The organism is Enterococcus sp. OL5 (assembly GCF_006491895.1).
In the GTDB taxonomy this organism is placed as follows: Bacteria; Bacillota; Bacilli; order Lactobacillales; family Enterococcaceae; genus Enterococcus_D; species Enterococcus_D innesii.
The window spans coordinates 115,343-173,013 of record NZ_VHIL01000008.1 but is presented as its reverse complement, the minus strand read 5'-3'; the positions used below and the strand labels follow the sequence as shown (position 1 = coordinate 173,013).

Below are 57,671 nucleotides of genomic sequence, written 5' to 3'. Positions count from 1 at the left end.
ACAATTATTTTTTGAATAATTAGATTAAAGAATCTGAAATATTACCTAACAGTAATAACTGGACTTCTTTAAGTCCGTGGGCGTATCAAGATAGACCGTTTGCTAGGGTAAACAATGATATGACTCTAAAAGATGGAAAGACACTTGCAGCACACAATGCAACACTTCATAATAATACAGGGATTGGACAAGTGATGAGTACTGCAAGTTTTTCATACACTCAAACAGATAAAGTTACTACAAAAGCATCGCATTCAACAGGAACATCAATGACTACAACTGCGGAAATGAAATTTCCTTTTGTATCTGGTTCAATGTCTTTGAATGTTAAATATGATTTCAGTTATAACAAGTCAGTAGAATCTACGGAAACAAAACAGTGGGTTGTTCCCTCCCAAAATATTACAGTTCCAGCTGGTCATAAATATAGAGTTGACTGGATATTGAACATAGGAGTTGCTAGAGGAACCACAGATCTTACAAGTTATGTAAAAGCAACGATTCCATTCAAAATGAATTCAAATAATGGAACAAGATATGGGCTCACGTTGAGGGATAGCATTCGTAATTATGATAGGTTTTTCTCCTCAATAACAAACTCTCCGTATATATGGGGGGCAAGACAAAATTGGGAACGATATAATGACAATGCAGCCATCCGAAAATGGGGAGTTGCTCAGTATGAAGCAGAGTTCGGAACAGAATTAGTAATGACTATTACAGATGTTAGAGCTCCATTTATGGTGCAGAAAACCACTAGGGGTGGCATATCATCTAAAACTACAAATTAGATTAAGTTTGCACAGGGGCATATTAACTGTATAGAAAAACATTTTAGTATGAATTGACAAATCCCTTGGTCATTGGGGACTGAAGGATAAATTTTTATATGTCAAAAGAAACCAAGAACAGTAAGAAGGAGTGAATGAAATGACCACGAGATTTAGACGACCAATGCTTGTGTTAGGGACGACCATCTTGATCATGCAAGCTGTATTTATGCCTGTCGGCATGGTCTACGCAGAGACAACGATGGACACTGAGGAACAAGAACTAGTGGAACTACCACTAATGAAAAACTATCTGGAGGAAGAACAGATCAGTGATCCGCGCTTTTTCTTCACTCGTTCTCGGATGCAAGGAACGGCAGAAGAGCCCTTTCAAGTGACCTTCTTTTCTGATCAAGAAGTGTCTGAAGCACGAGTATTCTTACCAGAAGAAGCAACGCTCTTGAAAGATCAATTACCAACAGGGATCTCAGTTGAAGAAGGAGCACAGCCTAACGAATGGATCGTTCAGTCAAAGCGTGCGCAAAATACATTTGTCCTTCCTTTAGTAGTTGAACAGGTGGGAAACTATGAACTGTCGGTGGAAGAAACGACGGCTCATCTAGAGATCAGTGAGAAAGAAGAGACGAGTGATGAAGTCCCAGTCGAAGAAACAGAATCGTCCGATGAGGATGAATCAGGACAAGAGGAATTAAAAGAAGAAAATGGAATAGAAGAAGAGAATGAGCAACCTGCAGAAGAAGTACGTGAGCCTGTATCAGAAGCTCCGCAAGAGCAACAAACTAATGAAGAAGAGACCGTTGAGGCGTCACAACTGGTTGAACCGACCGTCTTTGATGGAGAAACAGCAGAAGTCGCTACGATGGAAGAATTCAGAGAAGCAGTTGGCAATCCTGATATTGGGATCATTTCTGTTCAAGCCAATTTGACAGAGGCTACCGCAAACGTATTAACTGTGGATCGTCCGTTACTTATCCAAGGTAATGGGTATACATTGACTTTTGGTATCAATGGGTTTTACTTCCAACTAGAAGAAGTAACACAAGCAAGCACCATTCGACTTGAAAATGCGACACTGACAAAAGTTGGTGTTACACCATTAATCAACGCGACGGTAGAAAGTAGTAAAAATTGGACCGTTGAATTGGAAGATATAACTGAAGTGAATGCGAACACCATGCGATTAGCCTCTCTTCCTGAAGGAAGCGTTCACTTTACAGGTGGTGTATCAAACTTTACACGTACAACTTCTACACAAACATTCATCGAAGCAAAAGAAGTCTCAGCAACCAACCAAGCTGAAGTCACGATTAGTCGAGGGAATGCGACAGTCTTCTTTTCTTCTGCCACAGTGGCGGATCCAAAGCTTACGGTAGAACAGGGAGCAACAGTTACGATCACAACCACCGCAGGCGTGGCGAATACGATTGATCTAAGAGGAGAAAATCCCGAAATAGCTCTTCAAAACGGGGGTTTGTCAGTAAGTACAATAGGACCAGCTACTGCAACAACCCCAACAGACACAACCAACAACGCGGTTGTCCTTTCTGGCATATTTCCTAAGATTACTGTTCATCAAGATAGTTTGTTTACAGTTAGAACCACGTTGACAAAAAGAGGAATTCATTTAGTTGGAGACAATGCGCAGCTAGAGGTTAATAACTCTAATCTATCTGTTGTCTCTGCGACACAAGCAGCGCTAAATATTGCTGGAGAATCACCAAGACTAGTTTTGGATTCATCAAATATAAATATTATAAGCACTACTGGTCAACGAATCAATTTGATCGGTGCCAACCCATTACTATCACTAGCTAGCACGGAGATGATTATGAATGCCTCGACCGGACGAGGGGTTTATTTACAGGGAAAAACGCCACAAGTAAAGTTAGATAATAGTCAGTTACTTGTGACTGATACCGGTGCTACGCAAGGAATGATCTTAGAAGGAACAGATGCATTGCTTTCATTGAGTAATAAGAGTGAACTATCAATTATAGGTGCAGGGACTGGAGCGTTAGAAAATATCCAAATTGGGAATAACAATGCACGCCCGGAGCTTTCGGTTACCGGTGAATCTAAGGTATCTGTCACAACAACCAGTGGAACAGGCGCTGCGTCAGATACAGAAAATAATGCTATTCATTTACGAGGTGTTGATCCTAAAGCAATATTTAATGACGCTGAACTAAATATTGAAATACTATCTGGATCTCGTCGAGGATTATACCTAAATGGAATCAATTCTGATTTACGTATTCTTGATAGTAAAATTGATATAGAAACGCTAAGGAATACAGGTTTGAGAACTTTGGGCAACAATGGGAATAATTTAATTAGTAATAGCCAGATAGATTTATTAAGCGGAACTTCTGTATCAATAGGCTTTACAGGGGATTTAATGAAAACAAGTATAAGCAATAATTCAAAAATAAATTCGGACCAAGCAATGTATTTTGCAGGTCAAGAAGTTATTTTTGATAATAACTCAGAGATAGATATCACTAATACTGTTGCAACAAGCTTCACTACTATTAGTGATCACAGAAGTAGATTTGGTGTACTAACTTTTGAAAGGAGAGGCTCAACTAAGGGACAGTTCACTATAAACCATTCAAGGTTGTCTATAGATAAAAGAGATAGACAAATGGTCCGAGGAGCTTTAAATATTCTAGGTGGGGACAATGAGTTACTTGTTGAGAACGGTGGTAGTTTAAACATAGTGAATGAAGGCAATGGTATCCCTAATGATAGCACAGCCAATAATGCTAATGCTGGTGTTGGTTTTCGGAACTATGAATCTGATCCGACCCTTATTTCTAACAATGATTTTATTGTGAGAGATCCAGGTTCTCGAATAGATATTCAAGCAAATTATGGCGCTGCGGTGACTATGTCGACCACCGGTGCCGTGTTTGATGGGAGTGTTACTGTTGAAAATCAAGGTTACTTTGTGGCTACTGGTAATACCGCAGGTAATAGTTCTGGTGTGTTTGTAGGTAGACTGGTTCATGTCACATTTGATAACCCGCTATTTTTAGACTTTACGAATTATCGTACAGGTGGCGGTCAAGTCTTTGGTGTTTCTAATGCTAATTCTACTTTTACTGGAATTAATAGTGATTTATCCCTATGGGAGAATAATTCTGATTTATTGGGTGATCCTTTTTCAAACTTTAGAAAACTGGATTATTCATTTCGTGGAATCAACTATAATACGTTAGTTAGCAGCAGTGATCCAGATCAATTAAATACTGATACTCTTGGCACCACAGGCCTACTACCCTATACTCGTATTAGCTCAAATAATGGGCGATGGGCAATCGCAGATGAACTCAGAGTTCCAACAAATGCCGATAAGAAAATTCATGGGCGAGTGAGTCTTCCAGTAGGGCTAGATGATAGTCGTCCTGCTTGGGATGATGAAGCAATTGTTACCGTAGAAGTAGAATCCCCGTCGGGAGAAACGACACAAGAATATACGGCTAAAACGGTTGGTGATACGAATGAAGCGCCAGGAATCAGCATCTATGGCGAAGAGCCGCGTGGCGGACTCTTTGAAATCGATTTGGATGAACCATTAGAAGCTGGATCAAAAGTTCGAATCAGTAAAGTTGAACTAACCAGTGGCGAACTTACGGATGGGTTCGAACACCAGATTTTAACGGAAACCGTTGAGGTTTTTCCAATCATTCCACCAACACCAGCACAATTTTCTTCGTCAACCATTTCGCAAGATAGTACTACGATCCAAGGGATAACGGATAATCTAGATGCTGAAGTAACAGCTACACACAATGGGGAACCACTCAATACTGAATCTGTCTCGGTAGATGCGGATGGTAGGTTTTCATTAGACTTAAGTGAAGTTTCTTTAGAAATCGATGATGAAATACAAGTCTTTCTACGAGATGCAGAAGGGTCAGCTGTAGCTGCAGGAGTTGTTAATCCTCCAGAAACAAATAATACTCGCGGAAATATCAATCCATCCACTGAATTAATCTTTCACGATGTCACGTTTGAATCGGCTACGATACTAACCGTTGGGGATCTAGGACCGATCTCACCGGTCGATCCGTTGGATCCAGAAATAGAAGTGGATCCAGAAAACAAACCAGAATTACCAGAGGATCAAGGACAACTAAGTATTGATTTTGTTTCTTCTTTTAACTTTGGTTCACAAGCCATTTCGGTTCATGACCAAACCTATTATGCTCAACCACAACGTTTACTAAATGAAGATGGCACAATAAATGAGTCTGAAGAACGTCCAAACTATGTTCAAATCAGTGATCGACGTTCGGAAAACGATCGCAACGGGTGGACACTAGCGGTCACCCAAAAAGAACAATTCAAAGGGGCAGAAAATCAAGTACTTAATGGTGCTAGGTTGAGTTTATCAAACCAACAAGTCATTACCGCACAAGGAGGCGAAGCACCTGGACTCCAATCTGCACCTGTTACCTTAGTTCCCGGGAATCAACGAACGCTTCTCCAAGCACAAGGGAGCGAAGGAACAGGGACATGGATCTATCGTTTTGGCGATGGAGAGACGGCAGGTGAAAGTGTTGCACTGGATGTCCCAAGAGGGGCGAATCCAGAAGCCGCCACCTATTCTTCTACCCTAATTTGGGAGTTAAGTGCCATTCCTGGCAATTAAACAAAAAGGGGCTGTGATATAAGTCCCTAACAAAAAAGTGCATGAAATGACGAAAAACCGCTCATTTCATGCACTTTTTTAGTTAAAATAAAAGAAGCACAGGTGGCACCCTGTGCTTCAAACATTTAATCCTGAAAGGACTAAAAATATGCATACCTATTATAACATGGATCAACTCCCTTTGGACTTATCAACTTCATTTTCTCCCAAAGAAAATCACGTCGCTGTTTTCATCAATGAATTAGTGGAATCTCTTCAAATCAATGAGCCGTATCTTTTTGGACGCCCTAGAGAGTATGATCTAGGTGCAATGATGAAGCTGGTTCTGTTTGCCTATACGAGAGAAACCTTCACCAGTCGCAAGATTGAGCGCTTGGCTGAAGAAAATTTATATGCCCGTTGGTTGACTCAAGAACTTGTCCCTTCTTATCGAACGATTGCCCGTTTCTGCGTGTCCAATGATGTGCAGGAATTGACGAATATCTGACCGAGTATCTTCGCGCGCGCAATCTGATTGATGATGCGTTGTTTATCGATGGCACGAAAATTCTAGCCGATGCGAATAAATACAGCTTTGTCTGGAAGAAAAACACGATCCGTTTTGATCAGATGAATCGTGAAAAACTCCTTTTATTGATGACGGAATTAAAAGAAGCTTATGCAGTAAAAGAGATTCCCGAAGGGACTTTCCTTACACTAGACATGGTAGATGAGCTGTTGACACGAATGGAAATGAGATTGGAGGAAATTGAAAAAGAAGTCCAGTCAACGAAACGAATTTCACCTAATCCCGCAAAAAAACAGCGCCGAACGCTAAAAAGTCAAGTACGCAATTTAACTGAAAAACGAGAGAAGCTGATTGAACACCAAGATCAGTTTTCTATTTATGGTGCCAGAAATAGTTACTCAAAGACCGATCATGACGCTACTTTCATGCGCGTGAAAGAAGATCATATGATGAATGGTCAATTAAAGCCAGCCTACAATTTACAAATCGCTACTTGTAATCAATTTGTTTTAGGATATGATGTTTTTCAAAACCCAACTGACACTAGAACCTTACAACCATTACTTGAAAAAATGAACGTGACTAACCAATCACACCGATATATTGTCGCAGATGCAGGGTATGGCTCAGAAAGTAATTATCGTTATTTAGAAGATGAACTTCCTCAACATACCGCGCTTATTCCCTACGGGACCTTTTTAAAAGAGAAAAGTAAAAAGTGGAAAGCTGATGAGCAAAAAATAATGAACTGGACTTACAATGAGCAGGAAGATTACTATATCGACCCTAAAGGTGTGCGATTTAATTTTCATGCCTATCGCAAAAGAACCGATAAAGATGGATTTATTCGAGATTTTAAAGAATATCAAGCAGAAAAAATCGAACTAAATCAAAAAGTGATTCCCAAAGCTTTAACACCGAAGGGGTATCTTAGAAAAATTAAAGTGAACCCAGCTTGGGAATATCATAAAGCCAAACAAAATGAGCTTCTTTCTACGCCTGAAACCGGAAAGGTTTATAGCCGCAGGAAGATCGATGTAGAAACAGTCTTCGGATTTATGAAGGCTTGTTTAGGCTTCACTCGATACACAGTTCGAGGGTTAGATAATGTAAGAAAGCAATCAGGTTTACTGATTACGGCAATCAATATGATGAAACTGGCAAAAACAAGTAATTAAACCAACCAATTATACTAAAAAAACAAAATGCACGCGAAAATAAAAATATTTTCGCGTGCATTTTGTTTTTTTCGAGGACATAACTAACTAACTTATGTCACGCCCCCTCTGTAATTATCAAATCTTTCTCTATTATTCTCAGCATTTTTTTGATAGAATCATTCATACAGCATATCGTCCTCTCAGTTGTTTATTTTGTGGTGATTTAATCAACCTAGAGAACGATATGTTTTTTAATATCTAAAATGAAAATGGGAATGAAGAATCAATTCTGGTTCTTCATTCCCATAAATTATAGAGCCGAATTTAGTTTATGGCTTTTTTGTTGTTGCACTTAAATTGTACATTCACCGTTAAAGCAAAAACATATATACCCCTCCCTGAAAAGTTGGCATCTAATACATCTAGAAATACGCTTATATAACTTGCAGTATCAGTTCAATATTTGGTCGTTAATAATGTTTTTTGACCTGATAAAAAATCATAAAATAAATATAATAATTATTGTGCGTTGGTTCTTTGCGCATTGTTTTAATAATGTTAAATAGAGAGAGCAGAAAGGAGAAGGATCAATTGGGAAAGTTTTTAAATACAGAAGAATATATATATAACTGGCTAGAAGTATTTAAACCTTTTTTCATCGAATATCCACAAATTGAAGGTTATTGTAAAAAGTTACTAGCAGATATAGAAGATGTAATTACTAGTGTATCCCCAAAGACTTTTTGGAAACTATTTCCTAGACTTCTTGGGATTGATGCCCGATTAGCATTGTTAGGTGAAACGGTCAACTTGCTGACCGATGATGATTTGACAATCGGGTCAGAAGAAATAATTTCCTGGATTGAAACAGATTATGTAACGTATACAAAAGAAATCTGTGGGTATAATTTAAGTGATGCAACTAACGGTTCACTTATATTCCAAGTAGCGTAGGATATGAGGAAATCTAAGGGGGGAATCATGGAAAAGATAATTAAAATCTTGTTAGCGACAGGGATAGGTGTATTAATTTTAGGTGTAGAGGCCACTGCATACGGAACACAAACGCAATCGGTAGAAACACAATCGCAGATAGGATTTACTGGAGTATATGAACCGATTGGGACGCCAGACCCCACCCCGCCAGAAAACATTGCCCACCCCCCCATCAGAGAAGATATGGAATCGGAAGGATTGCTTCCTCAAACAAATGAGCAAAACAATACTATATTTTCTGTGTTGGGACTTAGTTTTCTTGTTTTGTTCGGGGTCTTGGTTAGAAAGAGAAGAAATTAAATATATTAAAATAATTTAAAGAAAGTAGGAACTTATTTATGAAACTTGTTCGTTTAGCAACAGTCGCTGCATTGTCAACTACCATTTTAGTAGGTGGTGTGCATGCATTTGCAGAAGAAGCTCGAAATGTAACAACAGAGGGAGAAACAACTTTTAGAGCGTATGATCCAGAAGAAGATGAAGGCGAAGAGGTAGAAGTTATTCCACCTGAAACCGACCCAGAAGTTGAGATTGACCCAGAAGAGCCGGGAGTAACTGGGCCATTATCTATTGTAAAAGCCGCAACAATGAATTTTGGTACACAAGTAATCTCTAATAGAGATCAAACATATGATATGGTTGCAGAAATGGCCAATCTATCGAATGGTAATGGTCAAGTACCTTACGTTAGTTTTGCTCAAGTCCAAGATATTCGGGGAACCAACGATGGTTGGGATCTACAAGTCAGTTTAAGTGATTTCCAGTCTAGTACACCAAATAACAGATTAATTGGTGCAGAACTTCATTTTGTCAATTCACGCATCCAGTATGAAGGGAATTCTGAAAATGCTCCAAGTAAGCATACCGATGGTTTAGCCTTGTTTCCCAATGGAGAAGCACGTTCAGTAATGACAGCGTCTGAAGGCAAAGGAGCTGGAGTGTCTTCTGTTGTTTGGGGTGATCAGGCTGATTTAAATGCTCAGTTTGCGGATGATGAGGTTGATATTGTAAAAAATAGTGCAATTCAATTATCGATTCCAGGATCTACGGTTAAAGATGCCACAACCTATACATCTACTTTGACCTGGGAGTTAACAACTACGCCAGATGAAGATGGTCCAAGTGAAACAATTCCCGAAGAAGAAGTATAGTTTTTCTATTGTAAACAAATTATCTCGAAACTCTCGGCAGCGTCACAATAAACTGGTGGCGCTGTTTTTCTAAGAAAGGAGACTACTCATGAAACAATCAACCTTAGTTCATTTTCCTCTTAACGTCACTTGGTGGCTATTACCTTTGTTTTCTTTATTTCTGGTCCTTTTTCCATCAGTCACGCAAGCGGAGGAAACCCTCTCTTTTTATGTCACCCCGGAATTTCCTGAAAGCCAAATTGAGGGATCCACTAGTTACTTTGATTTGAATCTGGGTGCAGGAGAAACAGAAACCTTGGCACTGAAACTACAAAATGGTAGTAGTGACCCAATTCAAGTACAAGTAACACCTCATACCGCGTATACCAATGTCCATGGAGTCGTTGAGTATGGTAAAGATGCCCAAGAACCAGATAACAGTCTACTGTTTTCACTGGATGAATTGATCGACCCTTCGGGTGTCATTGAACTAGCGGGAAATGAAACGAAAACAATCACCGTTCCATTACATATGCCTGAAGAGTTATTTGAGGGATTTCTAGCTGGCGGTCTACGAATTACGGAAGTCAAAGAGGAACAAGAAGAAACGACTAGCAATGAAGAAGGCGTGGCAATCAAAAATGAATTTGCCTATGTCGTCGGTGTCGTTGTTAGTAACTCTCGGGATTCGGTCCAACCGGATCTTGACCTGTTAGATGTTTTTGCGGATCAATTAAATTATCGAAATGTGATTAGTGCAACGATCCAGAACTTTACACCCACTTTCGTCAACCGAATGGCGGTGGAAGCAACGGTTCAACGTGTAGGAGAAGACGAGATTCTCTATGAAGCTAGTGAGGAAATGATGCAGATGGCGCCTAATTCTAATTTTGATTTTCCGATCTCATTAGAAGGCGATCGTTTTCAAAGTGGCGACTATGTACTGAATTTAAAAGCAACCTCTGGTGAAGAAGAGTGGTTATGGGAGCGGACATTTACAATTGAAGCAGATGAAGCTAGATCTTTGAATCGAGCGGATGTGACCATTGATTCTAGTTTTAATTGGTGGATGATTGGCTCAATCGTCTTGGGTATTCTTTTACTTGGTGTCATTTTGTATTTACTGATTCAAAAGAAAAAAGCAAGAGCAAACGAGCAAGAACAGTAAGAAGGAGTGAATGAAATGACCACGAGATTTAGACGACCGATGCTTGTGTTAGGGGCAACCATCTTGATCATGCAAGCTATATTCATGCCTGTCGGCATGGTCTACGCAGAGACAACGATGGATACTGAGGAACAAGAACAAGTAGAACTACCGCCAATGAAAAACTATCTGGAGGACGAACAGATCAGTGATCCACGCTTTTTCTTTACTCGTTCTCGGATGCAAGGAACAGCAGAAGAACCCCTTCAAGTGACCTTCTTTTCTGATCAAGAAGTGTCTGAAGCACGAGTATTCTTACCAGAAGAAGCAACGCTCCTGAAAGAAAAGTTACCAACAGGGATCTCAGTTGAGGAAGGAGCACAGCCTAACGAATGGATGGTTCAGTCAGAACATGCGCAAACTACATTTGTCCTTCCTATAGTAGTTGAAAAAGCGGGAAAGTATGAACTGTCGGTGGAAAAAACGACGGCTCATCTAGAAATCAGTGAACAAGAAGAGATTAATGAGGAATTAGCAAATGTAGAACAAGAGGAATTAAAAGAAGAAAATGAAGAGACATCTAATATGGATTTAACTAAAAATACCGAAGTTACTATAGATAACGCTACAGATTTTGCCGCATCTTGGAATGATCCGAATGTTTCTAAAATTACAGTAAACACAAGAGCGATTAATTTAGTAGGAGTACGCCTAAATCAACGAACAACACCTGTACATATTTTGTATGCAGTACCTCGAGGTAATTCTGTGGCACCACATTACTGGGTAGAAGCTTTACGCACTACCTCTCACTTAACACTAGAAGGACCTGCAGAAGGTTATGCAGATATAGAAAATTGGGCCGGTATCCGAACAAACCGCTTAATAGAGAGTTATGGAGGGGATGTGACAATCTTGAATGGTATTAGATTAATAGGGGTTCAGTCAAGTAACGAAGACGCTCCCGTTATTGAAGTGAATAACGCTACATTAACTATGGATGGGAATGATTTAGTTTCACCGTATATAACAGAAGTGGTAGCAAGTTCACAAATATCCTCAGTAACCCCAATAGTATCTTTAAAAAATTCTGCAAACCTGATTATTAATAAAGGAGGAATCGCTCATACTATAGAATCATCCATACCAATTATTGGAACATCTGAAGACTCTAACGTTTTTATCCAAGGTAAGCGTGTTATGATTGGTGGTAATGTCATCGGTCCCAATCAATTTGTGGACGGGAAACCTAGCTATGCAGACCCGAGTTCTCAAAGGCATTCTTGGAATCGAGTAGACGCACATTTATCTGGAGAAAATGCATCTATAGTACAATCAGAAACTAGTGCTCCCAATAATTTTGGTACTTTATATTCCGAACTATACAATTCTGGGAACTATCATTCATTAGTTGTAGATGTGCCGTTTAATTCACTCGGATTTTCTCTTGATGTAGAAGCATCTCTGGACACAGAAGGCTCTCCTGCAGCATCTGGAATTTATTTTTTTGAAGGAGAACAAGCCAGTATAGAAGCCAACCCTGCAACTGGCTATTCATTTGTTCGTTGGGAGATTATTTCAGGAACAGGAAGTAGCATTGGAAATATAACCGATGAAAAAACAACTTTGGTAATGGGATCTTCTGACACAGAAGTACTAGCAATATATGAAGAACAATCTCTTGACATAGAAACAACTAATATTGACGTATTATTGGGAACCGAATCTGAGCACTTTGATATAAATTCATTCGTTAAATCTGTAATAAAAGTTCCTGGAGAAAGCCTGATTGATGATTACACAGTTGAATTAGATGGGGAACTAGATTTTAATAGTATTGGGAAAAAAGAGATATCTTTAAAAATTATAGTTGGTAATCTAACAAGTAACATACTAGCATCGTATAACGTAGTGTGGGGAAATACTCTAGGATCGCTAGATTATAATTCGACACAAGTGGGATTATCATTTAGTTTGTTAAGTGAAAACAATACTCCTGTGATTAGAGCTGGATTAGGGGAAGTACTGAATAATATTAATGATACTCGGACATTCAATAGGATTAGAACTCAATTACTAAGAGGAAATGTAGATAATGTAATGTTAGATCTGCAGACCAATACAGTCCATCAATCAAAAGTTTCTCTAACCAATATGTGGAATGAACAACTGAAATCAGCCGACGTTCTGCAATATGGTGATGTTTTGATGGCACAAGTCTTTGCAAGAGATACTCCAGATTTAAATATTACATCTGATAATATGGTTGCTTCTAGAAACGAAGAAATTATTTCAGAAACAGGAGATTATGATGCTATATATTATATGATAACATCGACTGGTTACCACTTGCTGCGAGTAAATGAGTTAACAACTAATAAAATTTCTATTCCATTTAAAGCGACTGCTGAAGAAATGAATAAATTAATAACCACTTTCTTTTCTTACGGTACTGATTTTACTGAAGAAGAAAAGAAACAATTAAAATTTGAATGGGTTAATTATGATGATACTAGCTTAACAGGTGATAATAAGAGTGGCACTATTTCCGTTACTCAAATAATCGACGGGCAAGGGGAGTTTACAGTGGATTATGAAGTATCATTCGAAGTTGAAGCTCCAACTATCGTAAATCCAGTGGATCCTTTAGATCCTGAAGTAGAAATAGATCCAGAAAAAAAACCAGAATTACCCGATGACCAAGGACAACTAAGTATTGACTTCATTTCGTCCTTCAACTTTGGTTCACAAGCTATTTCAGTTCATGATCAAGTCTATTATGCTCAACCACAACGATTATTGAATGAAGATGGAACAGTAAACGAGGATGAAGAACGACCAAATTATGTTCAGATCAGTGATCGTCGTCCAGAAAGTGACCGTAATGGTTGGCAACTAGCACTTACACAAGCAGAACAATTTGAAGGCCAAGAAGGGCACCAACTTACTGGAGCTAGTTTAAGTCTGTTAAACCAACAATTGGCAACCACACAAGGAGGAGAGTTTCCAACCTTACAAGCTACCACATCTGTGACATTGGTGCCTGGAAATAAGCGGACGTTAATTCGCGCGGAAGGAAAGGAAGGAACAGGTACGTGGATTTATCGTTTTGGCGACGGAGAGACGGCGGGAGAAAGTGTTGCACTCAATGTGCCAAAAAGGACCAATCCAGAAGCCACCACCTATTCCACTACACTGATCTGGGAATTAAGTGCCGTTCCTGGAAATTAAATCGAAAGGGAAAGAGAACCCTCTCTTAAAGTGGTACCCATGTCAAGGACACAATAAAAAAAGAGATTAAACAACTTGAAGATGATTCCTATATTGAACGGGGGTCATCTTTTTTAAATTCCATGCTTTTTTAGACAAAGCTTACTTTTATAACCATGGATTAAAGAAGCAAGCAACAAGTTTTATTAACAATGAAATTATTAATTGGAATAACACATTTGAAGAAGTAACTTTAGAACTATTATCAAAAATAGAAAAAATGTCTGTGCAACAACTTAAAAACACTTTGAAATTAATTGACGAATTAAAGTAAGCGTGACATAGGATAGTATCTCGTACGTGGGAACTTAGACAACAAGGAAAAGATCCTTTCATAAAGGATGGGGAACAATGGTAGACACATGTCTTGGTGGCTTAAATAACTCTAGTAGAGATCATAGCGGTGCAAGTTTCAGAACTAAAGAAATTGATAATAAGGCATTCTATATTGAAGAAAGTAAAAATAAAAGAAAAGAATAAGCCCATGCCCCAATAATAGGGGACATGAGCTTTTTTAATTTAATTAATCATATGCTTATTATTTTAGAACAACAATTTGCTACTTCCGGATCATGAGTGACAATTACAACAGTTTTACCGGATCTATTTATCTCTTTTAACAAATTTAGAATTTCATCTCTATTCTTGAAATCAAGCGAGCCAGTGGGTTCATCAGCTAGCAGTACTTTACTAGGCTTGATAAGCGCTCTAGCGATCGCAGCTCTCTGCTGTTCACCACCAGATAGTTCAAATATCTTTTTCTTCTCATAACCATCCAACCCTACATTTAAAAGTGCTTCATGGATAAGTCTTTTTTTTCCAGATTTATTTTTAGAATGATACTTTAATGCAATCATTAAATTTTCTGTGACAGTCTCATTATCAATTAAAGCAAAATTTTGGAACAAGTAGCTTATCTTATCTCTAATTACTCTTTGAGATTCTTTTGAATTAATTTTGATATTTTTTTTATTTTCAAGTAAATACTCGCCAGCATCAAAATCTTCAATTAGACCGATTATGTTTAGTAAAGTTGATTTTCCGGAGCCACTTTCACCTGTAATAGCGATCATTTCTCCTTCTTCAATCATAAGATTAATATTTTCAAATATAATATGCTCTCCATAACTTTTTCTTACATTCTTTAACTCGATCATTTTTATTCTCCTTTCAGAACAGTAGATAGACTATTTTTCTCTTTTCTCATGATAACTTGAACGATAACCGTACCGTCTATCAACAGGGTTAAAAGTATATAAGGAATAAGTAATATTGTTTTGGAAAAAAGGAAAACGCAAAGTAATTGAACAAGATAAATACTGCTAAAAATAATGAAGAGTGTATTATATCTATCAAAAAGTTTAAAACCAAATAATTTATGAATCGCAATTTTCTTACGATCGCTGAAGACAATGCAATTAACTAAAAATACGGAGGTAAATACGCTTAATAAAAATAGGAAAACCAAAATAACACTAAATATTTGAATGCTTTGTTTATATGATGAAGTAATATCACCTAAAATAGAATTAATGGAGGAGAACTTCAAATTAAGATTTTTATAGCTATCTTTATCGATAATATTTTTTACGACTTCCTGATTGCTTTTGGTATTTTCAAGTTTCAAAGGATTATTTAATCCAGTATTTGCTAACAAGATCTTTTCATACCAGGTAATATCCGTTGAATTCATGGTCATAAAGATAGGTTTTGTAAAAATCGGATTTTCTGATTCAGCATACGAAAATACTTCAAAATCTTTATCATCATAATAATTAATTGTTACTGATAGATCTTCTAGAGATATAGCTTCTTGCTGCTCTGAATCGAAACTATCAAATAATATATTTTGACACAAATAAACAATGTTTTTGTTATCTTTGTATGACTTAGGAACAAAAAATATACGTGGATCATCTTTCCCAGAGGATACAGAAGATCCGTCTATAGACAAATCTAAAGATTCTATATAGTTATCATTTACTTCCATCACTTCATAGGTCTCGTCTTCGGTATACATATGAGGATCTGGAACAGCAAGATTACGGTTCGGATTTACTACTGTACTGTATATAAAATTAACATCAGTTTTTTCTTCTAACTCAGCATAAAGATTTGCTAATTTTTCCTCGAATTTCCCATTACTTAGTAAAAAATTTTGAAAATCATCATCTACTAATTTATATGTTTCTAACGTTAAAACATTTCCGTTTTTTTGCCAGGAATCGTTTATTTTGTACTGTTTAATTAAAGTATCAATGTCAGTAGAAACTTGCAGTAGAATCATTGTAACTAAAAAAGAAATCATCAACTTTACAAAGTAGCATATCATAACGCCGAACTTGAAATTCAAAAAGTTTTTAAGCATTTTAGAAATAGTTACATTCCTAATTGTTAAAAAAGTAAAAGTATTTGTAAGTAGAAACAAAAGAATTATGACTATTTGGGATAAAATCAAATACAAAAAGAATTGATAGGGGTGATAATCATAATAAAAATATAAAAAGATATCTATAACTAAACTAGCTATAACTATTACTAACAAGGAGTTTTTAATGAAATCAAAAAAAATACTTAAATTGGGAATACCATTCAACTTGGATACGCCTATTCTTTTTAACTGCATTAACGGAGTGTAGATATTAACAATTATCAAAATTAAAAATGTACTTATGATAATAGCTATAAATATCATAAGACTTCTATTAACTAAGCCTACTTCTTGTTGTATAGGTTTTGAGAGAAGATCTTCTTGACTTACACCAAAAAATTCACTTAATTGATTCATGATTTTTTCGGAATTCAAATCATCGGTACCCACCACAGAATAAATCCCGTTCAAAGAGACACTACTATCTTTATAATAATTTTCCAATGATTGTAGCAGTATTTTTGATTTAGTAATTGTAGGTATTTTGGCTGAACTATTATTTTCTACGGATCCATAGTTTTTATAAATCTCAGATTTTTCAGCAAATAAATCCGTATGAGGCAAATTAAATTCATTAAAAGGAAAGCTCTTTTTATCAAAAACCACTGATTTAACAATAATGTTATTTCGGACATCTGTTCTGAAAATACTAACGTGTTCATTCTGTGCTAGTTCTTCAAAAAAAGAAAGTTGTTCTTGAATAGATTTTTGTGAGTCTTTTACATAAAAACGAAAAGAAGGATCTTTCATCTCAATTTCATTAAGCCGTATAGTATCTTTTGTTTCGTAAACATTAGATAATAAAAGAGCAGAAAATGTGATAACAATTAGTAAACAGAAATATGATATTTTTTTCATGGTTTGACGTCACTCCTACATCGAGTTCTTAGATTTAAATAAGCCTGAAACAGGCTCACAGAGTCTATTTCAGGCTTATTTGTTATCACTAAAAAGTTTTCCAGTAATAGTTCATACCGGTAGGTGGAATTTTTGTGATACTAGCTTTTGCCCAAATAACTTTCTTTTGAGTTACAGTGACAGTTTTGGTATCTGATGATACTGTTGCACTATGCTTTTTGGTTTCGTGATAATAGTTAGAATATCCATAAGTACCTGTATAACCAACCCCATAGTGCCATTCTCCGCCCCCTACATCAGCAGCTAATGCTACGGTAGGTACAACGAAACTGGCAACTGCAAAAATTGACGCTAACTTCTTTTTCATACTTTTCCTCCTGTCTACATTTTTTTGCGCTTTTATTAGCAACAATAATGTTGTCAATAAAATTGTACTCTTATCGTTTAAATTTGTAAAAGGATATCTTAAATAGCTTTTATGAAGCCCCAATACAATTAAGAGATTGTTGAAAAGGTATAATCCTTTAGAGACAAGGAATAAGAAGTAAAAGAGCAACCAATCCCTTAATTGCATGTTTTGATCTAATAGATTAATATTAATGCAAACGCAATTATATAATCAAGAAGTTGCTTTCCCACTATGAAAATTAATACTTTTGTATATACACATCCCATCAATATGTACGTTATTCAGCAGCTAGCTATGCCAGTAGAAACATTCTGTGACCTCTATGGTTTTAAACAAGGAACTATTTCCAGTTGGATAACAAGAAATAAATCCGTAGATTCTTTACCAGTAAACTTTATTTACTGCCTGGGACTAGCTTCTATCAAGCCTATGGATTTTGTTTATCATAAGCTTTTAGATTACGAAGAACCTTACCTAAAAGGCCTCATGAGCGCAGAAAGGGCAAAAATCCCTTTAAGAGCCAATTTGCTCTTTTTTCATGTTATTTATCCCTGTAAGGATTTTTTTTGAAATAAAAGGGGCTGTGATGTCAATCCCGATTTTCAAATGTCATTTTTTGCCGGTGAGAATATGCTAGTTTTTACCGATTTTCTTGCTTTTCTCATCTGTAGGTGCCTGAAGGACATCCTTATCAAGCAAATAGTCCTTCATGCGATAAGAGCTCCGGGTAATCTTGATTAGTTGAGAGTGATGGACCAATCGGTCCAATATGGCGTTTGCTAATGTTGGGTCTGAGAATACTGCTCCCCATTTTGATAATGGGATATTCGTTGTAATAATCGTCGATTTGGTTTCATATCTCCGGGTGATTAACTGGAAAAAGAGATTTGCGCCACTTTCTGAAATCGGTAAATAACCAATTTCATCGATAATGAGCAGTTTATATCGGCAGTAATTTTTAATTAATGCTTCGTGCCGGTTTTCTTGATAGGCTTTTGTTAATCGCTGAATCAGTCCATTACATGTAATAAAATAGGTACTGATTCGTTGGCGACAAGCTTCCATGCCGATCGCCGTTGCTAAATGTGTTTTTCCAACACCACTGCTGCCGATAAATAAAATATTCTCTTGTCGTTCCATAAAATGTAGACTGGATAAGTCTAACAGTTGCCGTTTATTTACACTGAGCTGATAGTCAAAGTTAAAATCTGACATTCGTTTTTCGTAGGGAAAGTGGGACGTTTTGATATTCATTTTTTCCGCTCGTTGTTTTCTAAACGCTAATTCTCGTTCCGTTAATGAATAAAGGATATCGATCGTGGACAGTTCTTTTGTTTTTTCAGATTCTAAAAAACGAGGAAGATATTCTTTGATTTGATCTAGCTTTAACGTTGTTAGATTATCTAGTAACTCTTGGTATTGTGACATGGTGCCTCCTAATAGAACTCGTCGTAGAGTTTCAAATTTTCTTGAACATAGTGTGCAATTTCTTCATCCGATTTTGTCCGATAAACATCGGATTTTAAAATTTCCTGCATATCATCTGAATGATAATTAAATTTTTTCTGACTTAAAAGGTGTCTTTGAATGCATTCGCCGTTATAATGAATAGTAAGTTCGCCGGCAACAGCTTGGAGAGAAACTGTCTTGCCGATATAGCGAACGGGTACAGAGTACTTTTTCTTTTGATAAATCACGAACGATTCTTTGGATACCTTACGAGAGAGGACATCTTATGTATAGGTCGTTAGTAATTTCGAGTCAAAGGGTAATAAGTGCTCTTTTTCGTATGCAGTAAATTTTAGTATCGGTGGACCAGCAATTGCTTGAGAGGCTTCTTTGTTCAACTCTTCATTGAATTCAAAAACTAGATCAATCAAATCCTCCAGCGTATCAAATTCACCGTTGTATACTTTTAGCTGCTTGACCGTTCGAGCTAAGGCTTCCACTTTTCCTATTGTTTGCGGTCGATAAGGACGACAGGCAATTGGTTTAAATCCTGCATCTTTACTGTATTCATAGAGCCTTTGGTTCCAAGTGACCTTCCTAAACTGTGTTCTACTTTGATCAACGACGGTCCGCATATTATCAAACCAGATTTCATGCGGGATTCCTTCTGAAGAGAGAAAGGCATTGTTCAAACAACGAAGTAATGTATCTTGTTTTCTGTCTAGCGTTAACTCGATATACTTCCAACGAGAAAAGCCTAGAACATATAAAAATAAATTGATTTGAAATCGTTGGCCCAAACGATTGTAAAGGACAAGATCTTCTTTCCAATCAACTTGTGCAGACAAACCTGGCTGTGTTTCAATTCGGATTGTGGCTTTCTGGATGTGTGTGTTCCGCAATTGGCTGCAGTAATCTCTTAGAATAGAATCTTTTCCTTCATAGCCTTTCTTCTTGATAAAGCGATAGATCGCTGAAGCAGAACAGCCTAGTTCTACTTTCTCTTGAATAATTGATCGAAAAGGATCTAATTTGCTTGGCCGTTTCTTAGGTGCAGCTTTCTTTTTAGATAGATCGTTTTCGTAGTAACGTTTGACAGTGCGTGGATCACATTCGAACTGTCTAGCTAAATGGGTAAAATGAGGTTTAATATCACTCATAATAGAAATTTGCACTCCTTCACGTACATCTGATCGCATAAAATCCTCCGGATTGTTTTTAAACCAGTGTACTAAAAAATGTAAGAAAAACACCATTTTTCTCGTCGGCATTTCCTTACATTCTACTATCGAGATTCACATGTGACATAAGTCCCTAACAAAAAAGTGCATGAAATGACGAAAAACCGTTCATTTCATGCGTCATGCGCTTTTTTAGTTAAAATAAAAGAAGCACAGGTGGCACCCTGTGCTTCAAACATTGGCTCTTCAATTTATAAAATAAAGAAAGCGAATGATTTGTAGGTTTTATCTACAGTCATTCGCTTTTCTACCGTACATTTTCGTTTCTATGTTCCATGTACCCCATCTAATGCATGACAGCAGCATTGCTACTTTCATACCAGATGATAATCTGCTAAACTTAATTAAAGCTTTTTCAAGTACATTTGAAGAAGCCCAACAAACTGTAAAAACTATTCATAATGCAAAATTTAAAGCAGAACAAAAAGCGGATCAAAAAGTAAAAAAAGAATAAGTGAAGAGTCTGTCGAATTTAAATTTTATTTACGTGAAGAACTGGTTTAAGGAAAAAGCTTCACCAGCTGTAAAAGCATATTATGATCGAGATTTTCCTATTCAAACAAGAATTCCTATGCATGATTGGTCAATTTTTGACTGTGATTGATAAATTAAAATAACGGAATTTAAAAATAGTTATTCAAAAATTTCACAAGTAGAAAATCGTAATTTCGGGGATAAAATACAGATTTTCAGGTAGACCAATTTTTATTCACAAAGTAACTGCTGAAAATCCTTGGGAATAGTAGAAGTTGTAATAGTCGAGACTATGTTGACTTCGTGTCTAAATAACAAATAATGATTATAAGAAATTAAAATTTTGATATTTTTTTATATAAAAAACTTTTTTGGTATAGTTATCCTAGAGTGATTCAAGGGGGAAAAAGAAAATGGTAGAGAAATTAGTACAGGCTTTTTCTGAAGATTTAGATAGTGTCTATTCTATGGGTTATGACACTTGGGGTGAAGGTAGTCTCTTTTCTGATTATTTAGAAGAATGTAGGCACTCTATTAAATATCAATCTGGCATGTGGTATGCTTTAAATGTTGATGGTGTCAATGTGAGCTCATGTATTGTTTATCAACTTTATACCAATGTAGTTGGTATTGGATCGCTTGCTACGAAGACTGATAAACGAGGATTAGGCTTTGGTTCTAATTTAATAAAGAAAATATTGTCTTTAAATATTGGTAGTGTATATTTTCTTTGGAGCGATATTGATCCTGTTTTTATAAAAATTAGGATTTGTACAAATTGATTCCAATATGCAACCTTATGATTATAGTAAACTAATGTATTATCCAAGTAATGTTGCTATTGATGTCAAAAGGTTACCATCTTATTTTTGATTTGTATTAATGTTTTAAAATTAAAATAAAAAATTTAACTTAGGAACAATTATTTTGGATTGACACAACACATTCATTTTAAAATATTGTAGGCTTATTCGAGTATAGGGAACAGCGATACAGAAAATAGCGGTAGGAATACAAACTATATTCACCGAATTATCCCTAACGTTCAACTAGTGATTCAGTAAAGGCTCAGAGATTGAATCTTTCACAAAGAATTTGATAACATAACCGTTGCTAAATCAACAATTCTAAACTAGACGACTTGAACTTCACAAAGCACATGGCTAAAACGCTTGGAATAGTAAATACTTGCTTTAAAGAGAAGTTATGTTAACCTAACAGTTTCGTCGGATAAATAAAATACGCTCATCCATATTGATAGTTCGGCTTTTTTTCCACTACCGCTAATTTCTGTACGAATGTTCCAACTACTTTCCTAGTTTAAAAACGCATAAAAATCAGAAACGTTGATTTAATAGAGTTTCTGATCTTTATGAGTGATCACTACCGCTATTTTCTGCAGGGATTGGTGCCACATTTGAAGAAATTTGAGTTAACTAGCATTACTGAACAAACCAAAGAATTCTCAGGAGAAATAGGTAGAAATTCTCCTTGTCCATGTGGTAGTGGAAAAAATATAAGAAATGTTGTCTGAAATAATTAGTGCACATCAACAATTCAGTTCATTTTTTATTCTGTAAATAGTTTGTCTCTTGGCGTTATGATCCTTTGCAATCTTTGAGATAGCAACGCCATTCTCAAAATCCTGAACGATGCTTTTATAAACCAGGCGACGTTAGGGATCTTTTGTGTCTGCACTGTATAATTTAGGACGACCTTTATAGACTCCGTTTGCTTTAGCGATCGTAATTCCTTGTGCCTGCCTACGTTTATATTCATTACGCTCTTGTTCGGCAATCATGGCCAAAATCTGAATGATTAGGTCTTTGATGAATTTATCCAATAGAGGATTTCCGATTGCTTCAGCCATGATCGGTAAGCTGGTGATAATGAGTCGCACATTTTTCTTTTTTAGATAATTAACTGAATCAATAATCTCGTCATAATTACGTCCTAATCGATCGATAGCTTCTACAATAAAAATATCTTGCTCTCTGACGAAATCTAAAGCTTCCTGAAAAATTGGTAGCTGAGAAATAGTCGCTCCAGATTGTTTTTCGATGAAAATTTTTTCTGCACCTAATTTTTTCATTTCCTCGATTTGACGTTGTTCATTTTGATCGATTGATGAAACTCGAATATATGCAATTTTCAATAATTTTTACCTGCCTTCTCGAACTATATAAAACGGAGGTGGATATAGGATTGTTGTATTTTGCTCTTTCCTCACTTGAAGTTACCTGCTGGCGGTTATCAAAAAATTTCCTATCCATGTTCAATTTTCAAAAAAGAGCAATGCATGAAACTTCAATAGCGAGCAACGTAAGTCTAATTATGTAGATCTAAAATAGTGTGTCATACTACACATTTGTAGTGTGACCAACCTGAGAGAATCGTAATCGTTTTACTCTCTTCATCCACGCTGTAAACCAGTCTGTGTTTGATATTTAGACGTCTTGAATAGTGAGGCAATCCAGTTAATTTTTCGTATGGTTGCGGTATAACTTTGATCAGTTCATCAAATTTACTAGTTAGATTGCCACTCTTCAATTTAGGCAAATCTTTGCGAGCATTCATTTTAATCTTTACATTGTATCCCAATCAATTTCACCTAAGTCTTCACTTTATTCATTCTCAAAGTACTTGATTCGATCCAATACGCCCGCATTTTGTAACTAGATTGTTTCTTGTGAGGAGTTCTAGTCGCTTTTACTAATCATTACAACACTTTCTTCGCTTTTTGTACTCGCAATTTCAATTGGTTGACTGTCAGATACAACATTCTTAATAAGTCCATAAAGAATTTTTCTTGCATTCATTGGTGTAATTACTTCCATAAGTATAAATCCGCTTTTCTCTCTTTTTGTATTCTGTGTTACGCATTCCGTACAGGTCTCTGGTACACTACAGAACTAGAGGGTGTTAGTGGCGGGGATGTATAATGGCAATCACGCATAAGTATTTGGTGTCGGTCATCCGTTAAGGCATCAATGAATGGAAATGGTGCAAACACGTAGCACGTAAACTTATCTTTTCCGAAGTTGACTTGATTTCGCCGGATGACCAGGTCCTGTCAAACCTGTACTACTTTTTACAGAAGGCTGCTATGTTTAAAATCTTTCGTAAAAATTGTTGCGGATTAGATGGCCACAAAATGTGGATCTATGTTTGTGTTGGAATCACCGATGCAAACAGTCGGACTGAGTATAAGCAAGCTTGTTTCTCTTCATTTTCAAAAGGGTTCAATGAATTAGCTGATTGGTTTGCTAAACACAACTGTAAGGACGTTTGTATGGAATCCCCCGGTAAATTAAAATCCCTGTTTTTAATATTCTAGAAAAAACTTATTTTGTCACTCTGGCTCATCCGAAACACACCAAAATACAGAAAGGAAATAAACCGGATCGCAAAGATGCCCAATGGATTTGTGATCTCTTTACGTGTGAAATGATCAAACCGAGTTTTATTCCTACTCTTGAAATTCGGCAGCTTCGTGATCTGATGCGCTATCGGTCGAAACTAACCAACATAAAAACGAGTGAAAAGAATCGAGCGTTAAACTGCTTAACGATTTCTAATCTGAAACTGGATGATGTCTTTAGTGATGTGTTCGGAAAATCCTCCACTGCTATCATTCATCACTTGTTAGAACATCCTGGTGAACCATTTGATGTTCACCCATTGATCCATGACGGAAGTAAAACACCTGTTGAAGAGATCCAAGCGGCAGTTGAGGGGGGATTACTGTCCCTCAAGTGATTAAACTTCGCCAATGCTCTTTTCAGATCCAAAGAACATCCAGAATTTAAAATCGCTATCGTATAATAAAAGCGAACCATGTACATAAGAAAGCTATCATCGCTAATTGTAAGATGCTCCTGACCGCTATCTGAAACGTCTTTAGCAACGTCGCACTATATAAACCGGACGGTTATTTGGATTCCAAGCCTGTGAATGAAACGAAAGTTTTGACTCAAGCTCAGGCATTGGAGCTTCTGAGAACAAAGAGGGTGCACCATAACCTATAGTAGCTCTCCAACAGGGTGAAGTTAATTCTTCGTGAAAAATGAAATTTTTTAGCGTAGTAAAATTCACTCGTCAATATTCCTAGGTTGTTGTCTTTCGTAAAAAAAATTACTACGACCGTCCCCTTCGATGTATGCTTTTCTATAATTACTTAAATCTGATCGATTTCAAACTTTCTCCTTCTTAAAATATATTTTGTCTAACTGTTTTGACTTAGTACCATTAGACTTTTTAATCAAATATCTTATGTATATTATAGTTTGCGTCTCAGCTGTTTTTTTCAACTGAAAATGTCTCCACAAAATCAGTTGAAAAATGCCCCACCTAATTTATCTTAACCATTGCTTTGTATCTTCTACTCGAAAAGAAGAACCACTGAAATCAAGTACATGCGCCCGATGGGCGATTCGATCGACAATTGCAGCAGTAAGCATGGGATCTTTGAATGTTTCTTCCCATCGTTCAAACTCAATGTTGGTTGTAATGATCATGGAACCATTGGTATTTTTGTTAGATAGTAGATTAAAGAGGATTTCACTTCCGACTTGATCAAATGACACATAGCCAAGTTCGTCTAGTATAACCAAGTCATATTTACTAAAACAGCGCTTATAGTAAGTCAGTTGGTTCGCGCTCATTGCTTCTTTTAGTTCAATCACTAGATTAGGAATGCTTATAAATAAGACACTCTTTCCTGCTAGGTAAGCTTCCATTCCTAATGTATTGGCCAAGTAGGTTTTCCCAACACCAGAGTTTCCAATCAGTATTAAATTCTCTTTTTGCTCGATAAATCGGAGCTCCTTTAATTCTGTAATCTTTTTTCGAAGTTTTGGATCTAGGTGTGCAGTTAGATAGTCATCAAAAGTGACTCGGTTGGACAGTTTTGAGCCTGTAATCAGTCGTTGGATCCGGTTGCTTTTTCGATTCTCAAACTCAGCTTGTAACAGCTTTTCCAAAAATTCTTCATAGGATTCAGAAAGATTCAATGCTTCTTGGATTGCTTGTGGATAGTTTTTTCGAATATGGGACAATTTCAAATGTTTTGTTAGTGTATTAATACTCATAACGACTCTCTCCCTAGATAAAGTTTAGTATATGCCTGTACTTGAACCCTTACGGCATTTACAGCTTTTGTTTTTGGCCGCTCGCTTAGTCGTTCTGGACGTTCTTCAAGTGCATCAGACTCTAGCTACTTTACTAGTTCTTCCAACAGGACTGTCTGATAGAAGGTTAAGCGTTCGATAAATCGCTTGGGATCATTTTGATAATATCGGTGAAAACAACGGTGTAATCTCGGAATTCCCTGAAGAGCTAGTGAGTGTTTGAGAGCCTTCGGCTTACGGGAAAGTGTACGTAAGTAGTGTTGGATTTGAATGGCATAATTCTTACTTCTTTTTTCAAGTAAATGCCGACAAACCAAATGACCTGTATGAATCACGTTTATTTCTTTCAAGTACTTTTTTACTATTACTTCTTTACCTACAAGATAATCTGGAACGGAGTAATAATTAAGATCCAATTGAACAAAACTATATTTATTTACTGGTTGAGTAGTGATTATCGCATAATCATAGCTAGAAAATACTGGCTTCAAATACTTTTTTTCAATGCAAGCATGTTTTTTTCATTTAATTGGTCCATGATAACGGTTAAATGTTTTTCTTCCTCCGATAAAGAAGAGAAGCGATACTGCTTCGTAAAAGCCTTATTTCGAATCATGTTTACACTTTTTTCAACAGAACCTTTTTCATTTCCACTATATGGGTTCGTTACGATCGACGTATAACCATAGAATAAAGCTAGTTTCAAAAACTCGTCATTTAGTTCTTTCTCATGTTTCCCAATAAAACGTTTCGCAAAATTTCTCATATTGTCATAGACCACAGTTTCATACGTACCGTCAATCTCTTCGAAAAATTGGTTGTGGGCATCAATCAATACCTTCTGGCTCGCAGATTCATATAGACGTGCCCACCGAAAGGTGGAGGCAGGTGCAGAAAAAATAGCTAGCGTATATTTTCGCACTTCATTATTGAACTAAAGTTTCACCTCACCAAAATCAAATTCAACGCGATACCCTAAGTCATAAGACTGATGAATGTAAGCTTCTTTCTTGTTGTTTCTTTTTTCTCTTACTTGATTACCGATCGTCGTTTTACCAATATCAAATCCTTCTAATTGGACAATTTCAAAGATGCTCGTTGCCGTTAACTTCTGTTTATGGGCACCGAATAGTTGATTTTTTTCCTTCTCCATTTCAAGAAGCTCATCAATTCTCTGATCCAGTTCAGGCGTGTATTTTCGATACGTTCGATTTTGGCTGTTGTATTTTGGTTTTGCGGTCAGCTGCTCCATCAGTTCTGTATCCGAAGGATCCTGCTATAACTGTTTCTTGAGTTTTTGATGTTCTTTCCAATAGCGCGAAACCGTTTTTCGGCTGATCCCTAACTCACGCTCAATTGAACGGTTGGATCTTCCTGATTCTTTTAATCGTATAATTGTGCATTTGTCCATTAAGGATCTCACTCCTCATACCTCCAATAGAAATTGTTATTTCTATTGTGGTGATTAGTGGAGACATTTTCAATTGATTTTATTACGAATAGTGGGCACTTTTTAAACTAACATAAACATTGCATACGTCAGTAAGTGTGGAAAGTTATATCTGCTTGTTTTGACAGAGATATTTCTTTACAAATCTTCAAGTCCTGACAGGAATTTATTTAGAAATTGCTTATGATCGATATGAAGAGGGCGTGGTCAAATTTCCGAATTGCATGATAAATAAAATGGAAAATGGGCGTAACAAAGCAAAATTGAATTATAAAGATTTTTTTATTTTTGGAGTGATAAAAAAGGGCAGAAAAACAAATTTGTTAAGGGGGCGTCATTAGCAAGTCACCTTTCTGAAGAAAGCGGACTGTATCCAAAGCGAAAAAACTCTGCTATTCAAAATGTTCGTGAGATGGTAACAGCGTTAAATATTCTGTCAGTCCGTCAAGTAAGTAGCGATCAACTGCCAACGGTTTTAGGAAAAGAATTTTATGATAATTATGAAATTGTCCAAGAAGCAAGGGCAACGTTGGATGACAAATTATTTAGAGCGAACGAAAAACTAAAATATAATCCGTCCAATATTGAGCAAGCCGAAAAGGTTAGAGCATTGCATGCGGAGAAAAAGGATCTTGAAAAACAAGTAAAGCAACTTGAAAAGCAATTAAAAACCTACGATGCTGCACTAGGAATACTGAGCGAAAAGACAGTGAATGAAACGAATGATTTGGAAAAATAGAAATCTTCTTTTAGAACAATTTGCATATTCTGCCATTCTATTGAAATAATCGATAACAAAGAGTATAATACGAGTATAAATAACTCTAATGAGGTGTTCCGAATGAAAGTAAAAAAAGAAAGAATTCAAGTCGCTTTAGAAAAAGACTTAAAGATGGAAGCAGAAGATATTTTACAAGACTTGGGAATGAATCCAACAACCGCAATTACAGTTTTCTACAAACAAGTAGTAGAAGAAGGTGGGTTACCATTTGAAGTAAAGCTATCCGAAAGAACAAAACAGACAAGACGAATCGCTAAATTAGCAAAAAAGACACCTAATGTGACTAGGATAGATGACAATGAGACTCTAGAAGCTTGGTTGAATGAAGATGAATAAGATTCTTTCATTGTATGTTGCTTTTGTTGGTAAAGAAGGCGGGAAAAGACGACCGGTATTAATTGTCGAAAACAGTGAGAATGAAATTATATTTTATTCAATCACAAGTAAGTGCCAAAATAAATCGGATAAAATAAAAAAACTGTACTTTAAAATTAACGATTGGAAAGATTCAAATTTAAAAAAAGAGTCCTGGATTGATATTGGCACTTTATTTGTACTTTCCAAAGACAAAACTGATTTTGAATATAAAGACATTGGTGAACTTTCTCAAAATGATACGGATCGTTTGGAAGTATTTTTGAAAAATACTTTAAAGAGATAGAATGAAAATGCGAAATTACTACCTAATCATTCGAAATTAGGTAGTAATTTTCTATTGAAGCGAATGCATTTACAGGATTATCTTGTGGCCATAGATAATGCTTCATAGGATTAAAAGTTTCTTTTTTGTCTAAGATGGTAGGAGAATCAGAATGAAGTATGGTAAAACATTTAAAAAGATCAGCGAGGTTTTAAGTGGGGAAAAAAAAGTTCTATGCGGTTAGATATGCAGATAATACGGGGTTAATCTTTAACAACTATGATGACTATCAAAACGGAATAAAAGGGTTTAGTAATTCCTCCAGTAAAGGATTTAACAGAATAGAGGATGCTTCTGAGTGGCTTGAAGGTGTACCTCACAAAGTAGTCAAATCAAAGAAACCACAAACTAGTGATAAAGCGCCTGAACAAATTAAAAAGAACAAGAGGTCCCAATATTATGCGGTAGTCAGAGGAAGGGTCGTTGGCGTATTTGATAATAAAGAAGATTACAAAAAATCTTTGTTGGGATACAAGTCGGGTAAGGGAAAAGGCATTTTTAAAACAAAGGAAGCTGCACAAAACTGGTTAGTACAAAATGGCATTTCACCTGTGAATAAGAAAGGTTTATATGCTGTTTCCAAGGGATTTAACACCGGATTTTTTACAAAACTACACACATATGAGAAAAATTTAATAGGTTACCCTGGTGCAAAAGGGAGATGCGATTTCAATAATAAGAAGGAAGCGCTGGATTGGATAAACGCTCAAAAACCTAAAAAAAGATACTATGCTGTAGCTAAAGGTCGACGTCGAGGAATCTACACGGATATTAAGAAGTACAATAAATATATTTCTGGAGTCTCAGATATTAAAGCTAAAGGAGGCTTTAAAACCAGAGAAAGAGCCGAGCAATGGATGAAGGAAGTACAAGAAAATCAAGTGAAAGAATATTTTGCTATTGCGATCGGCAAGCGAAGAGGTATTTACGTTGATAGGAAGAAATATTTGGATAATTTAAATGGCGTTAAGAATGGTTGGGGAAAAGATGGATTTAGAACCAGAGCTGATGCTGAAAAATGGTTGTCTGAACGATTAGAATTCATAAATAAATATAAGAAAAGTATATATAAAGAAGTAATCATTGCGTATGAAAGTAAAGATTTACCTGTTATTTATACGGATGGTTCTTATATGCCGGTTAAGCAACAGTATAGTTCTTCAGTTGTTATATCTGAAGGGGTAGGATCGATTGCAGCATTTGCAAAGTCTAATAAACAGGATAAGAATAATACTCTGGGAGAATTGGAAGGCTTATTACATGCATTAAAGATAGTGAATGCATTGTATGAGTTCAAAGAGTTCATCTTAGTTTATGATTACAATGATCTTGAGAAAATAGCAAGAGGTATATTAACAATAAAGTCTGTCCCAATCTCTTTACAAAGAGAAATTGTCGATTTAATAAAAGACAATGAATTAGACATTCATTTTCTAAATGTAAAATCACATACAGGAATTGTCGGAAATAGCGTAGCAGACAGAATAGCAAGAGATATAAGCAACCATTTAAATAAACTCGATTTATTAAGAGATCTATCCTTTTTAAATTAGGAAATTGACAGGTTATGAATGAATTTTATAAAGGAGGTAATTCCTATGAATACTACAGCACTCGCAAAATTTATCCAGTCATTGGGGAGTTTGAATAACTACGGAAGCTCTGTTTACCAAACGAAAAAAGCTTTGGACATGAAATCCACGAAACCACTTCGCCAAAATAGAGATGATATAGCTATTTTTGTGGATAGTCTAAAAGGAGTCAATGCGATAAAAGAAAAAGGTTTTTCAGTAGATGGTATTATCGATGTAAACAAGCAGTTTGATTCACCATCTGAAGAGCAGCCTAAATTACCAGGTCATTTGAGAAATTCATATTACAATGAAGATGATCGAATAGCCATTGTTCTTGATCAAGCTAGTCAAGAACACTATTTTCCTAAAGAGATCATTACCAGAGATGATTTGCAAGAAATCGTGGATCTGTTTGAACAATCAGAACGAACCGAAAAAGATGCCTGGTGGGTTTTCGCTAGACTTGCTAAATTACAGGCTTTTCAGGATGGAAATAAGCGAACAGCGTTGATTTCAGCCAATGCCGCATACGGCACTTTGGACAGCGAAAACTATCTGATGGTTCCATTTCACGATATAAAACGCTTAGAGTTTACCTATAATCTGATGGCATTCTATCGAGCAAGTGATCATTTAGAGGAAGAGCAAGCATTTGAGGGGTTATATCGCACGTTACCCTCGAAAAAAGATCGTGAATTGTATTTACGTCAACCGATTGAAGAGCGAAACGATGGCAAAGAACTTTCTACTTATCGAATCAAATCTGAACTTCGATCAACGGAAAAAGGCCACGGTCCAGAGCTATAAATAAAAATTCTAGCTTAATTTATAACAAAAATAATGATGACAAAGAAGCATTACCTACTCAATTTGGGAGGTAATGCTTCTTTGTATTATGGAGGAGTAAATGGAACTTTTTGATGTGGACAAATACCAATTACCAAAGGATATGGACATAGAGTGGGAAATCACGAAAAAGAGATTTAGTGTTTTTCTGTCAGAGTATAAAAATATACGGGAGAAAGTCGGTATTCCTGCTACGCCGAGAATTCAAGAAACTTATTCAGTGATGCATAGAGAAAATATTTCACCTGAAGTACTGAATGATCCATTGTATAAAGAATTCGAGTACTTACACAGACTCTTTATAAAAGGATATCTGTCAATCAATCATCCTTATAAAACTGAGATTACTGATCGACGGAGAAAAATATTTTTACTCAGATATTTTTACGGCTTATCAATATCATTAGTCAGCGAGAGAATTCATTATCAGAAGAATATCATTTTGATTGACTCAAAAAATTCGCTCATTCAGTTTACGTCTGCAATCCAGTTACTTGAACAAAAGCAAGAGTAGTCCTATAGCAGAAACAAAAATCTAAACCTTTCTGAGGCTTTTGAATGCCATTCTCTCAACCGCTTTTTAACTATACTTATTTTACAAGCTTGAATACAAGAACACAGCTGTGGGAAAGAATAAGGAATGAAACAATCGAAACAACTAATTTTTATAGATTTATTCTCAGGTGTAGGCGGTTTTCGGATGGGAATGGAAAAAGCAGGACATAAATGTGTCGGCTTTTGTGAAATTGACAAATATGCCAGACAAAGTTATAAAGCGATCTTTAATACGGAAAACGAGGTGGAAATGCTTGATATTACGAGGATCTCATACGACGCTATTCGAGGATTCGGACGTGTGGACGTCATCACGGGAGGATTTCCTTGCGTGCGATGCGTTCCTAATTGAAAAGGTTAGGCACCGAATTATTTAAGAACGCAAATGTGTTCAGTTCAGTAGAACTGATGATTCAAATGGTGGAATGAAGGGCTAACAACCTGAAACGCCTACCCTGAGATTACCCTGTGCAAAATTGTGGGTAATCATAGTGATGTACAAAGCGCGTTAAAGTCGGCAGAGAGTTGCCCAAACAAAGAAAAAATTATTTTCAGATGTGGAAAGTTGTCCAGAGGTGGATGACGCAACCTATATGCGGGGGGGCTAAAAACTATCTATGGCTAGTATGTAATGACAATTACTAAGCGAATGTCCGTATGTACGGGTTTAGAGAATTCAGGTAATAGAAATGTTATCACCATTATTTGTGGTGTGTGTGAGGTCTAGTAAAATTGCATGGTATGAAAAACCTTGTAACGTTAAAGGCGTTACCAAGCACACAGCCTCAGAGGGCAAACCTAAAGATAGAAATTTATAGATTGAATCATTGGAACGCAGTAAGTTGAGGACGTGGAGTGATTACACACGATGAAGCGGTAATAGGGAAAACAAACTTGTATAACCTAATTTTATCTGAAGGAAAGCGGAGCCACAGTACCGATGAAATCATGGAAACATGATGGAGGGATAGGCTCTAGTCGACAGTCTTAAATAAACAATTCAACACACATATATTCAAAGGTTCGAGTACGACTAAGAAAGGCAAAGTATTCTGAAAAGGAGAACTGCCGACTTTGACAACTGAGAAAACAACTAAAAAGCAAAAACTAAGAAATGCTGAGTATTATGACTTTCAGATGAATCAAGACGAACTTTATAGACAGAGTAAAGATGGGAAATATTTAGTGGATATTATCTCGTCTGAGCAAAATATAAAATTAGCCTTTCGAAACATTAAGAGAAACAGAGGAAGTCATACAGCTGGTGTTGATAATAAAAATATCGAGGATCTTGCCAAATGGCAAGACGAGGCGCTAATCAAGCCTGTGAAACGTAAGTTTCAATGGTACGAACCTCAAGCTGTACGTAGGGTTCAAATACCAAAGTCAAATGATTCGACTAAAAAGAGACCATTAGGAATCCCAACAATTATGGATAGACTTATCCAACAATGTATTCTTCAAATCCTGGAGCCGATATGTGAGGCTAAATTTTATAATAAAAATAATGGATTCCGACCTAATCGCAGTTGCGAACATGCTTTAGCTCAGGTTGAAAAAAATATGCAACTATCCAAATTGCATTTCGTCGTGGATATAGACATCAAAGGTTTCTTTGACAATGTGAATCATGGGAAGTTATTAAAACAGATGTGGACGCTAGGGATTCGAGATAAAAAGCTCATTAGTATACTCTCAGCAATGTTAAAAGCAGAAATTGCTGATATAGGATTTCCTGAAAAGGTTCTCCACAGGGCTCCATCATTTCACCATTATTGTCGAATGTTGTTTTAAATGAACTAGATTGGTGGATTTCAAGCCAATGGGAAACAATATCAACACGAAAAGAGTATAAACAGTATAAGGGAAACTCAGGTGGGCGTCTTCAAGCACTGAAAAAGACGAATCTTAAAGAATGTCGGTCAGTACGGTATGCCAATGATTTTAAAATCTTTTGTCGTAAGAAAAAAGATGCGGAAAAAATCTTTATTGCCGCAGAGAAATGGTTGAAAGATAGATTAAGCCTATCTATCAGTCCTGAGAAATCTAAAATTGTGAATCTTAAGAAAGAATACTCTGAGTTTTTAGGATTCAAATTGAAGGTTATTAGAAATGGAAATTATCCTAATGGGAAACCACGCTTTGTAATGAGGTCTCATTTATCAAAAAAGGCAATGAAAAAGATTTATATCAAGGCAAAACGTCGAATCAGCGACTTGCAGAAGCCTTCTGACAAGCAAGAAAGTTATAAAGCGGTACAAAATTATAGCTCGTTTGTCTTAGGCGTTCATAATTACTACTCAATGGCAACACATGCTAGCTTAGATTTTGCAAAAATAGCCTTTCCTATCGGAAAGATCCTAAGAGGAAGATTACAAGGGAATTTATCAAAAGAAAGAGGAATTTGTAGCGAAATTATTGGAAAGAAATATGGAAAGAGCAAGCAATTAGCTTATGTTTATGGATTTGCGTTAATTCCTATTAGCTATGTCCAACACAAAAACCCACTGGATAAAAAACTAGAAATTAATCAGTATACTCCAAAGGGTCGGATGTTAATTCATAAGCAACTAGGACAAACGATTAATCCTGATCTATTAAAATACCTTATGCTAAATCCAATCAAAGGAAAAAGTATCGAGTATAACGATAACCGCCTGTCACTTTTCTGTGCACAGAAAGGAAAATGTGCGATTACAAGTAGCGAGCTAACGATTGGTAACATGCACTGTCACCACAAATTGCCTCTAAAATTAGGCGGGAATGATGGATACAATAATCTGGTTTTTGTGACAATTGACTCTCATAAGCTGATCCATGCTTTAAATCCTGTTCTAATTTCTGAATTGCTACAAAACCTAAATCTATCAGCAACGCACTTAGGAAAAATTAATGTGTTGCGAAATCAGATAAATCTTCCAAGTATTAAATAATTTTCAAAGTTGAAGATGTGTATATGAATTTAATGAAAAACTGTCGAATGAAAGTCGTGTGAAGTGAAAGTCTCACGCACGGTTTGGAGCGGGGAGAAATCTGGAAATGACCTCAAAAGATTACCTATTGCTATCTCCACCTGAAGAAGACGCGGGGACCGGGATGGTAGCCACCAACGCGGTGAAAGAACGCACTGGGAACGTTTCGGCCGGGACCTCTGCTTCTGCGATGATTGTCTTGGAAAAACCATTGACTGCGGTACATACAGAAATTGATCTGGTGACGACTCCAGCAGGCTTATTGGTAGGGATGGTTCACACTAACAACTGTACTTCTGAGATTAATGCTTGGGAAACTCTTCCGGGAATTTGCCGATTTGACTGGTATAGAAATCGACACTAACGAAATGTTCGCCAAACTCTTCAATGCGGCATTAGAAGGGGATGCCGAATGCGGTGACCTCTTGTCTTATGGTTATTATTCCGGGGAAAATATCACCAAGATGCCAGAAGGACGACCATTGTTTGTCCGCTCACCAGAAAGTAACTTCAGCTTAGCAAACTTTATGCGTCTGCACCTCTTCACCACATTTGGGGCGATGAAGATTGGTATGGATATTTTGCAAAAAGAAGAAAAAGTGGAAATCGACTCCATTGTGGGTCACGGTGGGATTTTCAAAACGCCAGTTGTTGGCCAACGGGTCTTAGCAGCGGTGATGAATGCCCCGGTCACGGTGATGGAAACTGCCGGTGAAGGTGGTGCTTGGGGGATTGCCCTTTTAGCAGCTTATCCTGTTAACCACGGAAATGAAGAAAGCCTTGATAACTACTTGGCAAATCAAGTTTTTGCCAATGACCAGGGGACTACCATTGCCCCAGCTGCAGAAGATGTGGCTGACTTTGATGAATACGTAAAACGCTACGCCAATGGATTGCCAATTGAAAAAGCAGCCATTGACCATTTGATTTAATTAAAGAAAGGAAGCGTCGTTGATGTTAGAAGCGTTAAAAGAAAAAGTCTTTAAAGCGAATTTGGCTCTACCCAAGCATGGCCTAGTGAAATACACTTGGGGCAATGTTTCTGAAGTAGACCGCGAATCAGGCCTGTTTGTCATTAAACCTAGTGGCGTAGACTATGAAACTATGCAAGCGTCTGATATGGTGGTTTGTGATATAGATGGCAATGTGGTAGAAGGTGAATTGAATCCTTCTTCTGATACGCCAACTCATGTGGTTTTGTCCGAAGCTTTCCCTGAAATCGGTGGGATTGTCCACACGCACTCCACTTACGCCACAGCCTGGGCCCAAGCCGGTATTGACGTACCGGCAATGGGAACGACTCACGCGGATACCTTTTATGGTGGCGTACCTTGTGCCTGCTTTTTGACCCAAGAAGAAATCGACAAAGGTTATGAAGAATATACCGGTCATGTTATTGTGGAAACTTTTAACGAGCGGGGCTTGAAACCACTTGAAGTTCCTGGGGTTTTACTTCACGGCCATGCACCATTTACTTGGGGCATAGATGCAGATGCTGCTGTGATGAATGCGGTGGTTTTAGATGAAGTTTGTCATACCAATTATATGGCTCGACAACTCAATACCTTCGCCCCTGAATTACCGCAACGAATCTTGGATAAACACTATCTTCGCAAACATGGAGCCAATGCTTACTATGGTCAAAATGGTCAAAGTCATTGATTGGCTAGATCAGGCAAAACCTAGATTTAAAGGATTAATGGTGGGAGACTTTTCTAAAGATCAGTCCACTTACCATCAAATAAAATGTTTAAAGGAGCGAAACTCATCATGGAATTAGGCAAAAAAGAATTTTGGCTGGTGGTTGGTTCTCAACACTTGTACGGACCAGAAGCATTAGAAGAAGTAAAAAAAGACGCGCAAGCAATTTGCGATGGTTTAAACGAAAGTGGTAAATTGCCTTACCCAATCGTCTTACAAGATTTGGCAGTAACTGCTGACGCGATTACCCAAATTATGAAAGAAGTCAACTACTGGGATGAAGTAGCCGGTGTCATCACTTGGATGCATACCTTCTCACCAGCTAAAATGTGGATTCGCGGTACCAAAATGTTGCAAAAACCATTGCTCCACTTGGCTACTCAATTTAACGAAAGTATTCCTTGGAGTACCATCGACATGGACTTCATGAACTTGAATCAAAGTGCTCATGGTGACCAGGAATACGGATTTATCAATGCTCGCTTGAAGAAAAACAACAAAATTGTTGTGGGCTACTGGAAAAATGCTGAAGTACAAGAAGACATCGCTGCTTGGATGGATGTAGCTGTGGCTTACAATGAAAGCTTCAATATTAAAGTGGCTCGTTTTGGAGACAACATGCGTAATGTTGGCGTTACTGAAGGGGACAAAGTCGAAGCCCAAATTCAATTTGGCTGGACAGTGGATTACTTCGGGATTGGCGACTTGGTTCAATATGTGGACGCGGTTACCGCTGAAGAAGTGGATGCTTTGTTTGCTGAATACAAAGACTTGTATGATTTTGAATATGGTGATTATGACCATGAGATTTGGGAAGCCCATGTGAAAGTCCAAGCCAAACAAGAAATCGGAATTCGCCGTTTCTTAGAAGTATGCGGCTACAATGCTTTCACTACCAACTTTGAAGACTTGTACGGTATGCAACAATTACCAGGTTTGGCTGTTCAACGATTGATGGCTGAGGGGATTGGGTTTGCAGGGGAAGGTGACTGGAAAACTGCAGCGATTGATCGTTTGATGAAAGTCATGGCTCGTGGGGAAAACACTGGCTTTATGGAAGACTACACCTATGAAATGGCAGCAGGTAAAGAAGCTATTCTGCAATCTCATATGATGGAAGTTGACCCAACTCTAGCTGTTAATAAACCGAAAATTGTCGTCTCTCCATTGTCTATGGGGGATCGGGAAGACCCAGCACGTTTGGTCTTTGACGGAAAAGCTGGCGCTGGTGTGGTCGTTTCCATGGTAGACTTTGGCACCCATTACAAACTTTTGATTAATGAAGTGGATGCTTTTGAACCAACGGAAGCAGCACCTAAATTGCCAGTGGCTCGGGTGATGTGGACACCACGTCCTGATTTCAAACAAGGAATCCATGCTTGGATTGAAGCGGGTGGTGGGCATCACACGGTAGTTTCTTTGAATCTAACAGCAGATCAAATTGAAACTTGGGCCAAGATGGTGAACTTGGAGTTCGTCACGATTAAGTAAGCGTGGCAAAATTTGATTAAAGAATGATTCTCGGCTTTTGCTAAAACAAGCTTGATGCAAAGCCGAGCATCATTTTGAGATATTAAAGGTAAAATATACTATTTGATAATCTTGTAGAAATTTTTTTGCAAGCATTTAAGTAATTTTTACTACAAACAAAAAAGGAGCGAATCAACCAATGACAGTGAACTATGATTCCAAAGAGTATTTAGCAAAAGTCGATGCCTGGTGGCGGGCAGCCAACTATATTTCAGTTGCGCAAATGTATTTGAAAGACAACACGTTGCTGACTAGAGAAATTTCAGAAGGGGATTTGAAAATCCATCCCATCGGCCACTGGGGTACGATTGCTGGGCAAAACTTCATTTACGCTCATTTGAACCGTGTCATCAATAAATTTGACTTGAACATGTTCTATTTAGAAGGACCTGGTCACGGTGGACAAGTAATGGTTTCAAACTCTTATGTTGACGGTAGTTATTCTGAAATCTACCCCGAAGCAAGTCAAGACGAAGAAGGCTTGAAACACTTGTGTAAGATTTTCTCATTTCCTGGGGGGATTGCTTCCCACGCAGCCCCTGAAACACCGGGTTCTATTCACGAAGGTGGCGAATTAGGGTATACTTTGTTTCACGCGACTGGTGCAATCTTGGACAACCCAGATGTAATCGCCGCAGCGGTTATCGGCGATGGGGAAGCGAAAACGGGCCCATTAGCTGGTTCTTGGTTCTCAAACTCTTTTATCAATCCAGTCAATGATGGGGCTGTTTTGCCAATCTTGTACTTGAATGGCGGGAAAATCTCTAACCCAACGATTTTGGAACGTAAATCTGACGAAGACTTGCAAAAATACTTTGAAGGGATGGGCTGGTCGTCATTGTTTGTCGGTGGCACCAATCCCGAAAAAGTTCACCCAGCAATGGCGCAAACAATGGATACAGCCATCACCATGATTAAAGATATTCAAGCCAAAGCTCGTGCTGGTAAAGCGGAAGATGCGACAATCGCTAACTGGCCAGTAATCGTTTGCCGCACACCAAAAGGCTGGACGGGTCCTAAAACTTGGGCTGGTGAACCAATCGAAGGTGGTTTCCGGGCTCACCAAGTGCCAATCCCAGTCGATGCCCATTATATGGAACACGTAGACGCTTTGGTAGACTGGATGAAATCTTACCGGCCAGAAGAATTGTTTGACGAAAATGGTACCTTGAAAGACTCCGTGCGAGAAATCTCTCCAAAAGGGGATAAGCGGATGTCCATGAATCCAATCACCAACGGCGGTATTGAGCCAAAATCAATGAAGATCACGGACTGGAAACAACATGCCATTGATACTTCTAATCCGGGTGTCATTGAAGCGCAAGATATGACGGAATTTGCGAAGTTTGCCAAAGACTTGATTGTAGAAAATCCAGATAACTTTCGGATTTTTGGCCCAGATGAAACCAAATCAAACCTTATGGCAGAAATTTTCGAAGTGACGAACCGTCAATGGATGGAAGCGTAAAAACCAGAATACGATGAATGGATTGCCCCGGTTGGTCAGGTAATTGACTCCCAATTATCCGACCACCAATTTGAAGGGTTCTTGGAAGGCTACGTCTTGACTGGTCGTCATGGTTTCTTCGGATCATATGAAGCCTTCTTGCGAGTGGCTGACTCGATGATTACACAACACTTCAAATGGTTACGGAAAGCCGCAGACCATAAGTGGCGGAAACCATATCCTTCATTGAACTTGATTGCGACTTCAACTGTTTTCCAACAAGACCATAATGGCTATACTCACCAAAATCCTAGCTTGTTGACGCATCTATCTGAGAAAAAACCAGAATTCATCCGGGAATACTTGCCAGCAGATGCCAACTCTTTGATGGCGGTCATGGCAGAAGCCTTGAGCTCTGAAGAACGTATTAACTTGATCGTTTCTTCTAAACACCCACGTCCACAATTTTACTCTGCGGAAGAAGCCGAAGTATTGGTTAGTGAAGGCTTAAAAATTATTGACTGGGCTTCTACCGATGGTGACGATGAACCTGATTTGGTGATTGCGGCAGCGGGTACGGAACCAAACTTGGAAGCATTAGCGGCTGTTTCATTGTTGAACAAAGAATTTCCAGAGATGAAGATTCGCTTTATCAATGTGGTGGACTTGTTGAAATTGCGTCATCCGTCTCAAGACCCTCGTGGCTTAACTGATGAAGAATTCGATGCGTACTTCACCGCCAATAAACCATTCGTCTTTGCTTTCCATGGCTATGAAGGCTTAGTTCGAGATATCTTCTTCAAACGTCGTAATCACAATTTGATGATCCATGGCTAATCGAGAAAATGGTGATATCACAATACCATTCGACATGCGGGTCTTCTCTGAAATGGATCGTTTCCACTTAGCACAAGATGGTGCTTTGGCTGTCAAGGGAGAAGCTGCCGCTGAATTTGCTCAAAAGATGACCGATACTGTTAACTACCAGCACGACTACATTCGCGCTAATGGTGTGGATATTGACGAAGTTGTTAACTGGAAATGGGAAGCTTTAAACAAATAATCTCAATACTAGCAATTCAGACTGAATAGTTCGGTGTGTGATATTACTGAGAACCACTTAAGTCAGTTCTCTATGAGAGGGGGCACTGATAGACCAATTCGGTAGCCTCTCTATTTTTTGTAGTGGAAGAACGGATAAACACTAGAACTGTAAGACTGCAAGATAAGAAAGGATAAACGAAATGAAACCTGGACTTGAGAAGATGATTGCCGGTGAGATGTATCATCAAACGCCGGAGCTTTTAGAAGTGCGCTTTAAGACCCGTGATTTATTGTATGAATACAAATCTTGAGGGCTTACCGAAATAGCTCAGTCGATTTGGCTGATATTAAAGAAGCGGTGGCACTGACCTTGCATCAAGGTACCCAAAATGAGGCTGTAGTTGCAGCTTCTCATTGGGGAGCATTGCTAATGGGAAACTATGACCAATAAATGATTTTGAATGCAGCTTCTGTCGTAACTTTGCGACAGAAGCTGTTTTTAGATGGAGGAATAGGGGAGTTGCAAAGGATTCTGAACTGGCATAGTTTTTGCTTACTAACTTAAGAGGAGACTGATTGAAAGAATAGGAGTTAATTATGAGAGAAATTCAACGTTATCAAATCAATGAGACAACGATTATCTATTATGAAAATCCGAATGGTGGGTGTGAGTGGATCATTGTTCCCAGTGAAAAAGTCGCAGAGGTCGTTTTACCAATTCGCCAAAAAGTAGATTCTTTGATTCAAGTAAAAGTGACCGGCGATGATTACCCTAAAGGCTTTGTTACCGGGACTTCTATGCGCAATAGTGGTACGGTGCAACAGCTAGTTTATGAAAGTCAGTCTGCCAAGGAAAATGAGGAAACATGGCAGATTATCACCAATCTTCGAGATCAAAAGAACAATTACTACCAACATTATGCACTTGTTGACAAGCAAACGGGTGTGATTGAAACTTTTACCAAATTTGGCAATCAAAGTGGTCAAGTTCAACAGTTGGAAATGTTGAGTAGCTTTTCTTTGTCCTGTTTATCGCCTTTTTATGAGGAAAATCAAGTGGGCAATCTATTCTTGACTCGCTATCGCAGTAAATGGTCCTTTGAAGGTCGCAAAGAAAAACGAGCTATTGAGGAATTTCAATTGGAACCCTCATGGAAACCTTCTGGGGCTGGGGTAGAAAAATTTGGACAAGTAGGTTCCATGCCGGTTCGAGGTTGGTTTCCCACGGTTGCCTTAAGCGATGAACAAGCAGGTGTTAGTTGGGCGGCGCGGTTGGCGCATCCTGGTTCTTGGCAAATGGAAGCCTATTGCTTGGATGAAGACTTGTGTTTGTCTGGTGGAATAGCCGACCGGGATTTTGGTAGTTGGACGAAAAAAATTGCGCCGGGAGAAAGTTTTGAAACTCCTCATGCTTATTTAGTCGTCTGTCTGGGGAATGAAGTGACTTGTGGCAATCAATTAAATCATTTTTTCACGAATGAATTAAATAAAATCAGTCATGAAGACGAACAATTACCGATTTTATTTAATGAGTTTTGTACAACTTGGGGGAAACCTTCAGAAGAATCTGTTTTGGCAGCATTACCCATTTTACAAGAGCACGATATTGATTACTATGTGATTGATGCAGGCTGGTATGCAGATGCCAAAAAAGGTTGGGAACAAAATATGGGAGATTGGCTTGTTAATGCTGAGCAATTCCCTCGAGGTATAAAACCGGTCATCCAGGCGATTCAAGCAGCTGGTATGGTACCGGGCATTTGGTTCGAATTTGAAACTGTCGGTCGGGATGCGCAAGTATTTTCCGAAACAGAGCATTTGCTGAAAAAAGACGGCTATCCAATCACGACTGGAGGCCGCCGTTTTTGGCAGATGAATGATCCTTGGGTTCGCCATTATCTAGAAGAAAAAGTGATTCAATTCTTGGAAGACAATCAAATAGGTTATATAAAGATTGATTACAACGATAACTTTGGCGCGGGCTTTGACGCTGAGGAGTCTTTAGGAGAAGCGAATCGCCAACAATTGGCAGGAAGTCAAGCTTTCTTTGACCGCATTCGCAATAAACTCCCTCGATTAATTATGGAAAACTGTTCTTCTGGGGGCCATCGACTAGAACCTTCTTTTCTAATACGGACGGATTTGTCTTCTTTTTCTGATGCCCATGAAGCTTGGTGCATTCCAATCATTGGCGGAAACCTGCACGAACTAATCCCGCCGGTCCAAAGTCTAATGTGGGCAGTCATTCGTCAAGCAGACTCCTTACAGCGAATTCAGTACATCCTTAGTGCCAATTTCTTAGGACGGCTTTGTCTATCTGGGGATATCCAAGAACTTTCTTGTGAACAGTGGCAAGTCATTGATGACGGGATTGCCTTTTATCGACGAGTGGCTACTATCATTAAAGACGGAAGTAGTGAACGCTATGGAAATCCCGTTTTATCCTACCGTAAACCTGCTGGCTCCCAAGCTGTGCTACGCTATGGCAGAACGAATAAGGAAGTTCTGTTGGTTGTGCATAGTTTTCAAGCAGCCAAACCTTTACTGATACCATTTTCTCAGGAATATCGCTTGGAACAACAATATGGAGCGGGTGTCACACTCCAAAGAAAAGGGGCTCTTTTGCAAGTCGATTTTACAGAGGATTTCCAAGGGGCAGCCTTCTTATTTGTCAAGGAGGAAGAAGATGATTGAATTTAATCAAGCAACACAACAGTTTCATTTTTTTTCCCAAAATGATCAGTTCACGCTAGGAATCTTACCTAGTGGCCACTTGGCTTTTTACTATTTTGGAGAAAAACTGGGAAATGTTGACTTAAGTTATGTGGTCACAGAGATTCAACGGGCGAGTTATCTAGCAGATACCGACTGCATTAAAGACTTTAAATTGGAACAACTTCCTTTAGTATATCCAGCTTTTGGTAATCCTGATTTACGAACACCAGCTTTTGAGGTGGAACTTGCAGACGGTTCGCGGTTGTCCGACTTACGTTATCAAAAGCATCAAATTAGTACGAAGAAGGAAATTAAGGGATTGCCTACCACGCTTCACGAAAGCGCCCAATCCTTACAGCTTGTTTTATACGATTGTGTGGCTCAAATGGAAGTCACTTTGATCATTAGTATTTTTCCCGAGCATGATGTGTTTACCCAGCACGTTCGGATTGAAAATCAAGGAATAACAGAGGTACAAATCGAGCGCTGCATGAGTGTCAATCTAGATTTTCTTTCAGATAATTATGACCTGTTAACGTTAGGGGGAGCATGGGGAAGAGAAACCCATCTAAACCGGCGCAAAGTGACCCAAGGATTTCAAGGAGTGGATAGTAAGCGGGGAGCCAGTGGTCACGGACAAAACCCTTTTATTGGGCTATTAGCACCAGACTGTCAGGAGAACCACGGGGAGCTTTATGGGCTCAACCTAGTTTATAGTGGGAATTTCTTGGCCTCAGCAGAAGTGGATATGCATCAAAATACCCGTTTACAAATCGGGATTAACCCTTTCGCATTTTCTTGGGCATTGGCTCCCGGTGCTTATTTTGAAACGCCAGAGGTAGTCATGGTTCATACTTGTGGTGGACTAAATGAACTGTCTTTGCGTTATCACCGCTTTTACCAAGAGTGTCTATTGCCTAAGAAATTTGCTAAAAAAGAACGACCAATTCTAATGAATAACTGGGAAGCTACTTATTTTGATTTTGATAAAGAAAAGATTTTAGCCCTAGCGACGACTGGCAAAGAGTTGGGGATGGAGCTGTTTGTCTTAGATGATGGCTGGTTTGGCCAACGGAATAATGATGATTCTTCCTTGGGGGACTGGACACCAAATGAGGAGAAACTAGGAGGCAGTTTGGCAGAATTAATTCAAGCTATTTGCCACTTAGGTTTGGACTTTGGGTTATGGATTGAACCGGAAATGGTTTCGCCAAAGAGCCATTTGTTCCAAGCGCACCCTGATTGGATTATCCGTGTGGCGCAACGAGAACCCCAGCAAGTCCGTCATCAGTATGTTTTGGATTTATCTCGGGTAGAAGTTCAGGATTATTTGATTGAAGTTTTAACAAAATTATTGACAGAAAACCAAATTAGCTACGTGAAATGGGACATGAATCGAAATATTACAGACGCGGGAAGTCGAGGCTTATCACCAAATCATCAACAAGAGTTGGGTCATCGTTATATAGTGGGCTTGTATCGGATTTTGGCTACAATTACTGAGCGTTTTTCTGAACTTTTGTTGGAGACTTGTGCTGGTGGTGGAGGACGCTTTGATCCTGGGATGTTGGCCTATAGTGCACAAATTTGGACCTCAGATGATACTGATGCCATCGAACGGCTCGCAATTCAAGAAGGGACCTCGCTATTGTATCCCCAAGCGACCATGAGTTGTCACGTATCGGCGGTACCAAATCATCAAGTTGGTCGCATCACCAGTTTAAAAACCCGAGGAATCGTCGCTCAGCAAGGAAACTTTGGTTATGAGTTGGATCTTTTAGCCTTGTCAGAAGCAGAAAAAATAGAAATTAGCCGCCAAATTTCTGAGTACAAAGCCTATCGTCGAACAATGCAGCTGGGACGACTAGTTCGTTTAGCGGTCTATGATGCTACAAATGAACATGGCTGGCAGCAAGAAGATGAAGACTATTTGATTCTCAATCACGTGTTTGTTCTGGCAAAGGCCAATACCGTACCCAAGCGGCTGAAAGCAATCAACTTAGAAAACAATGCTCGCTACCAATTAGTTGACAGTCAACGTTTTTTTACCGGAGCCGAGTTAATGTCAATTGGACTTAGCATTCCCAAACCGACAACAGACTTTGCTAGTACCCGCTGGATTTTAAGAAAGTTAGAGGAATGAACTAGCAAATGTATCTAGAAGGTAGTTTTCAATCAAAGAGTTTGAGCAGTCCCATTGCCTATGTAGCAGTTTTGCCTGAGGTGATAGATGAGCAGACGAAAACGGTCTTTCTTCTTCATGGATTCGGTTATGATCAGCGGTCCTGGTGTTTAAATACGCCACTTGTTCAATACGCAAAAACCTATAATACTGCTTTCTTCTGTCCCTTTGCTGGTAATAGTTTTTATACCGATCACGGGAATGGAGAAGACTATGGTCAAGCGGTGGGCGAAGAGTTCTATCAAGTTATGAAAGAGACATTCGGTGTAGCCCAAGAGCGGGAAAAAACTGCGATTGTTGGTTTTTCCATGGGCGGTTATGGGGCCATTCTGTTAGGGCTGCGTTATGGTGAAAACTATAGCCGAATTGGTGGCTTCTCACCTGCCTTTGTCTTTTATAAAAAGGAGCGTCAAGAAGCGCACTATCAAATGGTCTTTGCCAAGGGCGATGATGGAAGCGAAAATGATTGCTTGGTACGCTATCAAGAATTGCGCCAGCGAAAAATTGCGACCCCTACCCTGGAATTGGCCTGTGGGGTGGAAGACCCCTTGTGCGAACAAACCGAAAAATTCTTTTCAAGTGTACAAGAAATGGATTCAGCAGCACCGATTTCATTTCGTAAGCAGCCGGGATTTCATGATTTCAGTCTATGGAATTCCGACTTAGAAATCTTCTTGAAACACTTTTGTGCTTCTTGAGTAAAAAATTCTTGGCAAAACCTCATAAAAAGTAGCATCTTCTATTTGTGTCTGAAAGATGATAGAATAGTGTCGGAAACAAGAGCGTCCGTTATTATTCTGTCGAACGTCGGACCAATTAGGAGGTGCTTTTCTTGTCAAAAGAAAAAGTCCAGGAAGAATTAACCAAACGTACACAAATTTTAGATCAGTTAGAGCTGTCAGAATCACTAACTACCGAAGAAATTTCTGCCGCCGTTGACATTCGCCGAAATACAACTAGCCAGTACTTAAACGAACTCGTGAAATCGGGGGAAGCAATCAAAGTCAAGACGCGGCCTGCCATTTTTTACGATAAGGGTCTTTTTTCGGAAAAATTCTTTACACCGGAACAGGCGATCTATGACAACTTTGAGCAATTGAAAGAAGAATTCGCAAAAGAGGCGGTTCATGAGTCAGATGGTGCTGTTTTTCGGGAGATAATCGGAGCACAGTCTAGCTTACGAATGGCAATCGATCAGATTAAGGCTTCGGTGTATTATCCGGGAACAGGACTACCGATGATGTTTCATGGGGATACGGGGGTGGGGAAAAGCATGCTAGCTTTGAAGGCTTACGAGTATTGCCAAACCCAGCAGTTAATCGCCGCTGATGCTCCTTTTCTTGAGCTAAATTGTGCTCAGTATTACCATAACCAAGAGCTTTTAAGTAGCATTTTGTTCGGGTATAAAAAAGGCGCTTTTACCGGAGCGACAGAAGATCACATCGGGATGCTAGAGGCTGCTGATGGTGGTGTTCTATTCTTGGACGAATGCCATCGCCTATCGCCTGAAAGCCAAGAAAAACTGTTTACTTTTATGGATAGCCATCATTTTTCGCGGATTGGTGAAAACAATAAGACACGAAAGTCTCAAGTTCGCTTGATTTTTGCGACAACGGAAGATATTTCTCAAAATTTCTTACGGACTTTTACGCGTCGAGTGCCAGTGACCATTAACATTCCGTCATTGCAAGAGCGGACTAGTCAAGAAATTTCAGAATATATTTATACTTTTTTTATTCGCGAAAGCCAAAACTTGCAAAAAGAAATCATGGTGACTCCTTGGGTTATGAACCGGCTAATGGCTTTGAATTACCGGGATAATGTGGGGGGCTTAAAAAACTTAATCAGGATTATTTGCGCCAGTGCTTACAGTAAGCAAGCCCGCAAGAGTCGTCTGGAAATCAACTCCGGCGCCCTAGAAAATAGTTTATTATCGCGCTTTTTATCTTTAAAAGAAATTGATAATAAAGAGGTTCAAGATGTGTTGATTACGCCTACGAGTCAAGTCGAAGATTACATGCGTACTGAAAACGCCGATAGTTTGATGATTAAGGGAATTTTTAAGGTCTTTGAAGGCATCTTTACCCAGTTTCAAAATAATGAAATTACCAGTGAAGATGTGGTAAAACAATTGTCCCGAGAGGCAAGTACCGTTGTTGAAACCATGGTGTACGATACTTCTGAGGAAGGGAATACCTTAAAGCTTCTACGGAATACTATCAAGGAATTGGTTAATTTTCTAGAGATGAACTTTTTTGTGATTTTATCTGGTAACTCAATCGTAGCATTGAGTAGTTATTTGTATAAGCGAAATAGCTTTGCGGTAGACTTACCCAATTTTGATTACCGCATGAAAATTATAATCCAAGATTTCATCAGCGTGAATCTCTTGACTGAAAAGAAAATTTTGAATGCGTTATTGGAACTGATTGAAGCCAAGCTAGATGTTATCATCAATGAATCAGAGAAAATCCTCTTATCGTTTTATTTAAAAGGAATGGATCTGGAAGTTCGCAAGCCGGAAATCCGCAGCGTCATTTTAGCCCATGGTTTCTCTACGGCAAGTAGCATTGCGGATGTGGTGAATCGTTTTATGGAAGAGCATCTTTTTGATGCGTTCGATATGCCTTTTAATGTGAACTTGGACAAGGTTCAAGAATACATGCGCCACTATTTGCGGACAAATGATTGCAGCAAGGGGCTAGTTATACTCGCGGACATGGGATCTTTGATGGTTTTAACAGAATCGTTACTAGATGAGTTAACCGGGCCAATGTTGATGATTAACAATGTGACAACCCAGCAAGCTCTTTATGTAGGAGAGATGATCAAAAAAGGCTTAGATTTAGAATTGATTGGAGAGCGGTTGAAGGCTAATATGCATACGGATTATCGTGTGATTTATCCCGAATTAGTGAAAAGTCCGCTCATTATTACAGTATGTCACACAGGACTGGGTGCCGCGCAACAGCTAAAAGACTTTTTGGACAGCAGCTTACCACCAGAGTTAGAGTATAAAGTAGAAGCCGTCGACTATCATTACTTGAAAAAGTATGGAAACGATAATTCATTGTTTAAACAATATGATGTCCAAGGAATTGTGGGAACGGCAAATCCAGAAGTGCCCGGGGTCGGTTTTGTTTCATTGGAAGATTTGATTACAGGCCAAGGCTCTGAAACTATCGACACTTTATTTAGAGGAATTCCGGATGAAGATATCCGTAAATCAATCAACAATAATTTGGTGCGCAATATATCCATCGAGCGCTTGCTTTCTGCAATTACTATTTTGGATGTGAAGCGGATAATTGCTTATATCGATGAAGCCATCGTGGAAATGGAGCGGCGATTAAAACTCGAATTGACAAACAGTAAAAAAGCGATTCTCTATGTGCACATTGCAAGTTTAGTGGAACGTATTATTCGCAATCACGAAGTCAATGAATATCATGGAACGGAAGATTCAGCTCGTAAACCTGCTTTAAAAATTATTGAGGAATCACTAGAAACTGTTGAAAATGCCTATGCGATTGAAGTTGGCGACTATGAGTTGAACTACCTCTATGACATCATTTTTGACTGTTAAGTAAATATAGAAGACACACACTTAATTAAGTAGAACAGAATACCTAAGAAATCTTGTCATGTTAACAGAGTAGTCTGTTACAAGCATTAAGTTTTCTTGGGTATTTTTTTGTAGAAGATCAACCAGATTGCGCTTAGAAATCGACATGTTATGACACAAGTTGGCATAAAACTTGCTTATAAAAAGAAGGAGAGGTGGATATTATGGAATTATTGGCATTTGATTTAGATGGGACATTATTAAATAATGCCCATGAGATTTCCCCTGCAAACCGTCAAGCAATCCTTGATTTGGTTGGAAAAGGCAATTTAATTGCAATCGCCACCGGACGTTCGGTTGTTTCTGTCAGAGAAATTGTGGCAGACTTGGGGATTGAGGCGTTTGCCTTAGCGTTAAACGGCAGCTATATCGAGCATCTACAAAAGAACGGAAAAAAAACCTTACGCCGGGCCGTTTTAAGAAGGGAGGTTGTTCGCCAAGCTTTTCATTTTGCACAAGAGCAAGGAGTTACTTTTATTGCTAGCAATGAATTTGGTAGTGATCGCGTGATTTTTAACGAGAAGCAAGAGTTGGTGCAGGAGTTTTTAATTCAGCGCAGTGATTTACGTATCTTGGAACCTGATGACATGTGGCAGAAAATCAACGACAGCTATACGGAATATTTGAAACTGGCGTTTACAGATCGAAATGTCGAAAAGTTAAATGAGTTGCAGCAAGTTCTATCGGGAGTAGGAATTAATAGCTTTTTTTCAGATCAATACTATATCGAAATTACACCTCAAGATGTCAATAAAGGGAATGCTCTGACCTATATTTGTGAGTATTTGGACATACCACTAAAGAATACCATCGCTTTTGGGGATCAGGAAAATGACATTGAAATGCTCCAAGTCAGTGGCGTGGGAGTCGCCATGGGAAACGCCGCAGCCCATGTCCAAAAGCTGGCCGATTTTGTCACCGACACAAATGATCAAGATGGCGTGGCCAAGTTTTTAGCTAAAATAAGCTTGTCCTGAAAGTTTCGACAGAATTTGGCACGCTTATTGCTAATAGGAAAGTGAAATAATAAAAGGAGGAATCAATTATGATTTCAATGATTCGTATTGATGACCGTTTAGTTCATGGTCAAGTGGCCGTGAAATGGTCCAAACAATTAAGTGTGAGCCGGATTATCGTCGTTAGTGATGCTATTGCTAAAAACGAAATTCAAGTAAGCGCTTTGAAAATGGCAGCTCCGGCTGGTGTGAAAGTAGTCGTATTAGGTGTGGAAAAAGCCACTGCGATTATCAATGACCCCCGTTCCAAAGATATGAAAATTTTGGTTGTTACCAATGATCCGAAAAATGTGGAAGAGTTATTGCCTTTGTTGGAACAAAAAGATTTGTTCTTGAACATGGCAAACTATGGCCGAATTGGTGGTGCACTTTCTGATAAAGAAAAAATTACCGAAACTGTTTATATTTCACCTGCGGATAAGGAAGTTATTCAACAAATTTTCGCTATGGGCTACGACTTCCAATATCAACCTCTACCTGATGATAGTCCGCAATCACTAAAACAATTGATCGGAGGATAATGAAAAATGATTGTACAAGCATTAATTGTAGGGTTTGTTGTTGCTTTGGCAAAATTTCTTGACTGGTGGGGTTCCACTCAGTTATCACGTCCAATTTTCATCGTTGCCTTATTAGGGATTCTCTTGGGGTATCCGACAGAAGGTATTATTCTAGGAGCTCAGTTAGAACTAATCTTTTTGGGAAATGTCAGCCTTGGTGGGGTAATGCCATCTGATATTACGTTAGGCGCTATTTTTGGCGCGGCGTTTGCGATGTTGACCGGCTCTGATTTAACAGTAGCGATTACCTTGGCAGTTCCAATCTCTATGTTGGGTACATTGCTGTATTCTTTCATGAAGATGGTGATTACTTCTTTAGTTCCTCGTTTTGAAAAACATATTAAAGACCAAGACTATGCTAAGTTTAATCGATTGTGGCATTTGCAGTTTTGGGGATTTGAATTAGCTTATTTCTTGTTAGGTTTTATCGTAATTTTAGTTGGTGCAGATGCCGTAAAAGCTTTCGTTGAATGGTTACCTGAATGGGTTCAAAGTTCGATGACAGTTGCTTCTACCATGTTACCAGCAATCGGGTTAGCACTTTTACTGAAGATGCTTTGGCAAAAATCTTTGGCTCCTTATTACTTCCTTGGATTTGCTTTAGGTGCGTTTTTCTTCTACCAAAAAACCACCGAAGTTGTCGATGGTGCGATTACGACCTCATCAACGAATATTTTAAGTCTGGTTCAAATCGCCTTTATCGGGTTTATTATCGCTACTTTAGTCGTTTTAGCTGATTTAAAGAGCAATAAACAAGCCCAAATGAAACCGTTTGCTGCTTCAGATGCCAGTGATGATTCAGACGAGGAGGATTTCTTCAATGACTAAAAATGAAATGCTTACATTAAACAAAGACGAACGAAAAATCGTATCAAAATTATTTTGGCGAAATCAGTTTTTAATGTTTTGTACTAGTTATACAAAACAACAAGGGATTACGTATGGCTGGCTAATGGCGCCATTTTTACGGAAAATCTACGGGAAAGACACCGCTGATTTCTATAGTGCCATGGGGCGTCACTTGGATTTCTTTAATACCGCTCCCGCTATGAATGGTTTCATTGGCGCTTTGAACGTTTCGATGGAAGAAGACAACAAGGCCATGATGGACAAAGGTGAATACTTTGATTCGACGTCTATCTCTGCTTTAAAAACGGCTTTAATGGGTCCTCTAGCCGGAATCGGTGATGCGATTTATTTATCAGTGCTACGTGTTATCGCAACTGGGGTTGCTTTGGGACTGAGTGAAAAAGGCAGTATCTTAGGGCCAATCTTATTCTTGTTAATTGTCAATGTGCCGAATATGATGATTCGTTGGTTTACTACCGTCGTAGGTTATAAAGCCGGTGGCCAATTTATCTCTGACGCTTTGAAATCAGGTACCTTTTCTGCAATTACGAAAGGGGCAGCGGTTTTAGGGTTAATCATGACTGGTGCGATGACAGCTCAGTTTGTGACTTTCAAGACAACATTTGAAGCCAAGCTGTCCGGTACAACTTTCAATTTGCAAAATGTTTTTGATTCGATCATGCCTGGGTTATTGCCTTTAGGGATTACGATGATTTGTTTCGCATACTTGCGAAAACACAATAAACCAGTGACTGCCTTAGTAATAATGTTTTTGGTTGCAGTAGTTATGACCATTCTAGGAATTGCTGGTTAAGAATTAGTAGCATGAAACCTTCGAAAGCTTTGATCTGAAAAGATTACTTTCGAAGGTTTTTGATATCTTCTTATCAAGCAAAGTTTGTGTCTTTCTTAATCGTGAGAGACTCGACACATTTTGGCACGGAACTTGCTACAATTTAGGTGTAAACGAGTTTAAAGAAAGAGGTTTCCAAATGAAAAAAGCATATTTTTTGATATCACACAATCAATTCGCCGAAGGATTAAAGAACGCCTTGGAAATGATTATCGGTAAACAGGACAATTTACAAGCGTACGGGCTAATGCCTGGGGGGCATCCTGATGAAATCGTTACCAAAATTGAGGAGCAAATCACCGATGAAATGGAAGTTGTCATTTTAGGAGATATTGCCGGGGGCTCTGTATGTAATTCAGCTCTAGGATTGACAATGCGTCCGAATGTTGTATTAGTCACGGGTACAAATTTGCCACTAGCAATGGAAATTGTTGTTTCTCAAACGACGAAGAAAGACGACATTGATGCCATCATTGCCAGTGTGAGAGAAGGCATGAAGACATTAGCAGTTGATTTAAACGTCCGAAGTGGAGGGGATGACTTTTTCTAAAATGAATTTGGAACTTAAAACCCGTGAAGAATTACTTTCTTGGATGTGCGCGCTGATTCCTAAAGACCAAGCCTATTTAGAGCAAAGTGGGGCTTCTTATACAAAAGAAATCCGTGAAATAGAAAGTGTCCTTAGAAGCTTTTGGGCACTCATTCCAGCGTATAGTGGGGCTTTGACTGACTTAAAACGAGAACCTTTATTTCAAGCTTTCAAGCAGCTCGTTGCGTCGGAGAAACTACCCAAGATTACTACCGAAAATCGTCAACTGGCGGTTGAAGTGGGAGTTCTAGGCTATAGCTTAGGGAAATACGGTTCAGCTTTTTTGGAGCTGTTTAGTAAGCAGGAGCAAACGTATCTGCTTACTTGGCTAAACCAAATCAATCAAATTCAGTTTCCTATGGGAAATTGGTACTTTTTCCTCGTCTTGGTCAATGGAGGGCTAAAAAAAGCTGGATGTCCCTATTCGGAAGAACGGCTTAGTTTTGCTTTAGCAGAAATTGAAAAGTTGTACTTGGAGGATGGCTGGTACACAGATGGTCTAAATTTCCAGCGAGATTATTATGTCTCTTTTGCCTTTCACTTTTATGGATTGCTCTATAGTCAATTTTGTGATGAATCACTACAAATACGCTTTGTAGAACGGGCAGTTTTATTTGCGAAGGACTTTGTTTATTGGTTTGATGCCACCGGACGTTCTTTGCCTTATGGTCGGAGTTTGACGTATCGTTTTGCTCATGTGAGTTTTTGGTGCGCATTAATTGTCAGTGATGCTTGGCAACAGACAGGTTTTTCTCTAGGGACAATCAAAGGGATTATTTTACGGCATTTACGTTTTTGGCAAAAACAGCCAATCAATATGCCAAAAGAACAAAACTTAAGCATTGGCTATGGTTATCAGAATCTTTTGTTGTCAGAAGACTACAATGCACCAGGTTCTCCCATGTGGGCTTTTAAGTCATTTGTTTTGTTGGAACTAGACGAAAATCACGATTTTTGGCAAGTTGTAGAAGAACTACTGCCTAAAAAAGAAGCTTTAGTCCTTCAAAGACACAGCGGCTTTCATATCCAAAGTTTGCCTGAACAGACTGTCGCCTTGAGTTCATTGCAATTTTGCGGGAATCCGCGCTTGTATCATCATCAAGAAAAGTATAGTAAGTTTGCCTACTCAACTTATTTTGGCTTTAACCTGACCCGTAATCCAGAGAATGTAAATGACTTTGCTTTGGATTCTGCTTTAGTGTTTTCGTTACATGGTTTTGATCAGTGGCGTAGTCGTGAAGCTATCACCGGAACAAGCCTATATGAAACGCATGGCGTAAGTCACTGGTCGGTATGGAATCAAGTGGAAGTGGTGAGTTACTTAATTCCCTGGGAAGAAGGACATATACGAATCCATGAAATTACCACTCCTTTTACAGTGGAAAGCGCTGAAGGTGGTTTTCCTTTGTGGGAATGGAATCCTAAGTATCAACAACCGAAGCTTACTGATACTAGCTGTATGTTAACCAGTAACTGGGGATATTCTAGTATTGAGGCTTATTTAACCCCGAGAAAAGCCGCGGTAAGTGCCCAAGGGCCGAACAGTAACATCTACTCTTGTGAGAAAAATGGTATCCCCCTATTAACTGCGACGCTATCGCCAGGTACTCATACATTGGCGGCGTACGTTGTGGGAGGCATCAGAAATCAATTGCAACACCCAAATTTACAAATTCATGAAACCAAAGATACTTTTGTAATTTTTTCAGATCAGAAAAAAATTGAAATTAAAAAGGAGCGATTTTAATGTTTAATGATGAAACAATCCAGTGGGCGGAAGAAGTGTTTGGAAAGATCGACCACAAATTGACTTTAGAAGCAGAGCGTTTAGGAGATAAGATTCCTTATATTCCTGATGAAAAAACCGGTCGTTATGAAGAGGATATGGCGGAAAAAGATCCGGTTTGGTGGTGTAATGGTTTTTGGTCTGGAATGATGTGGCAAATGTATCATGCGACTGATAAAGAGCTTTACCGGAAAACCGCTGAAGCCAATGAAGATCGTCTTGACAAAGCATTTGATATTTACACTGGTCTGCATCATGATGTTGGTTTTATGTGGTTGCATACTGCAGTGGCGAACTATCGTTTAACGGGTAGTGAACGTTCAAAAGCACGAGGCTTACATGCGGCACACTTATTAGCGGGACGTTATAACCCAAGAGGTCAATTTATTCGTTCTTGGAATCGAGATCGGGCCGGCTGGGTAATCATTGATTCCATGTTGAATATTCCTTTGTTGTACTGGGCGAAAGAAGCGATTGGCGACCCACGTTTTGGCTTTGATGCAGAGGATCATGCAGACAAAGTCATGAATAACATTGTTCGTCCTGACGGTTCGGTAAGTCACATCGGTGTCTTTGATCCTTATACTGGTGAGCTACTGGAAACTCCTGGGGGACAAGGCTATGCTTCTGGGTCCTCTTGGTCTCGAGGCCAATCTTGGGCAATTTATGGCTTTGCATTGAGCTATGTTCACACTGGAAAACAAGAGTATCTAGATACAGCGAAAAAAGTTGCTCATTACTTTATTGCAGAGGTTTCGAAAACAGGCTGGGTTCCTGTAGTGGATTTCCGTTCTCCGGCTGAACCAGTGATGATTGATACTTCTGCCGGCATGTGTGCGGCATGTGGTTTCTTGGAAATTGCCAAACATGTAGGAGAGTATGAAAAACAATTATACATCGATGCGGCAATCAATATTTTGAAAGCTACCGAAGCCAAATATGCTATTTGGGACGATGAAAAAGATGGGTTAATTGATTATGCTACAGGGTCTTATCATGAAGAATCTTGGACTGAAGTGCCAATTATTTACTCTGATTACTATTTTTTAGAAGCGATTTTGCGGATTTTGGATAAAAGCTTTTTGATTTGGTAAGAAAAGATAGAATTAAGGGATTCCTTGAGTCTATTTCTATAGTTAAGCAGAACGAGCTTTTAGGAGGAAGAGGACATTGTTGAAATTATTTTTAGTAGATGCTCAAAATCAAGTCGTAGCAAGTCACCAACAAAAAGAAGAAGTCTATTTGGCTTTTAAAACCCGGGAATATTCTCCTGGTGAAAAATTCGTTTTAGAAACAGATCAAGAAGAACTTTATCTTTGGGTGCAAGTCGACGAAGCATTAGCCCCAAGTTTGATTTTCTTAAAAGGAGGTCGTTGGGAGTTTCCGGTAATTTTAGAAGAGAAGTTGCGCCGGGCCTACAGTCCAAAAATTTTCAGCGGGGAGCGTCATTATGTACGGGCCTTTTTGCCAAGAGAAGACGAATGGCAAGCCTACCGTAATTTGGCTTTCAACCCCCACGATCAAAAAGAAGCATCGGGGGCTTATCCTCACGCTTATGCCAACGTGGAAACTCGAAATGATTCCACTTTTTTTGCCCGCAATGCCATTGATGGCATGATTGCCAATGAAAGCCATGGCTCTTTTCCTTATCAATCATGGGGAATCAACCAGCAAGCAGATGCCGAAATTACTATTGACTTTGGTCGCATGGTCATCGTAGATAAGCTGGCGCTAGTCTTAAGAGGAGATTATCCTCATGACAGCTATTGGACGAGTGTCACAGTATCTTTTAGTGATGGCAGCGAATTAATTTTTGAACCAACGAATGCTCTTGAACGCCAATTCTTTGCTTTCCCGGAAAAAACTACCCGGACAATTACTTTGAAGAACTTGCTCAAACACGAAGATGAATCCCCTTTTCCAGCGTTAACAGAAATCGAGGTTTACGGCACTGATGAAAAATGAGAATGGCAAAATGTGGTATGACACAACAGGCGCCGAGATTCAGGCTCATGGGGGCATGATTCTTCAATATCAAAGGAAGTTTTATTGGTATGGTGAAAATAAAGGCGGACCTAATCGTATTTCCAATAGTGGGGGACGCAAAGCAGATTTCATTGGGATTTAAGGATTGTCTGGGGCAAACAGCCTTTTGGAGGAAAACTGGAGGAACTTTTTTAATGACAAATAAATTTGTAAACCCCATTTTACCTGGGTTTCACCCAGATGCGAATGTTATAAAAGTTGGCTCTGATTATTATTTGGCAACTTCGACATTTGAATGGATGCCGGGAGTGGAAATTTATCATTCTCAAGATTTAGTTAATTGGAAGCTAGTGGCCAATCCATTGCAAACGGAAGAGAAAGTTAGTTTGATTGGAAATTGTAATTCCGGTAGTATGTGGGCACCCCACTTAAGATATGATCAGGGAATCTTTTATCTATTGATCACTGAAGTCAAGACGGGAACGGAATTTAAAGATACGTTAAATTATGTGACGACAGCTCCAACCATTACCGGACCTTGGTTAGAGCCCATTTTTGTAACGGCAAGTGGCTTTGATCCAGCCTTCTTCCACGATGATGATGGACGCCATTATATTATGAGCATGCTCTTTGATCATCGCTTAGACAAACCACGGTTTGATGGGTTGGTGATTCAAGAATTCGATGTAGCTACAGTGAAATTAGTAGGTAAGCGGGAACACTTTTTCTACGGCACGGATTTAGGAGTTTGTGAAGGTCCGCAAATGATTAAAAAAGGCGGCTGGTATTATATTTTGTGTGCTGCTGGGGGCACAGGTTATTCTCATGCAGCTACGGTTTGTCGGGCAAAAAATGTATTAGGCCCCTATGAAGTCTCATCTTATCATCCGTTTTTAACGACGAAACCTGCTCCGGATAATCCTTTGCAAAAAAAGTGGTCATGCTGCCTTTATCGAGGTTACTCCAGATGAATGGTATATTGTGCATATTTGTGCCCGACCTTTGACAAAAAGAGGGCTCTGCACCTTGGGAAGAGAGACTGCTCTCCAAAAAATCCAGTGGATCGATGGGTGGCCGCGTCTGGCAAATCAAACCATGTTCCCTGATCTAGAGGTAGAAGCTCCAAGTATTGCCCAAAATGTTATCCAAAAACGTGATTTCAGTAGTAGCACGGATTTCACTGAGGAAACTTTGCCTACTTACTTCAAGTCGTTGCGTCAAGCAATTGGGCACCAATTTAGTTTAAGCGCCCGACCAGAT

The 57,671-nt window shown here is 38.6% G+C and carries 45 protein-coding genes and 9 pseudogenes (1 of these 54 cut by a window edge); 42 read left to right on the top strand and 12 right to left on the bottom strand.

The genetic code is table 11. From position 1 onward, the window contains the following. Positions 1 to 119: 119 nt before the first annotated feature. The 9 genes and pseudogenes from FJU10_RS11155 to FJU10_RS19710 all read left to right on the top strand — a co-directional run bounded on the left by FJU10_RS11155 (position 120) and on the right by FJU10_RS19710 (position 14,139). Positions 120 to 791: an ETX/MTX2 family pore-forming toxin gene (locus tag FJU10_RS11155; RefSeq protein ID WP_140965939.1), complete on the top strand. Its 672-nt coding sequence runs from the start codon at positions 120 to 122 to the stop codon at positions 789 to 791. Positions 792 to 930: 139 nt separating this feature from the next. Further along, positions 931 to 5,448, top strand: a complete 4,518-nt coding sequence (locus FJU10_RS19380; RefSeq protein ID WP_223273033.1) for a WxL domain-containing protein — start codon at positions 931 to 933, stop codon at positions 5,446 to 5,448. Between the two features lie 148 nt (positions 5,449 to 5,596). Beyond that, positions 5,597 to 7,134, top strand: a pseudogene (locus FJU10_RS11145) (IS1182 family transposase). A 573-nt stretch (positions 7,135 to 7,707) separates the two neighbouring features. Then, positions 7,708 to 8,070 (top strand): DUF7006 family protein, encoded by a 363-nt coding sequence (locus FJU10_RS11140; RefSeq protein WP_140965938.1) that lies wholly within the window; start codon positions 7,708 to 7,710, stop codon positions 8,068 to 8,070. A 27-nt stretch (positions 8,071 to 8,097) separates the two neighbouring features. Further along, positions 8,098 to 8,412, top strand: coding sequence for an LPXTG cell wall anchor domain-containing protein (locus FJU10_RS11135; protein ID WP_189372309.1), 315 nt, complete (start codon positions 8,098 to 8,100; stop codon positions 8,410 to 8,412). Positions 8,413 to 8,450: 38 nt separating this feature from the next. Next, positions 8,451 to 9,263, top strand: a complete 813-nt coding sequence (locus FJU10_RS11130; RefSeq protein ID WP_140965936.1) for a WxL domain-containing protein — start codon at positions 8,451 to 8,453, stop codon at positions 9,261 to 9,263. Positions 9,264 to 9,351: 88 nt separating this feature from the next. After that, positions 9,352 to 10,410, top strand: coding sequence for a DUF916 and DUF3324 domain-containing protein (locus FJU10_RS11125; RefSeq protein WP_140965935.1), 1,059 nt, complete (start codon positions 9,352 to 9,354; stop codon positions 10,408 to 10,410). A gap of 15 nt (positions 10,411 to 10,425) precedes the next feature. Further along, the gene (locus FJU10_RS11120; protein WP_140965934.1) at positions 10,426 to 13,620 is read left to right on the top strand and encodes a WxL domain-containing protein; all 3,195 of its coding nucleotides are present in this window, start codon (positions 10,426 to 10,428) and stop codon (positions 13,618 to 13,620) included. A gap of 390 nt (positions 13,621 to 14,010) precedes the next feature. After that, complete coding sequence (locus tag FJU10_RS19710; protein ID WP_262984562.1) at positions 14,011 to 14,139, top strand: hypothetical protein; 129 nt, start codon at positions 14,011 to 14,013, stop codon at positions 14,137 to 14,139. Positions 14,140 to 14,186: 47 nt separating this feature from the next. Here FJU10_RS19710 and FJU10_RS11115 read toward each other — a convergent pair whose 3' ends face one another. The 3 genes from FJU10_RS11115 to FJU10_RS11105 form a co-directional block, all read right to left on the bottom strand. Beyond that, positions 14,187 to 14,816 carry an ABC transporter ATP-binding protein gene (locus FJU10_RS11115; protein WP_140965933.1) on the bottom strand — a complete coding sequence of 210 codons (630 nt, stop codon included), beginning with the start codon at positions 14,814 to 14,816 and terminating at the stop codon, positions 14,187 to 14,189. A gap of 2 nt (positions 14,817 to 14,818) precedes the next feature. Next, entirely contained in the window at positions 14,819 to 16,948 is a 2,130-nt protein-coding gene (locus tag FJU10_RS11110; RefSeq protein ID WP_140965932.1) for a hypothetical protein, read from the bottom strand. Positions 16,949 to 17,036: 88 nt separating this feature from the next. Further along, a complete protein-coding gene (locus tag FJU10_RS11105; RefSeq protein ID WP_140965931.1) occupies positions 17,037 to 17,315 on the bottom strand; it encodes a lactococcin 972 family bacteriocin in 279 nt (92 codons plus the stop codon). Positions 17,316 to 17,588: 273 nt separating this feature from the next. Between FJU10_RS11105 and FJU10_RS11100 the strand changes: the two genes are divergently transcribed. Beyond that, positions 17,589 to 17,927 (top strand): type III secretion system protein PrgN, encoded by a 339-nt coding sequence (locus FJU10_RS11100; RefSeq protein WP_223273032.1) that lies wholly within the window; start codon positions 17,589 to 17,591, stop codon positions 17,925 to 17,927. Positions 17,928 to 17,990: 63 nt separating this feature from the next. Here the strand turns inward: FJU10_RS11100 and istB (FJU10_RS11095) are convergent, their stop codons facing one another. Continuing rightward, complete coding sequence (istB, locus tag FJU10_RS11095; RefSeq protein ID WP_140965930.1) at positions 17,991 to 18,785, bottom strand: IS21-like element helper ATPase IstB; 795 nt, start codon at positions 18,783 to 18,785, stop codon at positions 17,991 to 17,993. 8 nt (positions 18,786 to 18,793) lie between these two features. Next, positions 18,794 to 20,005: pseudogene (istA, locus tag FJU10_RS11090) on the bottom strand (IS21 family transposase). Between the two features lie 929 nt (positions 20,006 to 20,934). On the opposite strand from istA, the gene FJU10_RS11080 reads away from it, so the two are divergent. Together FJU10_RS11080 and FJU10_RS19840 are read left to right on the top strand one after the other, a co-directional pair. Continuing rightward, entirely contained in the window at positions 20,935 to 21,303 is a 369-nt protein-coding gene (locus tag FJU10_RS11080; protein WP_140965929.1) for a GNAT family N-acetyltransferase, read from the top strand. 590 nt (positions 21,304 to 21,893) lie between these two features. After that, entirely contained in the window at positions 21,894 to 22,055 is a 162-nt protein-coding gene (locus FJU10_RS19840) for an SEC-C metal-binding domain-containing protein (protein ID WP_189372307.1), read from the top strand. A gap of 15 nt (positions 22,056 to 22,070) precedes the next feature. Here the strand turns inward: FJU10_RS19840 and FJU10_RS11070 are convergent. Then, positions 22,071 to 22,676, bottom strand: a pseudogene (locus FJU10_RS11070) (recombinase family protein). 469 nt (positions 22,677 to 23,145) lie between these two features. Continuing rightward, a pseudogene (locus FJU10_RS19775) lies at positions 23,146 to 23,358 on the bottom strand (type II toxin-antitoxin system Phd/YefM family antitoxin). 472 nt (positions 23,359 to 23,830) lie between these two features. Here FJU10_RS19775 and FJU10_RS19365 point away from each other — a divergent pair. Beyond that, positions 23,831 to 24,280, top strand: coding sequence for an IS110 family transposase (locus FJU10_RS19365; RefSeq protein ID WP_317615674.1), 450 nt, complete (start codon positions 23,831 to 23,833; stop codon positions 24,278 to 24,280). A 596-nt stretch (positions 24,281 to 24,876) separates the two neighbouring features. Here the strand turns inward: FJU10_RS19365 and istB (FJU10_RS11050) are convergent. The 5 genes from istB (FJU10_RS11050) to FJU10_RS19350 all read right to left on the bottom strand — a co-directional run bounded on the left by istB (FJU10_RS11050) (position 24,877) and on the right by FJU10_RS19350 (position 27,061). Further along, on the bottom strand, positions 24,877 to 25,611 hold the full coding sequence (istB, locus tag FJU10_RS11050) for an IS21-like element helper ATPase IstB (RefSeq protein ID WP_140965927.1): 735 nt from the start codon (positions 25,609 to 25,611) through the stop codon (positions 24,877 to 24,879). A 125-nt stretch (positions 25,612 to 25,736) separates the two neighbouring features. Next, on the bottom strand, positions 25,737 to 26,066 hold the full coding sequence (locus tag FJU10_RS19835) for a Mu transposase domain-containing protein (protein WP_411268839.1): 330 nt from the start codon (positions 26,064 to 26,066) through the stop codon (positions 25,737 to 25,739). A gap of 71 nt (positions 26,067 to 26,137) precedes the next feature. Then, positions 26,138 to 26,572 carry a hypothetical protein gene (locus tag FJU10_RS19360; RefSeq protein WP_223273030.1) on the bottom strand — a complete coding sequence of 145 codons (435 nt, stop codon included), beginning with the start codon at positions 26,570 to 26,572 and terminating at the stop codon, positions 26,138 to 26,140. A gap of 12 nt (positions 26,573 to 26,584) precedes the next feature. Further along, positions 26,585 to 26,902 carry a hypothetical protein gene (locus FJU10_RS19355; protein WP_223273029.1) on the bottom strand — a complete coding sequence of 106 codons (318 nt, stop codon included), beginning with the start codon at positions 26,900 to 26,902 and terminating at the stop codon, positions 26,585 to 26,587. Positions 26,903 to 26,926: 24 nt separating this feature from the next. Further along, positions 26,927 to 27,061, bottom strand: a complete 135-nt coding sequence (locus FJU10_RS19350; RefSeq protein ID WP_223273028.1) for a helix-turn-helix domain-containing protein — start codon at positions 27,059 to 27,061, stop codon at positions 26,927 to 26,929. 451 nt (positions 27,062 to 27,512) lie between these two features. Between FJU10_RS19350 and FJU10_RS11040 the strand changes: the two genes are divergently transcribed. The 29 genes and pseudogenes from FJU10_RS11040 to FJU10_RS19690 form a co-directional block, all read left to right on the top strand. Continuing rightward, positions 27,513 to 27,839 carry a hypothetical protein gene (locus FJU10_RS11040; RefSeq protein WP_140965926.1) on the top strand — a complete coding sequence of 109 codons (327 nt, stop codon included), beginning with the start codon at positions 27,513 to 27,515 and terminating at the stop codon, positions 27,837 to 27,839. Positions 27,840 to 27,941: 102 nt separating this feature from the next. Continuing rightward, the gene (locus tag FJU10_RS11035) at positions 27,942 to 28,217 is read left to right on the top strand and encodes a type II toxin-antitoxin system RelB/DinJ family antitoxin (protein WP_042890552.1); all 276 of its coding nucleotides are present in this window, start codon (positions 27,942 to 27,944) and stop codon (positions 28,215 to 28,217) included. Further along, positions 28,204 to 28,542 (top strand): type II toxin-antitoxin system PemK/MazF family toxin, encoded by a 339-nt coding sequence (locus FJU10_RS11030; RefSeq protein WP_140965925.1) that lies wholly within the window; start codon positions 28,204 to 28,206, stop codon positions 28,540 to 28,542. The genes FJU10_RS11035 and FJU10_RS11030 overlap by 14 nt, the downstream gene beginning before the upstream one ends. A 194-nt stretch (positions 28,543 to 28,736) precedes the next feature. Continuing rightward, positions 28,737 to 30,134, top strand: coding sequence for a ribonuclease H family protein (locus tag FJU10_RS11025; RefSeq protein ID WP_140965924.1), 1,398 nt, complete (start codon positions 28,737 to 28,739; stop codon positions 30,132 to 30,134). A 45-nt stretch (positions 30,135 to 30,179) separates the two neighbouring features. Then, positions 30,180 to 30,962, top strand: coding sequence for a Fic family protein (locus tag FJU10_RS11020; protein WP_223273027.1), 783 nt, complete (start codon positions 30,180 to 30,182; stop codon positions 30,960 to 30,962). Positions 30,963 to 31,062: 100 nt separating this feature from the next. After that, positions 31,063 to 31,515, top strand: coding sequence for a transcriptional regulator (locus tag FJU10_RS11015; protein ID WP_140965922.1), 453 nt, complete (start codon positions 31,063 to 31,065; stop codon positions 31,513 to 31,515). 126 nt (positions 31,516 to 31,641) lie between these two features. Continuing rightward, positions 31,642 to 31,887 (top strand): annotated as a pseudogene (locus FJU10_RS11010) (DNA cytosine methyltransferase); the annotation flags it as partial. An 806-nt stretch (positions 31,888 to 32,693) separates the two neighbouring features. Continuing rightward, positions 32,694 to 34,489, top strand: a pseudogene (gene ltrA / locus FJU10_RS19830) (group II intron reverse transcriptase/maturase). A 136-nt stretch (positions 34,490 to 34,625) separates the two neighbouring features. Next, positions 34,626 to 35,460, top strand: a pseudogene (locus tag FJU10_RS11000) (FGGY-family carbohydrate kinase); the annotation flags it as partial. 22 nt (positions 35,461 to 35,482) lie between these two features. Further along, on the top strand, positions 35,483 to 36,190 hold the full coding sequence (locus tag FJU10_RS10995) for an L-ribulose-5-phosphate 4-epimerase (protein ID WP_140965920.1): 708 nt from the start codon (positions 35,483 to 35,485) through the stop codon (positions 36,188 to 36,190). A gap of 108 nt (positions 36,191 to 36,298) precedes the next feature. Beyond that, positions 36,299 to 37,720, top strand: coding sequence for an L-arabinose isomerase (araA, locus tag FJU10_RS10990; protein ID WP_411268838.1), 1,422 nt, complete (start codon positions 36,299 to 36,301; stop codon positions 37,718 to 37,720). A gap of 178 nt (positions 37,721 to 37,898) precedes the next feature. After that, positions 37,899 to 40,269 (top strand): annotated as a pseudogene (locus FJU10_RS10985) (phosphoketolase). A gap of 181 nt (positions 40,270 to 40,450) precedes the next feature. Then, positions 40,451 to 40,561 (top strand): maltose acetyltransferase domain-containing protein, encoded by a 111-nt coding sequence (locus FJU10_RS10980; RefSeq protein ID WP_140965919.1) that lies wholly within the window; start codon positions 40,451 to 40,453, stop codon positions 40,559 to 40,561. Beyond that, positions 40,558 to 40,701, top strand: a complete 144-nt coding sequence (locus FJU10_RS19070; protein ID WP_189372305.1) for a hypothetical protein — start codon at positions 40,558 to 40,560, stop codon at positions 40,699 to 40,701. Before FJU10_RS10980 ends, FJU10_RS19070 begins: the two co-directional genes overlap by 4 nt. Positions 40,702 to 40,847: 146 nt before the next feature. Further along, entirely contained in the window at positions 40,848 to 42,944 is a 2,097-nt protein-coding gene (locus tag FJU10_RS10975; protein ID WP_140965918.1) for a glycoside hydrolase family 36 protein, read from the top strand. Then, positions 42,937 to 45,108 (top strand): alpha-galactosidase, encoded by a 2,172-nt coding sequence (locus FJU10_RS10970; protein ID WP_140965917.1) that lies wholly within the window; start codon positions 42,937 to 42,939, stop codon positions 45,106 to 45,108. Before FJU10_RS10975 ends, FJU10_RS10970 begins: the two co-directional genes overlap by 8 nt. An 8-nt stretch (positions 45,109 to 45,116) precedes the next feature. Further along, entirely contained in the window at positions 45,117 to 45,845 is a 729-nt protein-coding gene (locus FJU10_RS10965) for an alpha/beta hydrolase (protein WP_140965916.1), read from the top strand. Positions 45,846 to 45,979: 134 nt separating this feature from the next. Next, positions 45,980 to 48,733, top strand: coding sequence for a sigma 54-interacting transcriptional regulator (locus tag FJU10_RS10960; RefSeq protein ID WP_140965915.1), 2,754 nt, complete (start codon positions 45,980 to 45,982; stop codon positions 48,731 to 48,733). 203 nt (positions 48,734 to 48,936) lie between these two features. Continuing rightward, a complete protein-coding gene (locus FJU10_RS10955; protein ID WP_140965914.1) occupies positions 48,937 to 49,749 on the top strand; it encodes a Cof-type HAD-IIB family hydrolase in 813 nt (270 codons plus the stop codon). Between the two features lie 68 nt (positions 49,750 to 49,817). Further along, a complete protein-coding gene (locus FJU10_RS10950; RefSeq protein WP_140965913.1) occupies positions 49,818 to 50,309 on the top strand; it encodes a PTS system mannose/fructose/N-acetylgalactosamine-transporter subunit IIB in 492 nt (163 codons plus the stop codon). 6 nt (positions 50,310 to 50,315) lie between these two features. Then, positions 50,316 to 51,176: a PTS mannose/fructose/sorbose/N-acetylgalactosamine transporter subunit IIC gene (locus tag FJU10_RS10945; protein ID WP_140965912.1), complete on the top strand. Its 861-nt coding sequence runs from the start codon at positions 50,316 to 50,318 to the stop codon at positions 51,174 to 51,176. Further along, on the top strand, positions 51,169 to 52,011 hold the full coding sequence (locus tag FJU10_RS10940; RefSeq protein ID WP_140965911.1) for a PTS system mannose/fructose/sorbose family transporter subunit IID: 843 nt from the start codon (positions 51,169 to 51,171) through the stop codon (positions 52,009 to 52,011). The genes FJU10_RS10945 and FJU10_RS10940 overlap by 8 nt, the downstream gene beginning before the upstream one ends. A 178-nt stretch (positions 52,012 to 52,189) precedes the next feature. Next, positions 52,190 to 52,600 carry a PTS sugar transporter subunit IIA gene (locus tag FJU10_RS10935; protein ID WP_140965910.1) on the top strand — a complete coding sequence of 137 codons (411 nt, stop codon included), beginning with the start codon at positions 52,190 to 52,192 and terminating at the stop codon, positions 52,598 to 52,600. Between the two features lies 1 nt (position 52,601). After that, positions 52,602 to 54,386 carry a DUF2264 domain-containing protein gene (locus FJU10_RS10930; RefSeq protein ID WP_189372303.1) on the top strand — a complete coding sequence of 595 codons (1,785 nt, stop codon included), beginning with the start codon at positions 52,602 to 52,604 and terminating at the stop codon, positions 54,384 to 54,386. Further along, positions 54,386 to 55,519, top strand: a complete 1,134-nt coding sequence (locus tag FJU10_RS10925; RefSeq protein WP_140965908.1) for a glycoside hydrolase family 88 protein — start codon at positions 54,386 to 54,388, stop codon at positions 55,517 to 55,519. The genes FJU10_RS10930 and FJU10_RS10925 overlap by 1 nt, the downstream gene beginning before the upstream one ends. Positions 55,520 to 55,595: 76 nt before the next feature. Continuing rightward, a complete protein-coding gene (locus FJU10_RS10920) occupies positions 55,596 to 56,390 on the top strand; it encodes a hypothetical protein (protein ID WP_223273026.1) in 795 nt (264 codons plus the stop codon). Next, positions 56,380 to 56,553, top strand: coding sequence for a hypothetical protein (locus FJU10_RS19065; protein ID WP_189372301.1), 174 nt, complete (start codon positions 56,380 to 56,382; stop codon positions 56,551 to 56,553). Before FJU10_RS10920 ends, FJU10_RS19065 begins: the two co-directional genes overlap by 11 nt. 52 nt (positions 56,554 to 56,605) lie before the next feature. Further along, entirely contained in the window at positions 56,606 to 57,382 is a 777-nt protein-coding gene (locus FJU10_RS19695; protein ID WP_262984559.1) for a family 43 glycosylhydrolase, read from the top strand. Between the two features lie 10 nt (positions 57,383 to 57,392). After that, positions 57,393 to 57,671 (top strand): annotated as a pseudogene (locus tag FJU10_RS19690) (hypothetical protein); it runs 579 nt beyond the window's last position.

What these genes read in the sequence shown, in the direction of transcription:
- FJU10_RS11105 (WP_140965931.1), bottom strand. Translation starts at nt 17,315, where the DNA reads ATGAAAAAGAAGTTAGCGTCAATTTTTGCAGTTGCCAGTTTCGTTGTA.
- FJU10_RS19710 (WP_262984562.1), top strand. Translation starts at nt 14,011, where the DNA reads ATGGTAGACACATGTCTTGGTGGCTTAAATAACTCTAGTAGAGATCAT.
- FJU10_RS11155 (WP_140965939.1), top strand. Translation starts at nt 120, where the DNA reads ATGACTCTAAAAGATGGAAAGACACTTGCAGCACACAATGCAACACTT.
- FJU10_RS10940 (WP_140965911.1), top strand. Translation starts at nt 51,169, where the DNA reads ATGACTAAAAATGAAATGCTTACATTAAACAAAGACGAACGAAAAATC.
- FJU10_RS11110 (WP_140965932.1), bottom strand. Translation starts at nt 16,948, where the DNA reads ATGAAAAAAATATCATATTTCTGTTTACTAATTGTTATCACATTTTCT.
- istB (WP_140965927.1), bottom strand. Translation starts at nt 25,611, where the DNA reads ATGAGTATTAATACACTAACAAAACATTTGAAATTGTCCCATATTCGA.
- FJU10_RS11120 (WP_140965934.1), top strand. Translation starts at nt 10,426, where the DNA reads ATGACCACGAGATTTAGACGACCGATGCTTGTGTTAGGGGCAACCATC.
- FJU10_RS10995 (WP_140965920.1), top strand. Translation starts at nt 35,483, where the DNA reads ATGTTAGAAGCGTTAAAAGAAAAAGTCTTTAAAGCGAATTTGGCTCTA.
- FJU10_RS19695 (WP_262984559.1), top strand. Translation starts at nt 56,606, where the DNA reads ATGACAAATAAATTTGTAAACCCCATTTTACCTGGGTTTCACCCAGAT.
- FJU10_RS11115 (WP_140965933.1), bottom strand. Translation starts at nt 14,816, where the DNA reads ATGATCGAGTTAAAGAATGTAAGAAAAAGTTATGGAGAGCATATTATA.
- FJU10_RS11030 (WP_140965925.1), top strand. Translation starts at nt 28,204, where the DNA reads ATGAAGATGAATAAGATTCTTTCATTGTATGTTGCTTTTGTTGGTAAA.
- istB (WP_140965930.1), bottom strand. Translation starts at nt 18,785, where the DNA reads ATGTCACAATACCAAGAGTTACTAGATAATCTAACAACGTTAAAGCTA.
- FJU10_RS11015 (WP_140965922.1), top strand. Translation starts at nt 31,063, where the DNA reads ATGGAACTTTTTGATGTGGACAAATACCAATTACCAAAGGATATGGAC.
- FJU10_RS19065 (WP_189372301.1), top strand. Translation starts at nt 56,380, where the DNA reads ATGAAAAATGAGAATGGCAAAATGTGGTATGACACAACAGGCGCCGAG.
- FJU10_RS10975 (WP_140965918.1), top strand. Translation starts at nt 40,848, where the DNA reads ATGAGAGAAATTCAACGTTATCAAATCAATGAGACAACGATTATCTAT.
- FJU10_RS10955 (WP_140965914.1), top strand. Translation starts at nt 48,937, where the DNA reads ATGGAATTATTGGCATTTGATTTAGATGGGACATTATTAAATAATGCC.
- araA (WP_411268838.1), top strand. Translation starts at nt 36,299, where the DNA reads ATGGAATTAGGCAAAAAAGAATTTTGGCTGGTGGTTGGTTCTCAACAC.
- FJU10_RS10965 (WP_140965916.1), top strand. Translation starts at nt 45,117, where the DNA reads ATGTATCTAGAAGGTAGTTTTCAATCAAAGAGTTTGAGCAGTCCCATT.
- FJU10_RS10945 (WP_140965912.1), top strand. Translation starts at nt 50,316, where the DNA reads ATGATTGTACAAGCATTAATTGTAGGGTTTGTTGTTGCTTTGGCAAAA.
- FJU10_RS11035 (WP_042890552.1), top strand. Translation starts at nt 27,942, where the DNA reads ATGAAAGTAAAAAAAGAAAGAATTCAAGTCGCTTTAGAAAAAGACTTA.
- FJU10_RS11100 (WP_223273032.1), top strand. Translation starts at nt 17,589, where the DNA reads ATGAAAATTAATACTTTTGTATATACACATCCCATCAATATGTACGTT.
- FJU10_RS10970 (WP_140965917.1), top strand. Translation starts at nt 42,937, where the DNA reads ATGATTGAATTTAATCAAGCAACACAACAGTTTCATTTTTTTTCCCAA.
- FJU10_RS11130 (WP_140965936.1), top strand. Translation starts at nt 8,451, where the DNA reads ATGAAACTTGTTCGTTTAGCAACAGTCGCTGCATTGTCAACTACCATT.
- FJU10_RS11040 (WP_140965926.1), top strand. Translation starts at nt 27,513, where the DNA reads ATGGTAACAGCGTTAAATATTCTGTCAGTCCGTCAAGTAAGTAGCGAT.
- FJU10_RS19840 (WP_189372307.1), top strand. Translation starts at nt 21,894, where the DNA reads ATGAGTGATCACTACCGCTATTTTCTGCAGGGATTGGTGCCACATTTG.
- FJU10_RS11080 (WP_140965929.1), top strand. Translation starts at nt 20,935, where the DNA reads ATGGTAGAGAAATTAGTACAGGCTTTTTCTGAAGATTTAGATAGTGTC.
- FJU10_RS19380 (WP_223273033.1), top strand. Translation starts at nt 931, where the DNA reads ATGACCACGAGATTTAGACGACCAATGCTTGTGTTAGGGACGACCATC.
- FJU10_RS10950 (WP_140965913.1), top strand. Translation starts at nt 49,818, where the DNA reads ATGATTTCAATGATTCGTATTGATGACCGTTTAGTTCATGGTCAAGTG.
- FJU10_RS11135 (WP_189372309.1), top strand. Translation starts at nt 8,098, where the DNA reads ATGGAAAAGATAATTAAAATCTTGTTAGCGACAGGGATAGGTGTATTA.
- FJU10_RS19355 (WP_223273029.1), bottom strand. Translation starts at nt 26,902, where the DNA reads ATGGAGCAGCTGACCGCAAAACCAAAATACAACAGCCAAAATCGAACG.
- FJU10_RS10980 (WP_140965919.1), top strand. Translation starts at nt 40,451, where the DNA reads ATGAAACCTGGACTTGAGAAGATGATTGCCGGTGAGATGTATCATCAA.
- FJU10_RS11125 (WP_140965935.1), top strand. Translation starts at nt 9,352, where the DNA reads ATGAAACAATCAACCTTAGTTCATTTTCCTCTTAACGTCACTTGGTGG.
- FJU10_RS10930 (WP_189372303.1), top strand. Translation starts at nt 52,602, where the DNA reads ATGAATTTGGAACTTAAAACCCGTGAAGAATTACTTTCTTGGATGTGC.
- FJU10_RS10925 (WP_140965908.1), top strand. Translation starts at nt 54,386, where the DNA reads ATGTTTAATGATGAAACAATCCAGTGGGCGGAAGAAGTGTTTGGAAAG.
- FJU10_RS11020 (WP_223273027.1), top strand. Translation starts at nt 30,180, where the DNA reads ATGAATACTACAGCACTCGCAAAATTTATCCAGTCATTGGGGAGTTTG.
- FJU10_RS19350 (WP_223273028.1), bottom strand. Translation starts at nt 27,061, where the DNA reads ATGGACAAATGCACAATTATACGATTAAAAGAATCAGGAAGATCCAAC.
- FJU10_RS10935 (WP_140965910.1), top strand. Translation starts at nt 52,190, where the DNA reads ATGAAAAAAGCATATTTTTTGATATCACACAATCAATTCGCCGAAGGA.